The sequence below is a fragment of the Micromonospora sp. CA-263727 genome, assembly GCF_050942455.1.
Taxonomy (GTDB): Bacteria; Actinomycetota; Actinomycetes; order Mycobacteriales; family Micromonosporaceae; genus Micromonospora.
In genome coordinates, this window is sequence record NZ_CP192031.1 from 3,784,500 (window position 1) to 3,840,624 (window position 56,125).

The 56,125-nt window shown below is 72.3% G+C and carries 51 protein-coding genes and 2 pseudogenes (2 of these 53 only partly in view); 10 read left to right on the forward strand and 43 right to left on the reverse strand.

Annotated features, from left to right (window positions below; genetic code table 11):
* The 9 genes from ACQPYA_RS16640 to ACQPYA_RS16680 all read right to left on the reverse strand — a co-directional run.
* Window positions 1-1,714 carry the 5' portion of an AMP-dependent synthetase/ligase gene (locus ACQPYA_RS16640; protein WP_433527997.1) on the reverse strand. The gene continues 116 nt to the left of window position 1, outside the view, so the window shows 1,714 of its 1,830 coding nt (coding positions 1-1,714); the start codon lies at window positions 1,712-1,714; the stop codon falls past the left edge of the window.
* A gap of 156 nt (window positions 1,715-1,870) precedes the next feature.
* Window positions 1,871-3,103, reverse strand: coding sequence for a metalloprotease (locus tag ACQPYA_RS16645; protein ID WP_433527998.1), 1,233 nt, complete (start codon window positions 3,101-3,103; stop codon window positions 1,871-1,873).
* Window positions 3,100-4,149: a thiopeptide-type bacteriocin biosynthesis protein gene (locus tag ACQPYA_RS16650; protein WP_433527999.1), complete on the reverse strand. Its 1,050-nt coding sequence runs from the start codon at window positions 4,147-4,149 to the stop codon at window positions 3,100-3,102. The genes ACQPYA_RS16645 and ACQPYA_RS16650 overlap by 4 nt, the downstream gene beginning before the upstream one ends.
* The gene (locus tag ACQPYA_RS16655; RefSeq protein ID WP_433528000.1) at window positions 4,142-6,916 is read right to left on the reverse strand and encodes a lantibiotic dehydratase; all 2,775 of its coding nucleotides are present in this window, start codon (window positions 6,914-6,916) and stop codon (window positions 4,142-4,144) included. The genes ACQPYA_RS16650 and ACQPYA_RS16655 overlap by 8 nt, the downstream gene beginning before the upstream one ends.
* Before the next feature lie 41 nt (window positions 6,917-6,957).
* The gene (locus ACQPYA_RS16660) at window positions 6,958-8,724 is read right to left on the reverse strand and encodes a SagB family peptide dehydrogenase (RefSeq protein WP_433528001.1); all 1,767 of its coding nucleotides are present in this window, start codon (window positions 8,722-8,724) and stop codon (window positions 6,958-6,960) included.
* 10 nt (window positions 8,725-8,734) lie between these two features.
* Entirely contained in the window at window positions 8,735-10,714 is a 1,980-nt protein-coding gene (locus ACQPYA_RS16665; RefSeq protein WP_433528002.1) for a TOMM precursor leader peptide-binding protein, read from the reverse strand.
* 88 nt (window positions 10,715-10,802) lie between these two features.
* Window positions 10,803-10,988: a thiazolylpeptide-type bacteriocin gene (locus ACQPYA_RS16670; protein WP_433528003.1), complete on the reverse strand. Its 186-nt coding sequence runs from the start codon at window positions 10,986-10,988 to the stop codon at window positions 10,803-10,805.
* Window positions 10,989-11,330: 342 nt separating this feature from the next.
* Window positions 11,331-11,513 carry a hypothetical protein gene (locus ACQPYA_RS16675; RefSeq protein ID WP_137781144.1) on the reverse strand — a complete coding sequence of 61 codons (183 nt, stop codon included), beginning with the start codon at window positions 11,511-11,513 and terminating at the stop codon, window positions 11,331-11,333.
* A 56-nt stretch (window positions 11,514-11,569) separates the two neighbouring features.
* Window positions 11,570-13,723: a TOMM precursor leader peptide-binding protein gene (locus ACQPYA_RS16680; protein WP_433528004.1), complete on the reverse strand. Its 2,154-nt coding sequence runs from the start codon at window positions 13,721-13,723 to the stop codon at window positions 11,570-11,572.
* 454 nt (window positions 13,724-14,177) lie between these two features.
* On the opposite strand from ACQPYA_RS16680, the gene ACQPYA_RS16685 reads away from it, so the two are divergent.
* The 3 genes from ACQPYA_RS16685 to ACQPYA_RS16695 are packed head-to-tail and all read left to right on the forward strand — an operon-like array spanning window position 14,178 to window position 16,242.
* The gene (locus tag ACQPYA_RS16685) at window positions 14,178-15,161 is read left to right on the forward strand and encodes an ABC transporter ATP-binding protein (protein ID WP_433528005.1); all 984 of its coding nucleotides are present in this window, start codon (window positions 14,178-14,180) and stop codon (window positions 15,159-15,161) included.
* Window positions 15,158-16,000, forward strand: a complete 843-nt coding sequence (locus ACQPYA_RS16690) for an ABC transporter permease (protein WP_433528006.1) — start codon at window positions 15,158-15,160, stop codon at window positions 15,998-16,000. Before ACQPYA_RS16685 ends, ACQPYA_RS16690 begins: the two co-directional genes overlap by 4 nt.
* Before the next feature lie 20 nt (window positions 16,001-16,020).
* Entirely contained in the window at window positions 16,021-16,242 is a 222-nt protein-coding gene (locus ACQPYA_RS16695; protein WP_433528007.1) for a hypothetical protein, read from the forward strand.
* A gap of 44 nt (window positions 16,243-16,286) precedes the next feature.
* Here the strand turns inward: ACQPYA_RS16695 and ACQPYA_RS16700 are convergent, their stop codons facing one another.
* The 8 genes from ACQPYA_RS16700 to ACQPYA_RS16735 all read right to left on the reverse strand — a co-directional run bounded on the left by ACQPYA_RS16700 (window position 16,287) and on the right by ACQPYA_RS16735 (window position 23,918).
* Entirely contained in the window at window positions 16,287-16,865 is a 579-nt protein-coding gene (locus ACQPYA_RS16700; RefSeq protein WP_433528008.1) for a gluconokinase, read from the reverse strand.
* The gene (gene manD, locus ACQPYA_RS16705; RefSeq protein ID WP_433528009.1) at window positions 16,855-18,084 is read right to left on the reverse strand and encodes a D-mannonate dehydratase ManD; all 1,230 of its coding nucleotides are present in this window, start codon (window positions 18,082-18,084) and stop codon (window positions 16,855-16,857) included. The genes ACQPYA_RS16700 and manD overlap by 11 nt, the downstream gene beginning before the upstream one ends.
* Window positions 18,085-18,112: 28 nt before the next feature.
* Window positions 18,113-19,066 (reverse strand): sugar kinase, encoded by a 954-nt coding sequence (locus ACQPYA_RS16710; RefSeq protein WP_433528010.1) that lies wholly within the window; start codon window positions 19,064-19,066, stop codon window positions 18,113-18,115.
* A complete protein-coding gene (locus ACQPYA_RS16715; protein WP_433528011.1) occupies window positions 19,063-19,692 on the reverse strand; it encodes a bifunctional 4-hydroxy-2-oxoglutarate aldolase/2-dehydro-3-deoxy-phosphogluconate aldolase in 630 nt (209 codons plus the stop codon). Before ACQPYA_RS16715 ends, ACQPYA_RS16710 begins: the two co-directional genes overlap by 4 nt.
* Before the next feature lie 2 nt (window positions 19,693-19,694).
* Window positions 19,695-20,843 (reverse strand): galactonate dehydratase, encoded by a 1,149-nt coding sequence (gene dgoD, locus ACQPYA_RS16720; protein ID WP_433528012.1) that lies wholly within the window; start codon window positions 20,841-20,843, stop codon window positions 19,695-19,697.
* 5 nt (window positions 20,844-20,848) lie between these two features.
* Window positions 20,849-21,664: a carbohydrate ABC transporter permease gene (locus ACQPYA_RS16725; protein WP_433528013.1), complete on the reverse strand. Its 816-nt coding sequence runs from the start codon at window positions 21,662-21,664 to the stop codon at window positions 20,849-20,851.
* Entirely contained in the window at window positions 21,661-22,608 is a 948-nt protein-coding gene (locus ACQPYA_RS16730; RefSeq protein ID WP_433528014.1) for a carbohydrate ABC transporter permease, read from the reverse strand. The genes ACQPYA_RS16725 and ACQPYA_RS16730 overlap by 4 nt, the downstream gene beginning before the upstream one ends.
* Window positions 22,609-22,679: 71 nt before the next feature.
* Complete coding sequence (locus tag ACQPYA_RS16735; protein ID WP_433528015.1) at window positions 22,680-23,918, reverse strand: ABC transporter substrate-binding protein; 1,239 nt, start codon at window positions 23,916-23,918, stop codon at window positions 22,680-22,682.
* A 190-nt stretch (window positions 23,919-24,108) separates the two neighbouring features.
* On the opposite strand from ACQPYA_RS16735, the gene ACQPYA_RS16740 reads away from it, so the two are divergent.
* Window positions 24,109-24,876, forward strand: a complete 768-nt coding sequence (locus ACQPYA_RS16740; protein ID WP_433528016.1) for a FadR/GntR family transcriptional regulator — start codon at window positions 24,109-24,111, stop codon at window positions 24,874-24,876.
* A gap of 68 nt (window positions 24,877-24,944) precedes the next feature.
* Here ACQPYA_RS16740 and ACQPYA_RS16745 read toward each other — a convergent pair whose 3' ends face one another.
* From ACQPYA_RS16745 to ACQPYA_RS16755, 3 genes are read right to left on the reverse strand one after another with little or no spacing between them, the layout of a single operon-like run.
* Entirely contained in the window at window positions 24,945-25,520 is a 576-nt protein-coding gene (locus tag ACQPYA_RS16745; protein WP_433528017.1) for a Dps family protein, read from the reverse strand.
* A gap of 48 nt (window positions 25,521-25,568) precedes the next feature.
* Complete coding sequence (locus tag ACQPYA_RS16750) at window positions 25,569-26,015, reverse strand: VOC family protein (RefSeq protein ID WP_433528018.1); 447 nt, start codon at window positions 26,013-26,015, stop codon at window positions 25,569-25,571.
* Window positions 25,952-26,806 carry a uridylate kinase gene (locus tag ACQPYA_RS16755; protein ID WP_433528019.1) on the reverse strand — a complete coding sequence of 285 codons (855 nt, stop codon included), beginning with the start codon at window positions 26,804-26,806 and terminating at the stop codon, window positions 25,952-25,954. The genes ACQPYA_RS16750 and ACQPYA_RS16755 overlap by 64 nt, the downstream gene beginning before the upstream one ends.
* A 112-nt stretch (window positions 26,807-26,918) precedes the next feature.
* Between ACQPYA_RS16755 and ACQPYA_RS16760 the strand changes: the two genes are divergently transcribed.
* Window positions 26,919-27,308 carry a hypothetical protein gene (locus ACQPYA_RS16760; protein ID WP_433528020.1) on the forward strand — a complete coding sequence of 130 codons (390 nt, stop codon included), beginning with the start codon at window positions 26,919-26,921 and terminating at the stop codon, window positions 27,306-27,308.
* A 198-nt stretch (window positions 27,309-27,506) separates the two neighbouring features.
* On the opposite strand, the gene ACQPYA_RS16765 is transcribed toward ACQPYA_RS16760, so the two are convergent.
* From ACQPYA_RS16765 to ACQPYA_RS16800, 8 genes are all read right to left on the reverse strand, one after another.
* A complete protein-coding gene (locus ACQPYA_RS16765) occupies window positions 27,507-28,211 on the reverse strand; it encodes a CBS domain-containing protein (protein ID WP_433528021.1) in 705 nt (234 codons plus the stop codon).
* A 442-nt stretch (window positions 28,212-28,653) separates the two neighbouring features.
* Complete coding sequence (locus ACQPYA_RS16770; protein WP_433528022.1) at window positions 28,654-29,361, reverse strand: RibD family protein; 708 nt, start codon at window positions 29,359-29,361, stop codon at window positions 28,654-28,656.
* Window positions 29,358-30,002: a GTP cyclohydrolase II gene (locus tag ACQPYA_RS16775; RefSeq protein ID WP_433528023.1), complete on the reverse strand. Its 645-nt coding sequence runs from the start codon at window positions 30,000-30,002 to the stop codon at window positions 29,358-29,360. The genes ACQPYA_RS16770 and ACQPYA_RS16775 overlap by 4 nt, the downstream gene beginning before the upstream one ends.
* Before the next feature lie 11 nt (window positions 30,003-30,013).
* On the reverse strand, window positions 30,014-30,904 hold the full coding sequence (locus ACQPYA_RS16780) for a lysylphosphatidylglycerol synthase domain-containing protein (protein WP_433533519.1): 891 nt from the start codon (window positions 30,902-30,904) through the stop codon (window positions 30,014-30,016).
* Between the two features lie 134 nt (window positions 30,905-31,038).
* Window positions 31,039-31,863, reverse strand: a complete 825-nt coding sequence (locus ACQPYA_RS16785; protein WP_433528024.1) for a class I SAM-dependent methyltransferase — start codon at window positions 31,861-31,863, stop codon at window positions 31,039-31,041.
* A 76-nt stretch (window positions 31,864-31,939) separates the two neighbouring features.
* Window positions 31,940-32,977 (reverse strand): glycosyltransferase family 4 protein, encoded by a 1,038-nt coding sequence (locus tag ACQPYA_RS16790; protein WP_433528025.1) that lies wholly within the window; start codon window positions 32,975-32,977, stop codon window positions 31,940-31,942.
* Between the two features lies 1 nt (window position 32,978).
* Window positions 32,979-33,407 (reverse strand): 6-pyruvoyl trahydropterin synthase family protein, encoded by a 429-nt coding sequence (locus tag ACQPYA_RS16795; protein WP_433528026.1) that lies wholly within the window; start codon window positions 33,405-33,407, stop codon window positions 32,979-32,981.
* A gap of 3 nt (window positions 33,408-33,410) precedes the next feature.
* Entirely contained in the window at window positions 33,411-34,391 is a 981-nt protein-coding gene (locus tag ACQPYA_RS16800; RefSeq protein ID WP_433528027.1) for a zinc-dependent alcohol dehydrogenase, read from the reverse strand.
* Window positions 34,392-34,485: 94 nt separating this feature from the next.
* Here ACQPYA_RS16800 and ACQPYA_RS16805 point away from each other — a divergent pair.
* Window positions 34,486-35,289, forward strand: a pseudogene (locus ACQPYA_RS16805) (CDP-alcohol phosphatidyltransferase family protein); the annotation flags it as partial.
* Between the two features lie 23 nt (window positions 35,290-35,312).
* Window positions 35,313-37,037: a sulfatase gene (locus ACQPYA_RS16810; protein WP_433528028.1), complete on the forward strand. Its 1,725-nt coding sequence runs from the start codon at window positions 35,313-35,315 to the stop codon at window positions 37,035-37,037.
* Window positions 37,038-37,082: 45 nt separating this feature from the next.
* On the opposite strand, the gene ACQPYA_RS16815 is transcribed toward ACQPYA_RS16810, so the two are convergent.
* Window positions 37,083-38,111 carry a TRM11 family SAM-dependent methyltransferase gene (locus tag ACQPYA_RS16815; protein ID WP_433528029.1) on the reverse strand — a complete coding sequence of 343 codons (1,029 nt, stop codon included), beginning with the start codon at window positions 38,109-38,111 and terminating at the stop codon, window positions 37,083-37,085.
* A 261-nt stretch (window positions 38,112-38,372) separates the two neighbouring features.
* Between ACQPYA_RS16815 and ACQPYA_RS16820 the strand changes: the two genes are divergently transcribed.
* Window positions 38,373-39,578 carry an IS256 family transposase gene (locus ACQPYA_RS16820; protein WP_433533476.1) on the forward strand — a complete coding sequence of 402 codons (1,206 nt, stop codon included), beginning with the start codon at window positions 38,373-38,375 and terminating at the stop codon, window positions 39,576-39,578.
* Window positions 39,579-39,663: 85 nt separating this feature from the next.
* Here the strand turns inward: ACQPYA_RS16820 and ACQPYA_RS16825 are convergent, their stop codons facing one another.
* From ACQPYA_RS16825 to ACQPYA_RS16835, 3 genes and pseudogenes are all read right to left on the reverse strand, one after another.
* Complete coding sequence (locus ACQPYA_RS16825; protein ID WP_433533520.1) at window positions 39,664-40,356, reverse strand: S1 family peptidase; 693 nt, start codon at window positions 40,354-40,356, stop codon at window positions 39,664-39,666.
* 66 nt (window positions 40,357-40,422) lie between these two features.
* Window positions 40,423-40,782 (reverse strand): annotated as a pseudogene (locus ACQPYA_RS16830) (snapalysin family zinc-dependent metalloprotease); the annotation flags it as partial.
* Between the two features lie 356 nt (window positions 40,783-41,138).
* Complete coding sequence (locus ACQPYA_RS16835; RefSeq protein WP_433528030.1) at window positions 41,139-42,011, reverse strand: ion transporter; 873 nt, start codon at window positions 42,009-42,011, stop codon at window positions 41,139-41,141.
* Between the two features lie 285 nt (window positions 42,012-42,296).
* Here ACQPYA_RS16835 and ACQPYA_RS16840 point away from each other — a divergent pair, with 285 nt between their 5' ends.
* A complete protein-coding gene (locus ACQPYA_RS16840; protein WP_433528031.1) occupies window positions 42,297-43,046 on the forward strand; it encodes an NPP1 family protein in 750 nt (249 codons plus the stop codon).
* 165 nt (window positions 43,047-43,211) lie between these two features.
* Here the strand turns inward: ACQPYA_RS16840 and ACQPYA_RS16845 are convergent, their stop codons facing one another.
* The 8 genes from ACQPYA_RS16845 to ACQPYA_RS16880 form a co-directional block, all read right to left on the reverse strand.
* On the reverse strand, window positions 43,212-44,411 hold the full coding sequence (locus ACQPYA_RS16845) for an RtcB family protein (RefSeq protein ID WP_433528032.1): 1,200 nt from the start codon (window positions 44,409-44,411) through the stop codon (window positions 43,212-43,214).
* Between the two features lie 413 nt (window positions 44,412-44,824).
* Window positions 44,825-45,202 carry a monovalent cation/H(+) antiporter subunit G gene (gene mnhG, locus ACQPYA_RS16850; RefSeq protein WP_433528033.1) on the reverse strand — a complete coding sequence of 126 codons (378 nt, stop codon included), beginning with the start codon at window positions 45,200-45,202 and terminating at the stop codon, window positions 44,825-44,827.
* Window positions 45,199-45,462: a monovalent cation/H+ antiporter complex subunit F gene (locus tag ACQPYA_RS16855; protein WP_433528034.1), complete on the reverse strand. Its 264-nt coding sequence runs from the start codon at window positions 45,460-45,462 to the stop codon at window positions 45,199-45,201. Before ACQPYA_RS16855 ends, mnhG begins: the two co-directional genes overlap by 4 nt.
* Window positions 45,459-46,088, reverse strand: a complete 630-nt coding sequence (locus tag ACQPYA_RS16860) for a Na+/H+ antiporter subunit E (RefSeq protein ID WP_433528035.1) — start codon at window positions 46,086-46,088, stop codon at window positions 45,459-45,461. Before ACQPYA_RS16860 ends, ACQPYA_RS16855 begins: the two co-directional genes overlap by 4 nt.
* Window positions 46,085-47,662: a Na+/H+ antiporter subunit D gene (locus tag ACQPYA_RS16865; RefSeq protein WP_433528036.1), complete on the reverse strand. Its 1,578-nt coding sequence runs from the start codon at window positions 47,660-47,662 to the stop codon at window positions 46,085-46,087. Before ACQPYA_RS16865 ends, ACQPYA_RS16860 begins: the two co-directional genes overlap by 4 nt.
* Window positions 47,659-48,132, reverse strand: coding sequence for a Na(+)/H(+) antiporter subunit C (locus tag ACQPYA_RS16870; RefSeq protein WP_433528037.1), 474 nt, complete (start codon window positions 48,130-48,132; stop codon window positions 47,659-47,661). The genes ACQPYA_RS16865 and ACQPYA_RS16870 overlap by 4 nt, the downstream gene beginning before the upstream one ends.
* Window positions 48,129-50,969: a Na+/H+ antiporter subunit A gene (locus tag ACQPYA_RS16875; RefSeq protein WP_433528038.1), complete on the reverse strand. Its 2,841-nt coding sequence runs from the start codon at window positions 50,967-50,969 to the stop codon at window positions 48,129-48,131. The genes ACQPYA_RS16870 and ACQPYA_RS16875 overlap by 4 nt, the downstream gene beginning before the upstream one ends.
* A gap of 201 nt (window positions 50,970-51,170) precedes the next feature.
* On the reverse strand, window positions 51,171-52,148 hold the full coding sequence (locus ACQPYA_RS16880; RefSeq protein WP_433528039.1) for an ion transporter: 978 nt from the start codon (window positions 52,146-52,148) through the stop codon (window positions 51,171-51,173).
* 285 nt (window positions 52,149-52,433) lie between these two features.
* Here ACQPYA_RS16880 and ACQPYA_RS16885 point away from each other — a divergent pair, with 285 nt between their 5' ends.
* Window positions 52,434-53,414: a hypothetical protein gene (locus ACQPYA_RS16885; protein WP_433528040.1), complete on the forward strand. Its 981-nt coding sequence runs from the start codon at window positions 52,434-52,436 to the stop codon at window positions 53,412-53,414.
* Window positions 53,415-53,492: 78 nt separating this feature from the next.
* Here ACQPYA_RS16885 and ACQPYA_RS16890 read toward each other — a convergent pair whose 3' ends face one another.
* From ACQPYA_RS16890 to ACQPYA_RS16900, 3 genes are all read right to left on the reverse strand, one after another.
* The gene (locus ACQPYA_RS16890; RefSeq protein WP_433528041.1) at window positions 53,493-54,524 is read right to left on the reverse strand and encodes an extracellular catalytic domain type 2 short-chain-length polyhydroxyalkanoate depolymerase; all 1,032 of its coding nucleotides are present in this window, start codon (window positions 54,522-54,524) and stop codon (window positions 53,493-53,495) included.
* Between the two features lie 272 nt (window positions 54,525-54,796).
* Window positions 54,797-55,630, reverse strand: a complete 834-nt coding sequence (locus tag ACQPYA_RS16895; protein WP_433528042.1) for a M15 family metallopeptidase — start codon at window positions 55,628-55,630, stop codon at window positions 54,797-54,799.
* A 93-nt stretch (window positions 55,631-55,723) separates the two neighbouring features.
* Window positions 55,724-56,125: the final stretch of a D-alanyl-D-alanine carboxypeptidase family protein gene (locus ACQPYA_RS16900; protein ID WP_433528043.1), read on the reverse strand. 891 nt of this gene lie beyond the right edge of the window; 402 of the gene's 1,293 nt are visible here — the last part of the coding sequence; the start codon falls outside the window, past its right edge; its stop codon occupies window positions 55,724-55,726.

Here is a 56,125-nt window from a genome sequence, read left to right on the forward strand (position 1 = left end):
GGATCCGGAAGGTCTTCACCTGCTCCGCGTGGGAGACGGTCTGGTTGGCCCGGTCGATCGCGTCCTGGATCTCGTCGCGCAGCTGCGGGTCGTCACGCAGCCGGGCCAGCGACGCGCCGGGATGCCCGTGCGCGTCCCGCCACCGTTGCCAGGCCTGCGAGTCGACGGTGACCAGCGCGGCGACGTACGGGCGGCCGTCGGCGACCAACATGGACTGGCTGACCAGCGGATGCGCGCGGATGCGCTCCTCGATCGGCGCGGGCGCGAGGTTCTTGCCGGCGGCCGTGACCATGATCTCCTTCGTCCGGCCGGTGATCCGCAGGAAGCCGTCGTCGTCGAGGCGGCCGAGGTCGCCGGTGTGCAACCATCCGCCGTCGGTCAACGCCTCCCGGGTGGCCTTCGGGTTGTTCCAGTAGCCGGGAAAGACCACCTCGCCGCGGACGAGGACTTCACCGTTGTCGGCGATGCGGACCCGTACCCCCGGCAACGGCCGGCCGACCGTGCCGATCCGCATCGCCGTCGGCAGGTTCGACGCCAACGCCGGTGAGGTCTCGGTCAGTCCGTAGCCCTCCAGCACGGTGATGCCCACGCCGCGGAAGAAGTGGCCGAGCCGCTCCCCCAGCGGCGCCCCGCCCACGATGGCCATCCGGCACCGTCCGCCGAGCGCCGCGCGCAGCTGCCGGTACACGGCAAAATCGAACAACAGGTGCGCCAGGCGCAACGGCAGCCCGGGGCCCTGCGGCCGGTCCAGGGCCCGGCTGTACCGCACGGCGACCTGCTCGGCCAGGCTGAACAGCCACTCACGGTGCCCGTCCTCGGCCATGTGCCGGGCCTGGTCGTGCATCTTCTCGAACATCCGTGGTACGGCGAGGATGAACGTGGGCCGGAACCGGCGCAGCTGGTCGAGTACCCCGGAGGCGTCGGCGCTGTGCACCATCGTGGCGCGGTTGTGCACCATGCCGACCTGGATCAGCCGGGCGAAGGCGTGTGCCAGCGGCAGGAACAGCACGGTCGACGCGCCCGGGTGCAGCAGCTGCGGCAGCACGGCGGTGGCGTTGCCGATGTCGGCGGAGATGTTGCGGTGGGTCAGCACGCAGCCCTTGGGCGGGCCGGTGGTGCCGCTGGTGTAGACGATGGTGGCCATGTCCGCGCCGGTCACCGCGCCCCGACGGCGATCGACCTCGGCGGCGTCCACGGTACGGCCCTGGGCGGCCAGCTCGATGAGGTCGCCGGCGTCGATGCGCCAGGTCTGCCGCAGCGCCGGCAGGTCCGGCCGCAGCCCGGCCACCGTGGTGGCGTGGTCGGCGGTCTCCACCACGCAGCCGACCGCTCCGGAGTCGCCGAGGATCCAGTGGATCTGATCGGTGCTGGAGGTGTCGTAGATCGGCACGGTGACCGCGCCGATCGACCAAAGCGCGTAGTCGACGAGCGTCCACTCGTAGCGGGTGCGGCTGAGCAGCCCGACCCGGTCGCCGTGGGCCACTCCGGCGGCGACGAAGCCGCGGGCCAGGGCCAGCACGTCGTCGCGGAACTGCCGGCAGGTCACCGGCAGGGAGCCGCCCCGACCGGAGCGCCGTACCGGCCACGAGCGGGGGTCCGGATCCGGGCGGATGAACTGTACGGCGTCCGGGTCCCCCACCGCGTTGCGCCATACCTGCTCGGCCAGGCTGGCGTCATCGCCGCCGGTGATCGGCTCAACCGCTGTCTCCCGCACGCCCGCCCACCTGCCGTCGTTACCGTCGCGCTGCGGTTGATGGTGACCCGCCGCCCGCCGCCCGGTCCCGGGAACCCGGAAACCCGCCCACCCCGCTCCCGCCCCGTGCTACGCCGCGATGGGCCCTCGGCGTTAACAGGGGGCCCCTGCTCTACCTCAGGCGTTAAGAGGGGGCCCTTCCTTCCGACGGTGGGCGAGGTGGGTGAGGAGGAGGGCGAGGAGGGCGGCCTCGGCGGCCAGGATGGTGACGGCCCAGGTGGGGCCGAGCCAGTGGGCCAGGGTGTCGTACCAGTAGCGCACCAGGAGGGTGAGCACGGTCGCGGCGAAGACCGCCGACGCCAGGCCGTACAGGGCGTAGGCGAGGCGGTCGCGCGGGCGGTGGGCGCGTACCGCGCCGGGGCCGTGGCGCAGCAGTTGGCCGTAGAACCGGTAGCTGTCGCCCCGCAGGTCGGTGAGGTTCAGCGCGTGGCTGAGCATGTAGTAGCCGTCGAGCCGCAGGAACGGCACCAGGTTGAGCGCGGCGGCGGCGGTGCCGAAGATCAGCATCGTGCTGGCCAGCTCGTGCAGCTGGCCGCCGGGCGTACCCCAGAGGTGGATCGCGGCGAACGGGAGCAGCGCCAGCATGCTCACGAAGATCCCGGCGAAGGCGGTGGCCACCCGACGCCGCGGGGTGAACAGCACCACGTCGTCGACCTTGCAGTACGGGGCCAGCAGCGGGAAGCGCCACATCATCCCGATCTCGGTGACCCGCCCGCCGAAGTGCCGGCAGGTCAGCCCGTGGGCGCACTCGTGCAGGAAGACGATCACCCAGGTGACGACCACGGCGGCCAGGATCGCGGGCAGCGGACGGCCGCCACCGGTCACCCCGTCGGCCAGCTCGGGCAGGTGCAACGCCACGTACCCGGCCACGGCGAACACGGCCAGCAGCGCCGGCGCCACGAACCACCAGCTGAACACCGGCGCGAGCCGGGGCAGCAGCCAGCTGAACAGCCGTTCCGGGTCGAACAGCGGCAGGCGGGCCGAGAGCGGTCCGCGCCGGCCCTTCGCCGCGCCCGCGGCGGCCGTGGCGGTGAGCCGGGCGAGTTCCTCCGGGTCGGTGGCGCCGTCCAGCAGCTGCCGCTGGTGCAGCATGCCGAACAGCTGCTGCCAGTTCTCCGGCCCGAGCCGGCGCTGGTAGGCGGCGGCGTACTCGCCGGCCAGCTCGTCCAGGCCGCGGGTGCCGTCCATCCGGGACATCAGGAAGTGCTCCCGCGGCCCCACCCGGTAGTACCAGCCGGTCTCCGGGTCCTTGACGTGGTGGACGAGCTTACCGTTGCGCCACTGGCCGGGGCCGAGCACGATGCCGGCCCGCAGCCGGGGCCGGGTCCAGGTGGCGTCGACGGTGGTCATCGCGGCCCGGCCGGGGCGAGGTCGTCGAGCAGCGCGGTCCGCATCAGGTAGGACAGGTAGATCTCGTCGAGGATGCTCACGCCGAGCCGGTTGTTGGTCATGTGCATGTAGGAGCTGAGCAGGATGGGCAGGGCGACGTCCAGGTCGCCGACCGGGGTGGGTTCGCCACCGCCACGCTGGAACGTCAGCTCGCCCCGTCCGGTCGCCTCGACCACCCGGTCCCGCAGTTCCCGGCAGTGGGCCGACCATCGGCCCTCGACGCCGGTGGCCCGGACGGCGGCGTCGGCGCGGGCCGCCGCGCGGATGGCGGCCAGCCGGTCGCGCAGCCCGGCGTCCATCCGGCGGTAGCTGCTGTCGAAGCTGTCGTGGTAGTCGTCGCTCGGCTCGGCGTAGGAGACCTCCCAGAACCGGCGGTACTCGTCGAGGAAGTCGGCGATGCGCCGGTCGTCGGGGAGGAAGGCCGCGCAGAGCATCATGCTCAGCTGGGCGGAGAGGCCGAGCAGCACCGGGCGTACGTGCACGTTGGTGGTGGCCAGCAGGTCCAGCACCACGTCGCTGGCGTGCTCGAAGTGCCACTCGGCCAGTTCGATGCCGGCCGGCCCGCCGTAGCGGCCGTACTCGCGCTCGTACGGGATGTGGTGGTAGCTGTTGTTCGCCCGCATCGGCATCACGCCCTCCGGGCCGTACTCGGCGTCCCACCGCTGCTGGCCGTACTCGGCGAGGAACATCTGCTTGTACAGGTCGCCCAGCCCTTCGCTGTCGACCTCGTAGAGCGCCGGCCGGCGGCGCAGGAACGCCCCGAGGGCGGCGTCCACCCGGGCCCGGACCAGCGCCGGGTCGACGCCCGGGGCGGGCAGCACCCGCAGCCGCACGTGCGGGCCCTCCATCCAGTACTTGATGAAGAAGTACCGGGTGATCAGCCCGTCCGCCCGCAGCTCGTCCACCAGCGGCCGGACGCCCTCGACCAGCATCGGGTTGGCGTTGCTGGCGTAGAAGACGTGCACGCTGAGCCAGCCGTGGTCGGTCGGCGACGGGTAGTCAGTCATTATCGGCTCCCCCTCGGACACCGTTGAGTTCGACGGTCAGTTCGGTGACGTACGCTCCGGCCTCGCCGCGCAGCAGCTGCTCGTCGCGGTCCGGCAGCATCTCGGCGAGCACCAGCCGGCTGCCCGCCGAACGCCCCATCGCCGCCAGCAGTTGCAGGCAGAGGTAGCTGTCAAAGTCGACGTAGAGCGGCTTGTGGTCGGGCCGCCCGCCCGGCGCACCGGCGCGACCGGCATCGTCGTCGGCCGGGGCGAGCCGGCCGCCCTCCGGGGTGGCGAAGACCCGGCGGGGCAGGCCGTTGTCGCGCCGCCACCGCTGCCAGGCCAGGAACCACTCGGCGTCGTCGAGCTGCCCGCCACGCGCCGGCAGGTAGTCCGGGTGCAGCTTCCACATCCGCCGTTGCAGCACCAGGTCGCCGTGCACGATCCGGGGATAGCCGGCGATACCCCGGTCGGGCAGCGGCACGGTGGTGCCGGCCCAGAAGTCGGGCTGGGCCATCCCGAGATAGGCGAAGGTGAGCAGCACCTGCTGCACCTCGGGCAGCGCCATCGGCAGCAGGAAGCCCAGGTAGACCGGGATGACCTCGGCGTCGAGCCGGCGCGAGCGCAACAGCAGCCGGTCGGCGACCGGATCGTGTTCGACGCGGAGATCGTCCATCTGGATCTGCTCGGCCGCCGGCCGGAAGCTGATCTCCCCCGGGCAGACCAGCTCGTACGGGGTGACCGCCGGGTGCAGGTTGAGGTTGGTGGCGTCGTACCCGCCCTTCAGCTCGGCGAGCACGGCGCCGGGCGGCGCGAGCCGGGCCAGCTCGGCGCGGAGCGCGCCGGCCAGGTCCTCGTCGGCGAAGAGGTGGGCGAAGCGGGAGAAGAGCAGCGTCATGCCGGAGTAGATCCGGTTGACCACCACCCGGTGCCGGTCGCCCTGGTCGGCGAGTTGGAGGAAGAACGACCGGGGGTCGAGGGTGCCGAGCGTGTCGGGCACCATCGCGGCGACGTCGGTCATCAGCGCGTCGTCCAGCGCCAGCTCCTCGGCACCGGCCGGCAGCCGGTGGTACGCCTCGTTCACCCGCCGCGCCAGCTCGACGCGCGCGTCGTCCAGGGCGGCGATCTCCTCCTGCCGGAACCAGTTCTCCTGCCGGACGTAGGCGTTCTCCGCGTCGAACGCCCGGCGGCGCATCATCCGCCCGGTGTAGTGCTCGAAGAAGTCCTGCTGGAACTCGTGGGCGAAGGTGAGCAGGTCGTCGCAGCGTCCACCGACGCCGAAGCGGGCCCGGAAGAAGCCCTTGGTGGCCAACCGGCGGGGCAGGTTGATGTCGAACACCGGCATGATCTGGGCCAGCGCCCGCAGGCCGGGCAGCACGTCGCGCCGCCACCGGTCCCGGTCGGCGGTGACCGGCGCCTCGGTGCGCAGCGCGGCGTCCTCGTAGACCAGGGTGCGGGGGGCCGGGACGTCGGCACGGCCGAGGTCGGCGTGGGCGGCGACCAGTTCCCGGCGGATCTCGGCGAGCGCCGCGCGGCGACCGGCCACGTCGGCGTCCGGGTAGCCGGTGGCGAGGCGGTTGACGGTGCCGACCCGGTCGGCGAGCCGGTGCGCCCAGTCCCGGTCGATCTGGCGCAGCGCGAGCCGGTAGCCCGCGACCGGATCATCGGCGTGGATGTCCAGTTGCAGGTTCGGCACCACCAGCAGACCGACCCGGAGCAGGTGGTGCAGGTACTGCCCGACCTCGTCCGCCGGGCGGCCGTCGGCGGCCAGCTCGGTGACCAGTTCGGACATCCGGCGGACCCGGCCGCCGTCGAGCGCGGCCAGGATGTCGTGCAGCACCTGGCCGGTGGGCAGCACGAAGAGCGACTCGTGGATGGACTCCATGGTGATCGCGGCGTCGCCGTCCTCGGAGCTGGTCCGCCGTCGACGCAGGTAGCGCAGCCGGCCGCGCTCGATGCGCCAGCCGGTGGTGACGGTGACCGGTAGGTCCGCGCGAAGCGCCTCGTCGGCCAGCACGATGGCCGACAACCGGCCCAGCGCGGCCAGGTTGAGCCGGGCCGCGCCGCGCTTGGCCGCGCCGGGGCCACCGGACGCCGGCCGGACGTCGAGCAGCCGGCCGCCACCGGGGCCGAACGTCCCGACGTTGACGGTGGTCAACCGGCTGAACGGGCTGGTCTTGCAGGCGGTGCGCAGGGCGTACTCCAGCAGGGAGCGTTCCACCCGGCGGGCCCGCTTGCCGGGCTTTCCCGGCGCGGCGAGGTACCCCGGCAGGTACTGGTCCAGCGACGGGGAGGCGAGCAGGATGCCGCCGCGCAGGTCGGGGTCGTCGGCCAGGTCGCGCAGCACGGCCCGGCGTTCGGCCAGCTCCTCGGCCAGCACCGCCGTGCCGGCGGCCAGTTTCCGCCGGTACGCGTCGAGGGTCTCCAGCCAGCCGGTCAACGCCCGGTGGGTGTCCGCGCCGAGCGCGTCGGCGGGCCAGTCCGACGGGTCGGCCGGCCGGGGCTGACGCAGGTTGTACACGTCGCGGCGTAGCCGGATCAACCGCTGCCGTAGCCCGTCGTCGGGCAGGTTGCGGGCCACCGCCACCTGGAGCGCGTCGGCCAGCTGCCGGCCGGTGTCGCGCAGCCGCTGTTCCAGGTCGAGCAGGTGGCGGGCCCAGGCGGCGCTGCGGTCGAAGGCGAGCCGGTCGGCGACGTCGAGGGGCAGGCCGGCGATGCGCAACATGAACACGTCGGGCATCCGCCAGGACACCTCGGTGGCCGGTGGTGCGGGCAGGGACACCGTCACGGGGCTCTCCTTCGTCGGCGCGTCGGCGCGGGTCGGGGGCGTCACAGCCGGTACGCCAGGTCGGCGGTGGCGTCCGGGTGCCGCCCGAGGAGGAGGAACAGCACGGTCCGTTCGTCGGTGCCGTCCAGCCCGAGGGCGGTGTCCATGGAGACGTTGTCGAAGCCGAGCACCGCGCCGCAGCCGACCCGCTGGGCGGTGGCCGCACAGTAGGCCCGCTGGGCCACCGCGCCGATCTCGGCGTTGAGGATCCGGTAGCCCCGGGGGCCGTAGGCGTCGAGCACCGCGTCGCGCCGGCCGGCGACGGCCAGCACCGCCCCCACCTGCCCCATCGTGTAGTTGGTCAGGAAGTACTGCTGTTGCAGGAAGGCGGACATCCCGCCGTCGGGCTCCGGCCCGGATGGCAGCAGCGCGTGCCGGCGCGGGCAGTAGGCGTAGCCGCCGGGGGCCAGGCCGTCGAGGTGGTTGGCGAAGACCCAGAGCCGGGTCAGCGCCGGCGCGTCCGCGGGCAGCCCGGCGTCGGCCGGGTGGTGCCGGCCGGCGGCGGCGAAGGCGAGCGTGGTGCCGAGTTCGGCGGCGGTCAGCTCGGGCGGCCGGCGGAACCGGCCGAAGCTGCTCGTCCGGGTGGCCAGCACCGCCGACAGGGGACGGTCCAGCCGGTCGAGCCGGGGTGCGGGCAGCGCCACCGGCTCGCCGGGAAGCTCCCGGGGAGCCGCGTCGGTGACGGCCTGCGGGGTGATGACGGCGGGGACCGCCGCCGCCCGGTGCACCGCGGTCACGGCGGGAAACTGGCGTACCCGGCGGGAACGCTCGTGCGCGGTGTACCGGACCCGGACCTCCGCGGCCGGCGGGCCCGGCACCGCGACCTGGCCCGCACCCGCGCCGGCCGCGTGGATGGGGTCGCCCGCGCCGGCCGTGTCGGCAGCACCGACCGCGCCGGCGGTGGCGGACCCGCCGCCCGCGCCGGTCGGGTCGGTGGTCCAGCGCAGCGGCACGACCGCGAAGACGCTCTGCTCGTCGCTGTCGAAGTCGAGCAGCCGGTCCATCGGCGCCGGGTCGAAGCAGAGCAGCCGGCGCAGCGGTACGCCGAGCGCGGACGCCAGCAGGTCCCACGAGCCGAGCAACGCGCCGAGGTCCTGGGTGACCACGTGGTAGCAGAAGCTGTTGTACTTGAACGAGTTCTTCCAGAACTTGATGGTCGCCAGCAGGAAGCTGTCGGCGTCCTCGGCGGCGGCCAGCCCGGCCCGCACGGTGCCGCTGACGTCGCCGAGCAGCAGCCGCTGGAGCAGGTGCCGGCCGGTGTCGTAGTGGTAGACGCCGGGCAGCAGCGGTGCGGACGCCCCGGCGACCAGGTACAGCTCGACCGGGTACATGCCGCCGCCGGAGGCGGTGCCCCGCCCCCAGACGGCGTGCTCGAAGTGCGCCCGCTTGGCGACGTCCTGGTTCCAGTTGACGGTCATCCGCCGGTCGAGCACCCCGTACGACAGTCGCAGCAGGGTCGCCAGCCGCGCCAACGACCACCCGTCCGCCACCGGCGGTCCGGCCCGGGTGGATCCGTCCGCCACCGGCGGTCCGGCCCGGGTGGATCCGTCCGCCACCGGCGGTCCGGCCCGGGTGAGTAGGTCGCGCAGGGTGGGCAGCTCGGGCAGGTCGGTCGGCAGCGGCACCCGGGGCGCGCCGGGGTACGCGGTGTGGCGGGAGGGCTGGTCGACCCAGTCCACCTCGAAGTGGAGCGGTTCCATCGGGACCCGGGCCCGGCGGAAGACCGCCTCGGTGTAGTCCCGGACGATGTCGCGGGCCTCCTGCTGCATGGCGGTGCTCCTACGGGAAGGGGTGCGGGTGGAGGTTGCGGCCGGTGGCGCCGAGCCGGTCGGGTCCGGACGTGCCCCGGGCCAGGTGGCGCTCCAGGCGGTCGCCGTGCAGCACCCGTTGCCGCTGCCAGCCGAAGTCGATCGGGACCAGGGCGGGGGCCACCAGCGCCATCGTGTGCACCCCGGCGATCTCCTGCTCCGGGCAGGTCTGGTCGACGGCGAGGACGTCGCCACCGAGGCCGGAGATCAGCCCGCAGAGGTACTCCACGTCGGCGCGCAGGTCGTCGTTGGTCGGCCGGGTGGCCAGCCAGTCTCCGTACAGCTCGGTCATCGACCGCAGCGGCGGGTCGTCGAAGAGGAACCGGGCGTGCCGGGTCATCTCCGGCAGCCCGTACAGCAGGGCATGGTGGCTGAGTTCGGTGACTCTGGTGTAGTCCCGGGTCATCTCCCGCAGCGCCGGCTCGCTGGCGGCGACCCGCTCGTCGAAACCGGGGACGTAGGACGCCGTCTCGCAGACCGCCGCCCGGACCGCGTCGTCGGGGTCGAGGCTGGCGCCGGCGGCGAAACAGAGCTGGCCGAGCCCGTCGCCGCGCTTGACCGCGACCGCGGTGACCACCGGGACGGGCAGGTCGGCCCGGGTGTCGAAGAGGCGCAGGTCGTACCCGAGCAGGTCCACCCGGTCGATCATGAAGTGCACCGACTCGTCGCGGCAGGTAGCGGGGTCGATCTCGGCCTGCCGCGCCGAGCCGTACCAGCCGAGCAGGAAGGCGTCCCGTTCGACCAGTTCGAGCATGCCGTGCAGCAGCGCCTCCTCCGGGCAGCTGCCGCTGGCGCAGCCGTTGGAGCACTCCTGGACGAACTTGCGCTGGTCGGTGCGCCGGTCCAGGTAGTACACGAGTTGCTCGGGCACGAGCCGGGGCTCGCGGTCGCGCAGCGAGTACCCCCAGACCCAGTGCATCGGCTCGGCCGGCGAGTAGGGGATGTAGTGCTGCCCGTGGCCCTGGTAGAAGGCCGGGTGGTAGCCCAGGCCGGCCGGGTCGAGGGCGTGCGGGGCGAGGTTGGCGTAGCTGTCGAAGACCGTGGTCGTCTTGGCCCGGGGGAACTGGCCGGCATACCGCTCCAGCCCCTCCAGCAGGGCGTACGTCTCGCTGCTGCCATAGCTGTTGGCGTGCCCGCTCCACCACATCTCGTGCAGGTCGTAGCGGCTGCGGACCCGGAAGTAGCCGGTCACCGGCGCGGTGGCGGTGGCGTTGTAGGCGCGTAGCGCGGTGCCGCCCAGCGCGCCGGCGACCGGGTTGGCCAGCGCGGTCACCGGGAGGTCGAGCTCACCGGCGGAGCGCAGCCGGTACCTGGACGGATCCGGCTTGGGCCGGCTGGTCAGCGCGAGGAGCGCGGCCTCGGCGCTGTCCGGGCGGGTACGGGCGCAGGCCGGGCACTCGGAGTCGACCAGCACCGCGACGACGGTGGTCTCCAGGGTGTCCATCCGCAGCTGCCACAGCCGGCCGACACCGGGCCGCTCGGGACCGGGCCGGGCGGCGGCGAGCAGCAGGGGCCAGAGCGCGTCGACGGCGAACGGCGTCAGGTGGGGCAGCGCGGCGACGGCGCCGACCCGGGCGCCCTGTTCCAGGGCGTGCCGCTCCTCGCGTACCCGGATGGCCTGCCAGCGCCGCTGCACGCAGAGCGGGCAGGGGCCCGGCGCGGGGCCGGTCTCGACGCGCTGCGCGAGGTCGGGCGTCGCGGACCAGCGGGGGCCGACCAGCGCGGTGGCGCCGTGCAGCCAGATCGGCACCACGTCGCCGCCGGGAACCGCCTCGGCGCCGTCGCGGTTCGCGTCGGTCAGGCCCAGGGCGGCGATGCGTACGGTGACCCCGTCGAGCGGCGTCGGGCCCGGCGGGTGCGCGCGGTCCTGGCGTCGCTCGTGGAGCGCCTCGCCGAGCTGTTTGAGGCTGCTGTCCCACCCGGTGGAGGTGGTCCGGACGTCGACGATCATGCGGTTCACCTGTCTGCGGTCGTGCGGTGGGGGCGGGGACCGGGTGCCCCGCCGACGTGGAGCGCCGGCGGGGACGAGGATGGGCGGCCTACCCGCCGCCGCAACCGGTGCTGGTGCTGCTGCTGCAACAGCTCGACGTGCTACAGCTGCAACAGCTGGAGCACGAGCAGCTGGAGCTGGACCAGGCCATGACCATCGTGTCGATGGCGTCGACGTCCTCGATCTCGAACGTCTCGGTCTCCAGCGTGCGCAGTTCGTCAGTGAGTTCCGGCATGTGAGTACACCTCCCCTCGGGTGACACGGACCACCGTCGCGCCGGGCGTCCGGAACGTCCGGCGTCGCGGTGGCTCAGCTGGCGCAGGTCGGCAGATCGCGATGTTCACTGCGGACCGAATCGGGTAACGAAGCGGATGTCGGGGTTTGGTTCGGCACGGGACGTCTCCTTGAGCCGGGTCGACGCCAGTCGTCTGTGGTCGGTGACCGCACCACCACGGTGGATCCAGCGGAGGCACGCAGGGGCTGCTCGCCGGTGTGGGCCGGCGGCGGATGGATCGTGTTGCGGTCCCACCAGGACGGGAGGGTCATCGGCGTCGGGGGTCAACCCCGCTCACCCAGCTCAGCCGCAGCTGGAGCAGCTGGTGCTGCAACTACAGCAGCTGGACGTGCTGCAACTACAGCAGCTGGAGCAGGAGCAGCTGGAGCTGGTCGCCGCCAGCGCCTCGGCGCCGTCCTCGATCTCCTCGATCTCGAAGGTCTCGGTCTCCAGCTCGCGGAGCTCGTCGTTCAGGGTGATCGGCATGTTTCCACCTCCTTTCCGTGGTGCGTGCCTCGCCGGAGCACTTGCTGTGGTGGCTTCTACTCGGCCGGACGGCCGTGGTGACGCAGCAGGACCACGCCGCTGCGGAACGCCCCGCTGGCCCGGATGTCCCGGGTGGTCGTCTCGACCAGCAGGGCGCTGATCGACCGCTCGGCCAGCGCCGCCAGCACCGCCGCCCGGTCGGTGCCGGCCGGGGCGGCGTGCGGGTCAGCGGTCGCGGCGTCGCCGGCGGTGAGCGTCGCCGGATCGAAGTCCCGCAGCACCGGGTCGCCGAGGTCGGCGTCGATCCCCTCGAAGTGCCGCACCTGGACGCGTCCCACCGCGTCCAGCGCGGCGGCCAGTCGGGTGGCGACCGGGTCGAACCCGCCGGCCAGCGCCCAGCGGCGGTCGCCGCCGGGCAGCTCGGTGACGGCGAGCATCGCGTGGGCCGGCGCGGCGCCGGCCAGCGCCAGGACCGTCAGCCGGCAGCCGAGGCGGTGCGCCGCCTTGACCACGAAGGCGGTCTCCTCGTCGTGGACCAGTTCCTCCTCGCTCACCACGCGCAGCCCGGACCGGCCGCGGATGGCGCCGGTCAGCGCGTGGTAGGCGAGCGCGTCGGCCAGGCCCCGGTCGATCACGCCGTCGAGGGTGGCGGCGACCGCCGCGCCGGCCACGGTCGGCTCGACCCAGTCTTCGGCGCTGCGGCCACTGGCCGGCAGGGCCAGGGCGGCGGGCACCCAGAGCCGTTCCTCGCGGCCCAGCACGGTGGCGGGCAGCCATCGCCGCCGCGGGTCGTCGGGCGGCCCGCCGACCGCCGTGTCCAGCTGCGTCCACGGCACCGGGTGCTCGCCGCGGTCGCGCAGTTCGGCCGCGGACGCCGACACCGCGCCGGGCGGGTCGGCGTACCGGCCGGCGTGGTCACGGATCGCCACCCGGTACGCGGCCAGCCGGGCGCCCATCACGGTGTGTACGTCGAAGGCGCTCACCTCGCGTGGCCCGCGCCGGCCGGGCAGCCGCAACCGGGCCGTCTTCAACGGCGCCTGCTCCAACGGGTCGTCGACGAACCGGGTGAAGACTCCGGCGTTCGGCGCCACGAGGACCTCGGCGCGCTGGTACGTGTCGTCGTCCGACCCGTCGGAGGGCCCGGCCGCGGGCACCTCGACGTGCCGGCAGACCGGGCAACCGGGGTGCGGCAGCACCCGTTCCCGGGTGGATTCCAGGGTGGTCGCGTCGAGCAGGAGCACCCCGGCGGCGGTGTCCGGCGCGAGGGCGCCGGTCAGCGCCCGGAACAGTTCGAACGCGGCCGCGTTGCCGAGCATCCGCCCGGTCACCTCGGGCAGGCTTCCCGACGCGCCGGACTCGATGCCGACAGGCCCGACGGCGAGGTGACGCCAGAAGTCGGCCGAGGCGGCCGGGTCGGCGGCGGCGGTGAGCCGCAGTTGGGCGCAGAGCCAGCAGGGCGTCTGCCCCGCCGCCACGGTCGGCCCGACCACCGCGCGGTCGTCGTCCCAGATCACCGGCACCAGCAGTGGCCCGTCCCGGTGGCAGGCGCGGGCCAGCTCGGCGAGGCGGGCCAGGCCAGCCGGCCCCGCGCAGTAGACCACCGCGTCCGCGCCGGCGACGGTCAGCGCTCCGGAGTGGACGGTGACCTGCGCCGGCACCCCGTCGGCGTGCAGCTCCGCCAGGTCGGGGCGCAGCGCCTCGGCGTACCGGCCGGGGTCGTCGTCCGGGTACAGGTCCAGCGCCACGCATCCGTTGCGGAGCAGGCCGCCGGCCGCCGCGAGCAGGGCCGCTCCCTCGCCGCCCAGCGCCACCCGGGCCTGGTGGAACCGCAGGAACCGGCCCGTGGGGTCGTCGGCGAAGTGGTCGACGAACTCGATCTGGGCGGCGAACCGGCGGGCCAGCGGCTCGGCCAGTTCGCTACGGTCGCCCGCGTCCTTGGCGAAACCGCGGGCGAGCAGCGCGCGGACCAGGGTGAGCACGGTCTGCCGCTGCGCCGGTTCGAGGGTGTCGGTGAGCTGGGCGAGGGTGTGTTCGCCGGTGAGGTACGGGCTCAGCGAGGTCAACCAGCGGAAGGCCGTCTTGCCTTTGATCAGGAAGGCGCTGTCCGGACCGCGTAGGTACGCGCCGGCGGGGGCGTCCAGGAAGACCACGTCGTGCCGGAGCTTCGGCCGCATTCCGAGAGTCTTCCCGCCGTCCGGCGACACGCTCATCTGGGCTCCTATGGCATCGACGTCGACAGTCACGAAAGTGAGTACATGCTGCCCAAGGTCAACTCGCGAGTCAACAAACTCTTTCAAAAAAGGTAATGTTGCAGATGAATATTGTGGCCGTGAGCTGCGGCTAAGACAAAACGTACGTTCAGCCGCCCAGTCCGGGACTTCCGGCCCGGATCGACCTCCGCTACCCTGTGGGCGGCCGTCGGCCTGCCCCAGGTCAGACACCCCACGCCGGGAGCTGACCAGGGCATGGCCGTCGGCCGCGGCGCACCCGGCGGCGGGAGCGTTTTCATTGCCCCTGCCCGCTCGACTTTACGGACAGTTAATTGGTGACGTGCAAGCAACCCAGAGTGGCGGCAGAAAATTTGAGACGCTCTCACATGAACATTCGGAGAAACCTCCTCGGCGGGTCCCCTCTGCCCGATTTTCCGGTTACGGCGTTCCGTTGATGGCCGACCGTTTCGCCATCGAACTGGATGGCGTCACCAAGCGTTATCCGGGTGGGGTCACGGCGGTCGACCGCCTCGGCCTACGGGTGCGGGAGGGCGAGGTGCTCGGCTTCCTCGGGCCGAACGGGGCCGGCAAGACCACCACCATGCGAATGCTGGTCGGGCTCGTCCGGCCGAGCAGCGGGCGCATCCGGGTGCTGGGACAACCGCCCGGCACCCCGGACCAGCTGGCCCGGGTGGGCGCCCTGATCGAGTCGCCGGCCTTCTACCCGCATCTGTCCGGCCGGGACAACCTGCGGCTGGCGGCCCGGTACGCGGGCGTGCCGGACAGCACCGCCGACCGGGTGCTGGCCGAGGTACGCCTCAGCGAGCGGGCCGGATCACCGTTCCGCACCTACTCACTGGGCATGAAGCAGCGGCTGGGGGTGGCCGCCGCGCTGCTCAAGGAGCCGAGCCTGCTGATCCTGGACGAGCCGACCAACGGCCTCGATCCGGCCGGCGTCTCCGAGATGCGGGAGTTGCTGCGCTCACTCGGGCAGCGGGGCCACACCGTACTGCTGTCCAGTCACGTCCTCGCCGAGGTCGAGCAGGTCTGCGACCGGATCGCGGTGATCGACGCCGGCCGGCTGGTCGGCGAGGGCACGCCCGACGAGCTGCGCGGAGCGCTGGGCGCCGGGACGCTGCTGATCGACGCCGAGCCGGTGGAGCGGGCCGTCGCCTGCCTGCGCGAACACGACGGGGTCCGGATGGTGGAACCGGTCGACGGGCGGCTGCGGGTCACCGCCGATCCGGCGCTGGCCGCCGAACTCAACCGCCGGCTGGTGACCGCCGGCATCGACGTACGGGAGCTACGCCCGGTGCGTCACTCGCTGGAGGAGGCATTCCTGGAACTGACCGCGGCGCAACGATCCGACGCCGAGGCCGCGGACCCGACCGCCGAGCCGACCGGCCGGCCGCACGTTGCGACGGGAGTCAACCGATGATCGCCTCGGTGCGGGCCGCCTGGTTCGCCGACCGCCGGCGGCCGGCGGTGTGGACGATCACCGCGACCTGGACGATCCTCGCCATCGCGTTCGGCATCGGCATCCCGTACCTCGTGCACCTGGCGCTGGCCGGCGACCCGGAGCAGGCCGACGCGGCCGAGTCCCTGCTCGCCGCCGTCCTGCCGGGCCAGTTGGTCACCACCGGGATCGGGCTCTTCCCGCTCTTCGGCGGCGCCATCGTGGTCATCCTCGGCGCGCTGGTGGTGGGGAACGAGTACCGCTGGGGGACGCTGAACCTGATCTTCACGCAGCGGCCCCGACGCGGGCAGGTGCTGGCCGGGCACGCGGTCGTCCTCGCTGGCCTGACCCTGCTGATCGCGGTGCTCACGTTCGGCGCGCTGGCGCTGGTCACCGGAGTGCTCGGGGTGGTCGAGGGGCGTGCCGCCGGCTGGCCGCCGGCCGCGGAGCTGGCCGGGGCGGTGGTCGCGGCCTGGCTGATCTGCACCGCGCACGCGAGTGTCGGCTGGTTCCTCGCGATCGCCTTCCGCAGCACCGCGACCGCGATCGCGGTCGGTCTGGTCTGGACGCTGGTGCTGGAGAACGCGATCAGCGGGCTGGCCCTGGTGCTGAGCCCCCTGAAGGTGGTGCAGCAGATCCTGCTGGCCCCCAGTTCCGGGGCACTGGCCGGCGCGTTGGGCGCCCGCTCCCAGTTCGACGGGGGCACGCCCGGGGTGGTGGAATCCTCCGGCGCCCTGTTGCCCGCCCTCGTCCTGCTCGGCTACACCCTGCTCATGTTCGGGCTGGGCAGTTGGCTGGCGGCGCGTCGGGACGTCAGCTGACCGCCGGAAGGGACGTGGAGATGGATTTCCTGCTCGCATTCGCACTGACCGGTCTGATCGCCACGGGTGGCTGGATCGCCTGGGCGGCGGTGCGGGGCTGGTCCCGGATCCGGGATCGCCGTCACGAGCTGCGGCTGGCCCGCGCCCGGTCGGCGGCCCAGATCCGCCGGGCGGAGCTGCGCGAGATCGAGCTCGCCAACGAGACGTACCAGGACTTCGTCCGTCGCCACCCGGAACGCTGAGCGGCGGCGACCCGGGCCTTTCCGACCGGGCCGCCGCCCACCTGTCACCGGCGATCCGGAGCGTACGGCTCACGCGGCGTCGGCACTCCGGACGCGACCCGCGGCACCGGCAGGCCGAGCCGCTCGACCCCCGCGACGATCAACGCCTCCGTGGCGAGCCGGAGGTCGAGGACGACCCCCCGCTCGTCCGGCCAGAGCGGTTCCAGGGTCGCGGTCTGCGAGTCGAGCAGGCTCGCCGGCATGTAGTGGTCGGAGCGCAGGGACATCCGTTCCCGGATGACCTCGGTCGGCCCCGCCAAATGCACGAAGTCCACGCTCGGCGGGCCCTGCCGCAGCACGTCCCGGTAGGAGCGCTTCAGCGCCGAGCAGGCCAGCACCGTCGACACGCCCTCCCGGTGCCGGTCGGCCATCCACCCGGCCAGGGCCCGCAGCCACGGCCAGCGGTCGTCGTCGTCCAGCGGCACGCCGGCCCGCATCCGCGCCACGTTGGCCTCGGAGTGGAACTCGTCGGCCTCGGCGAAGGCCAGCCCGGTCAGCGCGGCGATGCCCCGGGCCACGGTGGTCTTGCCCGCGCCGGAGACCCCCATCACCACGACATGCCGGGTCGACGGCTCACCAGTCATGGACCGTCCCGTCCATCAGCCGGTTGAACGGCAGGTACGCCGGCTGGTACGGGAACCGGGCGGCGGCCTCCTCGTCCAGTTCCACGCCGATGCCGGGCTGGTCGCCCGGGTGCAGGTAGCCGTCGGTGAAGGTGAACGACTGGCGGAACACCTCGTCGGTGAGCGGCCCGTGCCGCATGTACTCCTGGATGCCGAAGTTGTGGATGGCCAGGTCCAGGTGGAGCGCGGCGGCCATGCCGACCGGCGAGATGTCGGTCGGGCCGTGGATGCCCGACTTGATCTGGTACTGGGCGGCGAAGTCGAGCAGCTTGCGCATCGCGGTGATGCCGCCGGTGTGGGTGACCGCGGAGCGCACGTAGTCGATCAGCTGCTCCCGGATCAGGGTCTGGTAGTCCCACACCGTGTTGAAGACCTCGCCGATGGCCAGCGGCGTGGTGGTGTGCTGGCGGACCAGCCGCAGCGCCTCCTGGTTCTCCGCCGGGGTGCAGTCCTCCAACCAGAACAGGTCGTACGGTTCGAGGGCCTTGCCCAGCTTGGCGGCCTGGATCGGGGTCATCCGGTGGTGGCCGTCGTGCAGCAGCGGCAGTTCCGGGCCGAACTCGCCGCGGACCGCCTCGAAGACGCCGGGCAGGTGGCGCAGGTACGCCCGGGTGTCCCAGTCCTCCTCGGCCGGCAGCGGGGTGCGCTGGGCCGGCTCGTAGTCGTAGCGCTTGCCGCCGGTGCTGGGCTGGGCGGCGACCCCGTACACGGCGTTGATGCCGGGCACCGAGGTCTGCACCCGGATCGACCTGAAGCCGAGTTCGAGGTGCGCCCGGATCGAGTCGAACAGCTCCGGCAGGTCCCGGCCGGAGGCGTGCCCGTACGCCATGATGCCGTTGCGCGACGCGCCGCCGAGCAGCTGGTAGAGCGGCATGCCGGCGGCCTTGGCCTTGATGTCCCAGAGCGCGACGTCGACCGCGGCGATGGCGGCCATGGTCACCGGCCCCCGCCGCCAGTACGCCGAGCGGTAGAGGAACTGCCAGGCGTCCTCGATGCGGTGCGCGTCCCGGCCGAGCAGCAACGGCACCACGTGGTCCCGCAGGTACGAGGCGACGGAGAGCTCGCGCCCGTTGAGGGTGCCGTCGCCCAGGCCGGTGATGCCATCCTCGGTGGTGATCTTCAAGGTGACGAAGTTCCGGTCCGGACTGGAGACGATGACGTCTGCGGCGACGATCTTCACGAGGGGGTGCCTTTCTCGCGGGTGGTGCTCAGCGAAGGGTGGTGCCGGCGGCGCTGCCGGTGATGAGGGACAACTCGTCGCGGCGGGGCAGGCCCTCCCAGTCGCCGTGCGCGGCGACCGCGAAGGCCCCGAGCGCCACCGCGCGCCGGAGCCGGTCGACGAGATCCAGCCCGTCGAGGTGACCGGAGAGGTAGCCGGCGGTGAAGGCGTCGCCCGCGCCGACGGTGTCCACGGCGGTGACCGGCACCGCGTCGACCTGCGTGACACCGTCACGGGTGTACGCGCGGGCCCCGTCGGCGCCGAGCTTGACCAGCACCGTGCGCACACCGCGCCGGAGCAGGCCGGCAGCCGCGCTGGCCTCGCCGGCGTCGGGCTCGGCGACCAGGTCCAGTTCGTCGGCGGAGGCGACCACGACCGACGCGTACCCGGCCAGCGGGGTCAGGGTGGCGCGGGCCGCCTCCCGGGACCAGAGCCGGGACCGGTAGTTGACGTCGAGCGAGACGGACGTGCCCGCCTGCGCGGCCTCCCGCGCCGCCCAGGTCACCGCCGCGCGGGCGCTGTCGGAGAGCGCCGGGGTGATCCCGGTCAGGTGCAGCACCCGGGCCCCGGCCGCGAGCGGCTCGCGCAGGTCGGCCACGCCCAGCGCCGACCCGGCCGAGCCGGTCCGGTGGTACCCGACCCGGGTCACGTCGGCGGTGCGCCGCTCCAGGAACATCAGGCCGGCGGAGCGGTCCGGGTCCCGGCGGGCCCCGGCGGTGCCGACCCCCTCGGCGCGCAGCTGGCGCAGCACGAACTCGCCCAGCTCGTCGCCGCTGACCCGGCCGACCCAGGCGGCGCGGTGACCGAGCCGGGCGAGGCCGATCGCCACATTGCACTCCGCGCCGGCCAGGTGCATGGTCAGCGGCCCGCCGGTGGCCAGCGGGCCGGGCGACCGCAGCGACACCAGCGCCTCGCCGACGGTCAACAGGTCAACGGCGCTCACGAGGTACCGACCGCCGCGAGGTAGGCGCGGGCCCGTTCCCGCAGGGCGTCGAGGTCGCCACCGGAGGCGGCGTCGCCGACCAGCGGGCCGCCGACCCCGACCGCGATCGCGCCGGCCGCGAGGTAGCCGGGCAGGTCGGCCAGGCCCACCCCGCCGACCGCGACGAACGGGATGTCCGGGAACGGGTCGCGCACCGCCTTCAGGTACGCCGGGCCGCCCACCGAGGCGGGGAAGAGCTTGACGGCGCTGGCCCCGAGCCGCACCGCCGTGTACGCCTCGGTGGGGGTGAGCGCGCCGGCAGCGACCGGCAGGCCCCGGCGGACCGCCTCGCCGATCGACTCGACCACGGCCGGGGTGACCACGAACTGGGCCCCGGCGGCGGCCACGTCGGCGACGTCGGCGGTGGTCAGCACGGTGCCCGCGCCGACGAGTGCGCCCTCCGGCGCGGTGGCCCGGATCGCCTCGATGGCCGCGCAGGCGCCGGGGGTGGTCAGGGCCACCTCGACGATCGAGACGCCCTCGGCGAGTAGGGCGGTGCCGGCCGCGATGGCGGCGGCGGTGTCGGTGCCGCGGATGACCGCCATCAGGCGGGTCGCGGCGAGTTCGGCGGTGAGGTCGAGGGTCATGATCACCATTCCGCGTAGGAGCCGTCGGGGTGCCGGAAGGTGGGGCTGCGCCAGGCGTGGCCGCGCTTGTCGGCCGCGCGTACCGCCTGCTCGTCGATCTCGATGCCCAGCCCCGGCGCGGTCAGTCGCTGGACGTGGCCGTCGACGAAGGTCAGCGGCTCGGGGTCGACGCAGTAGTCGAGCACCTCGGCGCCGAGGTTGTAGTGGATGCCGATGCTCTGTTCCTGGATCAGGTAGTTCGGCGTGGCGAAGCCGACCTGGAGACAGGCGGCCAGGGCGATCGGGCCGAGCGGGCAGTGCGGGGCCAGCTGCACGTCGTAGACCTCCGCCAGCGCGGCGATCTTGCGTACCTCGGTGATGCCGCCGGCATGTGACAGGTCCGGCTGGGCCACCGCGATGCCGGCCTGGAGCACGGGCAGGAACTCCTGCCGGTTGTAGAGCCGCTCCCCCGTCGACACCGGCGTGCTGGTGCAGCGGACGAACTCGCCGATCAGGTGGGAGTTCTCCGGCACCACCGGCTCCTCCAGGAAGAACGGCCGGTACGGCTCCAGCAGGGGCGCCACCCGGCGGGCGTTGGCCAGGGTGAACCGGCCGTGGAAGTCCACGGCCACGTCGCGGTCGTCGCCGAGCACCTCGCGGGCGGCGGCCACCCGCTGCACCACCGCGTCGAGTTCGGCGACGGAGGCGACCGGGCTCATCCGCCCGGAGGCGTTCATCTTCACGGCGGTCAGGCCGGCCTCCACCCGGGCGGCGATCTGCTCGCGGACCTCGCTGGGTTCGTCGCCGCCGACCCAGCCGTAGACCCGGATCCGGTCCCGGACGGGGCCGCCGAGCAGCTGGTGCACGGGGGCGCCGTACCGCTTGCCGGCGATGTCCCACAGTGCCTGGTCCAGGCCGGCGACCGCGCTGGCCAGGATCGGGCCGCCCCGGTAGAAGGAGCCCTTGGTCATCACCTGCCAGTGGTCCTCGATGCGCAGCGCGTCCCGGCCGATCAACAGCTCGCTGAGCTGCGCCACGGCGGTGCGTACGGTCTCCGAGCGGCCCTCGCAGGTCGCCTCGCCCCAGCCGACGATCCCGTCGACGGTCTCCACCCGGACGAACAGCCAGCGGGGCGCGACGAGGAAGGTCTCGACCCGGGAAATAGTCGTCATCTCGGTCAGCCCTTCGTCGCGCCGGCGGTGAGCCCGGAAACGATGTACTTCTGCACGAACAGGGCGATGACCATGATCGGCAGGGTGACCACGGTGGTCGCCGCCATCAGGCCGCCCCAGTCGATGCTGGCGTAGCCGACGAAGTCGAAGATCGCCACGGGCAGGGTCTTCGTGCTCGCGCCCGAGAGCACCAGGGCGAACATGAAGTTGTTCCAGGAGAAGATGAAGGACAGGATGCCGGCGGTGGCGATGCCGGGGACGGAGAGCGGCAGGGTGATCCGGCGGAACGCGCCGATGTGGGTCAGCCCGTCGACGAGCGCCGCCTCCTCCAACTCCTCCGGCAGGCCGTCGAAGTAGCCCATCATGATGTAGACGATCAGCGGCAGCGACACGAACATGTGGCTCAGGATCAGCACGCTGAAGCCGCCGACCAGGCGCAGGTTCGAGAAGACGTAGTACCAGGGCACGAGCAGCGAGACGCCGGGGATGACCCGGGCCATGAGCACCACGAGCGCCGACTTCTTCATGTTGAAGCGGCTCATCGAGTACGCGGCCGGCACGCCGAGCAGCAACGACAACACGGTCGCCGCGAAGGCCACCCAGAGGCTGTTGACGATGAACTGGACGTAGTTGGCCTGCTGTAGGACGGTGTCGTAGTTGCCCAGGGTGGGCGTGAAGAACAGCGCCTTGCTGGAGTCGTAGATGTCGACGTTGGTCTTGAACGACGCGGCGACCATCCAGAGCAGCGGCGCCACCAGCGACAGCACCACCACGACCAGCGCCACCGCGCGGAAGGCCCGGAACCCGGTGCTCGGCTTCATCGCCCCGCCTCCTTCCGGCGGGCGGTGAGCGCCCACATCGCGCCGATGATGATCAGGAAGAACAGGATCAGCACCGTCGAGGAGAGGCCGTACTCGTTGTAGTCGAAGCTCAGGCCGTAGGCGTACACGTTGAGGGTCTCCACCTCGTTGAACGAACCGCCGCCGCGGCCCTTGGTGGCGTAGAGGATGTCGAAGGTCTTCAGCGCGTCGATGCCGCGCAGCAGGATCGCGACGATCACGGTCGGCATCAGCAGCGGCAGGGTGACGTGCCGGAAGCGCTGCCAGGCGCTGGCGCCGTCGATCATCGCCGCTTCCTGCGGCTCGTCGGAGAGCGAGGTCAGTCCGGCGAGCAGGATCAGCACCACCATCGGCGTCCACTGCCAGATGTCGATGAAGATGGTGGTGGGCAGCGCGGTGTGCTGCCCGGCCAGCCAGGGCTGCGGGCCGATGCCGACCCAGCCGAGCGCCTGGTTGGCGAGGCCGATGTTGGGGTCGAAGATGAGCCGCCACATCATGCCGACGGCGACCGGGGTGGCGACCAGCGGCAGCAGGATGGCGACCCGCACCCACTTCTCGCCCCGGAACGGCCGCCACAGCAGCAGCGCGATCGCCATGCCGAGGACGACCTCGAAGAGCAGCGCGACGCCGGTGAACGCCACGGTCCGCGCCACGGCGGGCCAGAACCGGTCGGTGTCGCCGAGCACGTCGAGGTAGTTCCGGAAGCCGATGAACTCCGACTCGGCGCGGACCGAGCCCGAGGAGTCGGTCAGGCTGAGGTATCCGGTCCAGGCGAGCGGGAAGATGATCAGCGCGGCGACGAAGGCCATGGCCGGGGCCGCGAAGAGCCACTTGCGATGGTCGTTGGCCCAACGCGCCCAGCCGGGCGTGTCGGGCATGACGGAGGCGCCGCGGGGCGCTCTGCTGGGGGCGGTTACAGCTGGCATCAGATCTCCGTGGTGGGGAGGCCGGACGGGGGTGGCGGGGCTTCTCCGCCCCACCACCCCCGCGCCCGGACTCAGCGGGCCTCGTCGTCCAGGAACTTCTGGAACCCCTGGTTGGCGGTCTCCGCCGCGGCCGCGGCGTCCTTACCGGTGATGGTGTCGACGATCGGCTGCCCGACGATCTCCCGGGCCTGCGCCACCCGCTCGACCACCGGCCGGTCGTGGCCCACACCGTTGGCCAGGCTCACCGTGATCGCGTCGGCCATGTCCTTCGGGTAGGTCGCGATGCCCTCGGGGTTCTCCCAGACCGAGGTACGGGCGCCGGGCACGCCGGCCTTCTGCTGCGCCAGCGTCTGCTCCTTGCCGGCCGCCCACTCGATGAACTTCCAGGCGTTGCTCTGGTTCTTCGAGGCGTCGTTGATCGCCAGACCCCAGGAGGGGACGTTGTACGGCTTCGAGCCGGCCGGGCCGGCCGGGAAGGGCGCGAACCCGACGGTCTCGGAGACCTTCGACTTGCTCGGGTCGGTGGCGTTCTTGTAGAGCGAGTTGGCCTCGGTGTAGAAGGCCGCCTGCCCCTGGGTGAAGATCGCCATCGCCTCGGACCAGCTCATGTCGGTGCTGATGTTGGCCGGGCCGTGCTCGCGCAGCAGCCCGCCGTAGTACGCGTACGCCTGCTTGGCCGCGTCGCTGTTGACCGCCGCCTTGCCCGAGGCGTCGACGAAGTCGCCACCGAAGCTGTAGAGGAAGCTGGAGAACTGGGTGACGGCGGCGGCCTTACCGGTCCGCGAGACGAAGCCCGCCACGCCCGGGTTGTCCGCCTGGATCTTCGCGGCCTGTGCCTTGAGCTCGTCGAGGGTGGCCGGCGGGGCGGTGAAGCCGGACTTCTCCAGCAGGTCCTTGCGGTAGTAGAGGACCTGCTGCTCGGTGATGATCGGGATACCGACCACCTTGTCGTCGTAGGTGGTGGCGCCCACCGGCGCGGCCTGGAAGTCGCCGAAGTCGAAGTCGGCGCTGCCCTTGGCCTTGTCGGTCAGGTCGGCGAGGTACTTGTTCTTGGCGAACAGCCGCCCCTCCTGCAACGGGCGGTACATCATCACGTCGATGTCGCCGGAGCCGGCGTTGAGCTTGACGTTGTACTGGTCCGACAGCTGGTCCTCGCCGAGCTGGGTGACCTCGACCTTGAGGCCGGTCTGCTTCTCGAACTCCGGCAGCGCCTTCCGGATGTTCTCGGTCCAGACGTGGTTGACCAGCGTCACCCGCACGGTGTCCGAGCTACCGCTGTCGTCACCACCGCCGCAGGCGGAGAGGGTCATGGCGGCGACCACCGCCAGAGATGTACCGATTATCGATCGACGTCCCACGTCCGTCTCTCCCTTACTGTCCTGGCCGCCACCCTCGGGGGGTGGGCGCGACCTCGGCCTGTTACATCCGCTTAACGTCGGGATGCTAGGCCGAAAAAGCAGACTTATACAAGGGAGAGACCTAACTGATATGATCCGACGCGTGAATCCGCCCTTGCCCGGGGTCGCTCCCACCCAGTCCGCCCCCGCCGAGGCCGGACTACACGGACGCGTCCTCGATCATCTCGGCACCGCCATCTGCGACGGCGACCTGACGGCCGGAGCCGTGCTCAACATCGACGACCTGGTCGACCGCTACGCGGTGTCCCGCTCGGTGATCCGCGAGGTCCTCCGGGTGCTCGCGTCCATGGGATTCATCGAGACCCGCCGGCGGGTTGGCGTCATGATCCGGCCGGCCGACGCCTGGAACGTCCTCGATCCCCAGGTGATCCGCTGGCGACTCGCCTCGACCGGCCGCATCGCCCAGATCCGCTCGATCACCGAGCTACGCACCGCCGTGGAACCGCACGCCGCTTGGCTCGCCGCCCACCGGGCCGACCACGACGAGGCGAGTGAGCTGGTCGGCCTCGCCGCCAAGATGTGGGCCGCCGGCAAGGCCGGCGACGAGGAACGCTTCCTCGGCCTCGACATCGAGTTCCACCAGCGGGTGCTCCGCGCCTCCGGCAACGAGATGTTCGTCAAGCTACAGAACCTGGTCGCCGAGGTGCTCATCGGCCGCCACCACTACCACCTCATGCCACACCACCCGCACGAGCAGGCACTTCAACTGCACGCGGACGTCGCCCAGTCGATCCAGCGCCGCGACGGGGAGACCGCCCGCCGCGCCATGGTGGAAATCATGGAACACGCGTTCGAAGAGATGTCCTCGATCTGGGAGCAGGAGCGCACCGCCGAGCCGAACCCGGCCTGAACGGACGTGCAGGAACTCGGTGCCCCGGAGGCGTCGCGCAACCGGACGCGCACTGGGTGCGGGCGGCGCTAGATCGACACGACCGGCGTCTCCACCAGGTGTTCGGCGATGAACCAGGTCTGTAGTTCGTTGGTGCGGATCACGTTCGAGACCAGCAGGTCGTTGCTGCCGTCGTCACCGCCCTCGGCCACCCGGGCCGCCGCATCGTGCGCGTCGGTGAGGATCGTCTCGTGCGCCTCCAGCAGGCGCGACAGCATCGCCGGCACCTCCTCGGCCCCGTCCGGCGGGCGCGGCACCCGGGTCAGCTCGGCCACGTGACGCGGATCCCCCACGGCGATCCCACCCAGCGTCTGGATCCGCTCGGCGACCATGTCGACCAGTTCGAGCTGTTCGTCCGCGTGCTTGTCGAGCAGCAGGTGAAGCTGGTAGAAGGTCGGCCCACGCATGAGCCAGTGGTGCTTCTTGTAGAGCGAGTGCAGGATGCGGGTGTCGGCGAGAATCCGGTTCAGCCGCTCGCACGAGTACATCCGCGCGTCGTACGAGAGGGCGACCGGCAACTGCCGGACGGTGCCGAACGCCTGGATCTCACGGCCGTGCTGGTGCAGCCGGGGCTGGCTGTCCGACCGCTGCTTCTGCTGGGTCATGCTCTCCTCCTCGGATACGTCGGATCGGTGAGGGCTTCCGGTGCGGGGTCAGGCCGCGGCTCGGCCCTGTTCGGCGAGGATCCCGCTCGCCTGACCGACCTCGATCAGGTAGCCGTCCGGGTCCCGCAGGTAGCAGCGGATCTCCACACCGTGGTCCTTCGGCTCGGTCAGGAACTCCCCGCCGCGCGACCGCCACTGCCGGTAGACCGCGTGCACGTCGGTGACCCGGATGTTGATCGCGCCGCTGAGCGTGTCCGGATCCGGCGGCGCCTGGGCCCGTACGGTCGGCTTGTCGTCGGTGGGGCCACCCTCGTCGTTGATCACGATGTAGCTGTTGTGGAAGCGCAGGATCGCCGGCTGCCGTTCCCGCACCACCGTCGCGCCCAGCACCTGCCGGTAGAAGTCCCGCGAACGGTCCACGTCCCGCACGATCAGCAGATGGGTGAGCACCATCCCGCCCGCTGGCTGGAAGTAGTCCGGCGCCTCGTCGGCCATCCCCGCCTCCCGATGTCGAAAGCCGGGGCGTACCCACTGACGGCGCCCGCACACCCGCCGCAGCCTTCCGGTCGGGTTCGCCGACGGGTCACCCGAGCGGGGCCGGACGGCCACCTACGCAGCCCGGGTCGAAGCGGGTCGTCGTTGTCGATCACGACATCCGCCCGTACGGTCGGGGACGCCTCGGCCCGGTAGAGCCGCTGCGCCGGCAGGTACCGCCGCCGGTACCGCTCCCGGACGGTCTCCACGGTGCCGAACAGTTCCACGTCCCGGGTCAACGCGCGCCGCACCGCCACGTCCGGGCTGACCTCCAGGTAGATGCTCAGGTCCCAGAAGTCCCGCAGGCCGGGGCGGAGCAGGAAGATCCCGTCGAACAGCAGGACCGCACCCTCGCCGGCGTGCCGGGTCGGCTCGACGCGTTCCGTGTCGCCGCGATGGTCGAACACCGCCGTCCGGTAGTGGCCGCTACCGCCCGGCCCGAGCGGCCGCAGCAGCGACAGGACCAGCGCGTCATGGTCGAAGGAATCCTCGTAGTAGCCCTCCGGGGAGAGGCTGCCCCGCCGATAGCGCAGCCGCCGTGGCCGGTGGAAGCCATCGACGCTGGCCAGGATCGTCTCGCGTACGCCCGCCAACCGTCCGCCCAGTTCCGCCGCGAGGGTGCTCTTGCCGGCCGTGTCCGGCCCGTCGATCGCCACCCGCAGCGTGTGCGCCGGCCGCCGCGCCACGATCAACTCGGCGAGACGGGTGAGCAGGTCGGCCCGCGTCATCGCCCGCTGCTCCACGTGCCCCACCCGTTCCTTCTGCCCGATGCCGCCGTACGGCGCAACCCCCGGAGCGCGCCGTCGATCTTCCCGCCGGGGCCGACCGGAGGGTGACGTGGTGGTGTCCCTCGGCGACACTGGCATGGTGACTTACCACGACCCCTACCAGCCGCAGCACCACGACGTGTCGGGCAGCCTGCCGGTCCCGGCCCAGTACGGCCCGCCGCCGACCTACTACCCGCCGGCGGTCCTGGTCGCGCCCGCAAAGTCGACCGGTGCCGCCGTGGCGCTGGAGTTGGTCCTCGGGCTCTTCGGCATCTTCGGCGTGGGCAACATCTACGCCGGCCGGATCGTCACCGGCGTGGTCCTCATGGTCTCGTTCTGGGTGCTGTTCTGGATCAATTTCCTCCTCGTCTTCGTCGTCGTGGGCCTCGTCACCATGCCGCTGACCTGGCTCGTCTACCTGGCCGGCGGTGCGCTGTCCGCGGCCCGCGGCGTCGAGCAGTACAACCTGCGCGCCGTCGCCGCCTGAGCCATCTCGGGAGACCGCGCGACGGACGCGACCGACGACCGCCGTTGGCGGCTCACCCGGGCCCCATCCGCCGGCCCGCCGCGCATCTCCGGCAGGGGCGGTCGGGGATCGAGACGCTGCTCGTCCGCGCCGGCGACGGACCGCGCCAGCCCTCGCTCTCCCGCCGCGCCGACGGCCATGACCTCCCCGCCGGGCGGGTCAGCCGATCCTGGTCGGTTGTACGGGAAATGACGGGGCGCCGGGCAGGAGCGTGTCGTCGAAGTCGTAGCGCAGTTCGTTGACCACCTCGACGACCCCGCTGACCCGCGCGGCGAGCCGCCCCGCGATGTCGACCGCCGAACGCTGGTCCAGTTTCCCGGTCATGGTGACGACGCCGTCGCTCACCTCGACCCGGACCGTGCCGTCGCGTACCGCGAGCACCCGGCGCAGCACCTCCTGGACCACGTCGTCGCGGATGTCGGCGTCCGGGCGCAGGTGCACGCTCAGCAGGTCACCACGGGTCACGATGCCCACGATCCGGCCGAGGTCGTCCACCACCGGCAGGCGCTTGACGTGCTCGCGGTCCATCAGCTTCGCGGCGGCCACCAGAGAGGTGTGCGGGAAGGTGGTCACGGCGGGCGTCGACATCAGATCCCGCGCGATCCCCGCCTCGCCCTTGCGCCGAGCCTGACGCCGCCTCGGCCGCTCGAAGATGCGCCGCTCGTCCGGCTCACCCATCCATTCCACCTTGTGCAGCAGATCCGCCTCGGACACCACACCCCGCACATGCCCGAAGTCGTCGACCACAGGAACGGCGCTCACCCGCCGGTCCGCGAGCACATCCACGATCTTCCGGTACGGTGTCCGCTCCACCACCGTGGCGACGTCCCGGGTCATCACGTCGCCTACCTGCCAGGCCCTCATCACACCCTCCTCTGCCGGCTCGGTACCCACGCTATGGCGTACGCGCCGGGTCGGGTCAGCGCCGGCGGGCCCCACCCGGCGGGACCTCTGGCCACCCGATCCCGGGCACCATGGCCCTACGGTGCCCGCAGGCCCGCACCTGCTCCGCATCCAGGCCGGCCCCCCATCGGTCCGGCCCGCCCCGGATTCGCGACTGATCGAGCGTGCCGGCGTCAGGCGGGATGACGTGAGCTTTCGGCTGCGGCTTTCGCTCTCCACCTGGATCCCGGCGACGAGCAGGTCGAGGCCGTACACGAACTGTTCCGTGGAGCCGACGACGTGGCCACGAAGAAGGCGGTCACCACATCGAGATCCGCGACCGTGATGCCGACGTGGTCGAAACGTCGCACATGCGACATGAACCGTGCTCCCGTCGTATCGATCATGCACCTGCCACAGGTGTTCAAGCCGGCTCGCAGCGCTCCGAGAGGGCGTAGCGGGTGAGCACCACGTCGCCGATCTGGCGAGCCTCCACCACCTGGGCCCGCCGCCCCGGATGCCACGGGAACCGGCCGTCGCCGACGAAGCGTGGGGCCCGCCGGTCCCCGACGAAGAAGGGGGCCACCACCAGGTGCAGTTCGTCGGCGAGCCCCGCGGCGAGGAACTGGCCGTGCACCTGCGCGCCCCCCTCCACCAGCAGCCGGCACACCCCCCGGTCGGCGAGGTCGGCCAGGGCCCGCGCCAGGTCGACCGGGTCGCCGGCGTCGACCACCGTGGCCAGGTCGCCCAGCCGGTGCCGGGTCTTCTCCAGCGCCCCGCCGGCGCAGTAGACGATCCGGTCGGTGTCGCCCACGGTGAAGAACCGGGCGCCCGGGTCCAGGTCGCCGCAGCCGGTCACGGTCACCCGCAGGGGAGATTCCGGCAGGCCCCGGGATACCCGGTCGGCCCGGCGGTGGGCGCAGCGGACCAGCAGCCGGGGGTCGTCGCGGCGGACCGTGCCGGCGCCCACGAGGATCGCGTCGCAGCCGGCGCGGACCGCGTCGACCCGGTCGAGGTCCGCCTCGTTGGAGAGCAGCAGCCGCTCGTCGGTGGCGTCGTCGATGTAGCCGTCGATCGAGGTCGCGCAGCTGAGCAGCACGTACGGCCGCTGGGGCGCCGGTAGGCCGGTCATCGGACGAACGGGAGGTCGGCGGCGCGGGCGGCGCGGCTGGCCTTCGCCGCGAGATAGTCGGCGTTGGCCGGGGAGAGGAAGACGCCGGTGGGCACCTGCTCGGTCACGGTCACCCCGAGCCGGCTCAGCTGCTCGGTCTTCTCCGGGTTGTTGCTGAGCACCGCGATCGGCCCGACGCCGAGCGCGGCGAGCATCTGCGCGGCCACGGTGTAGTCGCGTTCGTCCTCGTCGTGGCCGAGCGCGACGTTGGCCTCGTAGGTGTCCAGACCGGCGTCCTGCAACGCGTACGCGTCGAGCTTGGCGTACAGGCCGATGCCGCGACCCTCCTGCCGCAGATAGAGCAGGTAGCCGCCGGCCTCGGCGATCCGCTGTACCGCCTCGCGCAGTTGCGGGCCGCAGTCGCAACGCTGGCTGCCGAACACGTCACCGGTGAGGCACTCGCTGTGCGGGCGGACCAGCGGCGCCGCCGCGCCCCGCTCGGCGCTGCCGTCGCCCTCACCGAGGGCGAACGCGACGTGTTCCCGGCCGTCGACCAGCCCGTCGAAGGTGAACAGCCGGGCGGTGGTGGCGTAGCCGTCGGAGAACCGCAGCGGCACGGTGACCTGCGTCCGGATGGTGGCGACAGGCAGTGTTTCGGACATGGGTCTCCTCGTCAGACGGTGGCGGGTACACGGACACGTCGGGCCAGCAGCACGGCGGCTCCGGGCAGGCTCGCGACGAGCACCAGTGCCCCGTACACCGTCGCGGTGGCCACCCCCTCGGCGGCGGTCAGACCGGCGGCGGCGAACGCCCAGGCGGCCACCCCTTCGCGGGGGCCGAACCCGGCGACGTTGGCCGGCACCCCCATCGCGAGCAGGGCCAGCAGGGTCAGCGGCAGGAGCAGGCTCAGCGGGGCGGTGGAGCCGGCCGTCCGGGCGGCCACCAGGAACGTCGCGAGGTGCCCGGCGACCGCGAGCGCGGAGGCGAGCAGCACACCGGCCCAGGTACGTCGGGCCAGCAGCCCGCTGCGTACGTCGGACACGGCCGTGCCGAGCGCGCGGGCCCACCGCGACGCGCCGGAGTGTGGCAGCAGCCGGGCGGTCAGCACCACGCCGGCCAGCAGCGCGACCGCCACCGCGGTGGCGACCGGCAGGTACGGCCGCACCGGCGACGGGAAGGCAAACAGCAGCACCACCGCGACAGCGACCAGCACGACCTGCCCGGCGACCCGTTCCCACACCACCGCCCGGATGCCGCGGCCGACGTCGCCGACGTCCCGGCCGTGGCGGACCGCGCGGTGCACGTCACCGAGGATCCCGCCGGGCAGCGTGGCGTTGAGGAACACCGCCCGGTAGCAGTGCGCCACCGCGTCGCGCAGCGGCAGCCGGACCCCGAGGCCACCCGCGACCAGGCTCCACCGCCAGGCGGCGCAGACCGTGGTGAGCAGGCCGATGGCGAGCGCGGCGGCCAGCGCGGGCGCGTCGATCAGGCGCAGTCCGGCCAGGAACGGGCCGGTGCCCAGCCAGCACAACAATCCCACGAGCACGGCGAGCCCCAGGGCCAGTCGCGCCCACCCCCAGAACGAGCGACCCGCCGGGGCAGCCGTGGAGACGGCGCCACCAGCTTCATCCCCCACGCAAGCCTCCCCGGCATGGCGATCTTCCCTGACTGTACGCACGTACCCGGGCGGCCGACGGTTCAACGACGCAGGGCGAGCAGGTCAGCGTGGTCGACCAGGACATCGAGCCGGCCGGCGTCGAGTTCGGCCCGTCGACGCTGCGCGTACTCGCGGGTACGGTCGGTCAGCTCGGGGCGTTGCTCGCAGGCCGCGTCGAGCCAGCCGGCGAACCACTGCGCCGCCAGCGCGGACTGCTCCGGCCCGAGCCGCCACGGGCTGGGCCGCGTCTGCACGGTCACCCCGTGCCGGGCGAACGCCGCGACACAGGCGTCGGCCGCGTCCGGCCCGAGCAGCCGGCGACCGCCCGTGGTACGCCGCTGGTGGGCGTTGAACGCGTCGGCGATCTCGGTGTCCAGCGGGTCGGCCGGGGTGAGCCGCACCGTGCCGGTCACCGAGATCAGGAACAGCGTCGGGCAGCCGGCTTTGGCACAGGCCGCGACCAGTTGGTCGACCTCCTCGGCGGTCAGCATGTCGAGCAGGGCCGAGGCGGTGACCAGCGCGGCGTCGGCCAACTCGGCGGCGGTCAGCCGGGTCAGGTCGCCCGAACGCGTCTGCACCGTCACCGGGGCGCCGTCGGCGGCGGTGGCGGGCATCCCCGCCCGGGCCCGGGCCAGCAGGTCCGGGTCCTGGTCGTGGAGGATCCAGTGCTGCGGCCCGGGCAGCAGCGGGGCCAGCCAGCGGCCCAGCGAGCCGGTGCCGGCGCCGAGGTCGTGCACGACGAACGGTCCGGCGCCGGTCAGCCCCGCGCGGAGCGTGTCGACCAGGTCCGTCGACCGGGCCGCCACGTCGGCGGGTTCCCGCAGCGCGAGCCACTGCGCGAAATCGGGCGGAAGATCCACGGTCATGCCGTCACCTCGCTCCGCTCGGCGTCGGCCTGAGCGTTTCCCGCACCATATTGATGATTCGCTCGCTGCCGCTCGGTCATGCCGCCATCGCCTCCTTGAGGGCCGTCGTGATCCGGTCGGTGGTGGTCGTCCAGTCCTGGAGGGTGGCCCGCCGGCCGCGGGCGGCGCGACGCAGGCGCTCGCGCAGTCCCGGATCGTCCAGCCAGCGGCGCAGCGCCGCCGCCAGGGCCTCCGGGTCTCCGGGCGGCACCAGCAGGCCGGGCCGGCCGTCCGGGGCCGTGCGGCCGAGGGCGTCGGGCAGGCCGCCGACCGCCGAGGCGAGCACCGGGATGCCGCGGGCCAGGGCCTCGGTGACCACCATCCCGTACGTCTCCCCGCGCGAGGGGTGCACCAGCAGGTCGGCGGCGGCGTACGCGGCGGCGAGCCGGTCACCGGCCAGCGGGCCGGCCAGCCGCACCCGGTCGCCGAGCCGGTGGGCGGCGATCCGCTCGCCGAGCCGGTCGACGAACGCCGGTTCCCGGTGCAGCGGGCCGGCACAGGTCAACGTCCAGCGCCGGTCGGTGACCGCGGCGAGGGCCTCCACCAGCACGTCGTGTCCCTTGTGGGTGGCGACCGCGGCGACGCAGAGCAGCGCCGAGCCGGCCGGTGAGCCCGACGCGGGCGACGCCGGATCCACCCCCGGCGCGGCGACGTGCACCCGGCCGGCGGGCAGCGCGTACCGGCGCAGCAGTTGGTCGCGGGTCCAGTCGCTGGTGGCGATGACGGCGGTGGCGGCGGCCAACGCCCGTGCCTCGGTGTCGTCGTCGCGCGGCAGGTGCACCAGGGCGACCAGGCGCAGCCGCCGGGCGTGCGCGGCCAGTGCCTCCGGCACCACCGAGGCGACCAGGCCGTCGATCAGCACCAGCGCGTCGTCGGGCAGCCCGGCGAGCAGCCCGGCCAGGGCGGCCCGTTCCGCCGCGGACGGTTGGGGCCAGCCACCCGGCACGGAGTGTTCCCGTACCGGCCAGCCGGCGGCGGTGAGCCCGGTGCAGATCCGCCGGTCGTAGCCGTTCCCGCCGCTGGGCGAGGCCGGGTCGTCGATGTCGCCGGGCAGGATCACATGCAGGGTCGACACCTCAGGCGAGGTTCTCGCCGGCGCCGCCCGGCCCGAGCGCCCGTTCGTAGCTGGCCCAGGCGACGTGCGACTCGTGCAGGGTGACCGTGATCCCGGCCAGTCCGTGGGCGCCGGCGCCGAAGCCACCGGCGTGCACCCGGTCGGCGAGCCGGTCGGCGATGGTCCGGGCCAGCACCTCGGTGGTGGTGTTCGTGCCGGCGAAGGCGGGCTCGTCGTCGAGGTTGCGGTAGTTCAGCTCACCGAGCACCGCCTTGAGCTGCTCGGTGGCGAGCCCGATGTCGACCACGATGCCGTCGTCGTCGAGGTCGGGGCGGCGGAAGGTGGCGTCGACGACGAACGTCGCGCCGTGCAGCCGTTGGGCGGGGCCGAAGACCTCGCCGCGGAAGCTGTGGGCGACCATGATGTGGTCACGGACGGTCACGCTGAACACGGATCACTCCCCGTCGTAGGTGATGAGGTGGCACAGTGCGGGCAGGCTGCCGGCGCTGAGGCGGGTGAGCACGTCGGGCAGCTCCGCGAACGGCGAGCGCCCGGTGATCAGCGCGTCGAACACCGGGTCGGCCAGCAGGTCGAGGGCGAGCGCCAGCCGGTCGGCGTAGCTGCGGCTGTCCCGCCGGGCGGGGGCGACCCGGCCGACCTGGCTGCTGCGGATGGTGAGCCGTCCGGAGTGAAACGCCGCGCCCAGCGACAGCTGCACCGGCCGGTCGCCGTACCAGCTCAGTTCGAGCACCGTGCCCTCGGGCGCGAGCAGGTCCAGGCCGCGTTGCAGCCCGGCGCCGGTGGCGCTGGCGTGCACCACGAGGTCGCGTCCGCCGGAGGCGGTCTCGGGCGCGGCGAAGTCGACGCCGAGCGCGGCGGCCACCTCGGCGCGGGCCGGGTCGGTGTCGACCAGCTCCACCCGGACGCCGGGGAACCGGGCCAGCAGCGCCGCCACGGCACAGCCGACCATGCCGCCGCCGACCACGCTGACCCGGTCGCCGACCAGCGGCGCGGCGTCCCAGAGCGCGTTGACCGCGGTCTCCACCGTGCCGGCCAGCACCGCGCGGGCCGCCGGCACCCCGTCCGGCACCACGGTCACGGCGTCGGCCGGCACCAGGTACGCGCTCTGGTGCGGGTACAGGCAGAACACCGTCCGCCCGCGCAGGTGGGCCGGGCCCTGCTCGACCTCGCCGACGCTGAGATACCCGTACTTGACCGGGGCCGGGAAGTCGCCCTCCTGGAACGGGGCGCGCATCGTCGCGTACTGGCTGGCCGGCACGCCACCGGTGAAGACCAGCGTCTCGGTGCCCCGGCTGACCCCGGAGTAGCGGCTGCGGACGAGGACCTCGTCGGCGCTCGGCTCGGGCAGCGTGACCGGGCGGATCTCGCCCACGCCGGGGGCGCGGAGCCAGAAGGCGCGGGCCGCTCGGGTCACCGATTTTCTCCTCACCTGCGTCCGGACCGAACCGATCCGTCATGTTTTCCGTACTTCCCTGGCAGGGGTCGTCGATCATAAACACGGAGGCACGGTGTCCACAGTTCGAACCGGTCCGCAAATCGGACTGATCGTCCAGATTGCCCTGCTGGCGGGGCTCGCCGCGACGGTCGGTCTCGGCGTCGCGGGCGGGCTGGCCGGCCTGGCGTACGGCACCGTGACCTGCCTGGCGCTGATCCGGGGCCTGCGGCGCGCCGGTTCGGCCCGGCTCGGCCCGGCCGACTGGGTGACGATGGGCCGCGGGCTGCTGGTCGGCGCGGTGACCGCGCTGGTGACCGATGCCCTGGTCGCCGGCCGTCCCGCGCCGGTGGTGGCGCTGGTCGCGCTGACCACGGTGGCGCTGACGCTCGACGCCGTCGACGGCAAGGTGGCCCGACGGACCAGGACGGTCAGCGCCCTGGGCGCCCGGTTCGACATGGAGGTCGACTCGTTCCTGGTGCTGATGCTGAGCCTCTACGTCGCCCCGTCGGTCGGGGTCTGGGTGCTCGCCATCGGTGGCATGCGGTACGCCTTCCTCGCCGCCAGCTGGGTGCTGCCCTGGATGGACGCGCAACTGCCGCCGCGCTACTGGCGTAAGGTGGTCGCCGCGGTTCAGGGAATCATGCTCGCGGTCGCCGCGTCCCAGGTGCTGCCCGGCCTGTTGACGACGCTGGTGCTGGTGGCGGCGGTCGGCCTGCTGGTCGAGTCGTTCGGGCGGGACGTCGTCTGGTTGTGGCGGCACCGGCCGGCGCCGAGCGTGCCGGCGCTGGTCGTACCGACCATGCCGACCGTGCCGATCGGCGTTCGGCGGGCCGACCGGGGCGGGGACCGCGAGCTGCCGACCGCGCCCGTACTGTCGCTGCGCTGACCCGGGAGAACCAGTTGTCGATCTCAACGCCCGCCCCGGGCACCGACGAGACCACGAACGCGCCGATCGGGTCGGGCGACTTGACGCCGACCGGACCCGGGACGGGCGAGCAGCCCGGTCGGAGTCGGCGGCGGACCATCGCGGCCCGGGTGGTGACGGCGCTGGCCGCCGCGCTGGTGCTGGCCGCGCTGACCCTGCCCAACCAGCCCTGGCGGATGCAGCCCGGCGCGTTCCTCCGTATCCCGCTGGAGGCGTTGCTGCTCGTCGCGCTGCTGCTCGCGCTGCCCGGCCGGCCACGGCGGGTGGTGGCGGCGGCGTCCGGGGTGCTGATCGGACTCGTCGCCGTGGTGAAGGTCGGCGACCTGGGCTTCTACTCGTCGCTGGGTCGCCCGTTCGACCTGGTGCTGGACTGGTCCCTGCTCGACGAGGCGTTCACCTTCGTGGCCGAGTCGATCGGGCGGCCCGGCGCGATCGGCATCGCGTTGGGCCTCGGGCTGGTGCTGCTGGTCGTACCCGTGCTGACCGCGCTCTCCACGGTGCGGCTGTCCCGGTTGCTGGCCCGGCACCGCACGGGCGCCACCCGGGTCGTCGCGTCGCTGGTGGTGGTCTGGGTGCTGCTGGCCGCCTTCGAGGCCCGGATCGTGACCGGCGTCCTGGTGGCCGACACCAACGCCAGCGCCCTCGTCCACGACCACGCCGCCGAGGTCCGCGAACGGCTCAACGACCGCGAGGCGTTCGCCGCCGAGGTCGGGGTGGACCCGTTCCGCGACGTGCCCGGCGACGAGTTGCTGACCGGGCTGCGCGGCAAGGACGTGCTGCTCGCCTTCGTGGAGAGCTACGGCCGGGACGCGGTCTCCGATCCCGAGTTCGCCTCCGTCCAGCGGGTGCTGGACGAGGGTGCCGACCGGTTGAGCGCGGCCGGCTTCGCCTCCCGCAGCGGGTTCCTCACCTCGCCGACCGTCGGCGGAGGCAGCTGGCTGGCGCACGCCACCCTGCTGTCCGGGCTGTGGATCGACAACAACCAGCGGCACAAGAGTCTGCTCGCCAGCGACCGCTTCACCCTCGGCGAAGCCTTCCAGCGCGCCTCCTGGCGTACCGTCGGGGTGATGCCGGCGGTGAACCAGGCCTGGCCGGAGGGGAAGTTCTACGGCTACGAGCAGTTCTACAGCGGGCCCGACATGGGCTACCAGGGCCCGAAGTTCGCCTTCGCCCCGATGCCCGACCAGTTCGCCATCCACACGTTCCACCAGCGGGAGCGGGTCGGGCCGCGGGACCGGCCGGTGATGGCCGAACTGGCGCTGGTCTCCAGCCACTCCCCCTGGACCAAGGTGCCCTCCCTGGTCGACTGGGACGACATCGACGACGGCGAGGTGTTCCGCCACGGCATCATCGGCACCCCGACCGCCCAGGCCCGCACCGGCTACCGGCACTCGATCAGCTACACGGTGCGTACCCTCATCTCCTACCTGGAGACCTACGGCGACGACGACACCGTGCTGGTCTTCGTCGGTGACCACCAGCCCGCGCCGGTGGTCACCGGTGAGAATCCCAGCGCGGACGTGCCGATCCACCTCATCGCCAAGGACCCGGCGGTGCTGGAGCGGATCGCCGACTGGGGCTGGCAGGACGGGCTCACCCCCGACGCGAACGCCCCGGTCTGGCCGATGGACTCCTTTCGCGACCGTTTCCTCACCGCCTTCGGCCCCACCACCGCCCGTCCCCAGGCCCGGACCCGTTAGCCCGGTGTCGAGGTCCTCGGCCCGACCGAGGACCTCGACACGAAGCTAGGCGGGTTTCTGGGCCACCAGGATGTCGCGGACGATGGCCTGGTCGACGCGGTGCGAGAGGGCGCGCCAGGGGCCGGTGTCGAGGACGGTGAGGCCGGCCTCGGCCAGCCGCTCGGCGGCGGCCTCGCGCCGGGCCACGTTGGTGTTCCAGGAGATGCCGAGGGCGCCGCCGGGGCGCAGCAGCCGCGCCCAGCCCGGCACGGCGGCGGTGAGCAGCGCGAGCGGGTCGCGGGCCAGGCCGGTCTCGGCGGTACGGCTGCCGTGCTGCACGCCGTACGGCGCGTCGGCCACCACCACGTCGACCGTCTCCGGGCGGAAGAACTCGCCGGCCCGGGTGGTGTCGGCGTTGACCACGTCCACCGACTGCACGTCGCCGGCCTTCTGCGCCTCCTTGGTGGCGGCCACCTCCAGCCGCAGCCGCCGGCCGACCACCTTGCGTTCCCGGCGCACCGGCCCGGACTCCAGCACCCGGTGCTTGATCCGCTTGCGCTTGAGCCAGGTGGTGAGGAACGCCTGGTACGCCTCGAAGTCCTTGCTGTCCCGGTCCACCCCGGCGGCGTCGAAGCCGTACATCATCGCCTGGTTGACGGTGGTGCCCCGGCCGCAGAGCGGGTCGAGCACCCGGAACCGCCGGCTGAGCAGGTCACCGGCCCAGTCCGAGGCGAGCAGGGTGACGTTGAGCAGCAGCTTGGTGAACTGCTCGTTGGTCTTGCCCGGGTACTTCTGGATGGTGATCAGGTCGTCGTCGAACCGGTCCAGCCGGCTCAACGGCACCGGCCGCAGCAGGTCGCCGACGAACTCGAACAACGCGTACGCGCTGGAGAGGTTGCCCAGCAGCGCCGCGTCCCGCTCGCCCAGCCCACCCTCGACCTCGAACGTCACATAACGCGCCCCACCGATATCGGCGGTCGCCACCTCCCCGATCCGCCCCCCGAGCACCGCGCCACCGAAGATCTCCAGTTCCGCCCGCGTCAACTCGACCGACGCCCCCGCGTACACCCGGTTACTAGCCGGCAGAATCAACACCCCATACCGCTCCACAACCACCCACTATCCCACCCCGCCCCCACCGCGCCCCCACCCCGCCCCCGCCCCCGCCCCCGCCGATCATGCAGTTGTGGTGCCCCGCAAAAGCCGTGAACACCAGCTTTCGGGCACCACAAGGGACTGTACAAATAACGGCTGATTGACCGATCAAGGGAGAGACGCCAGATGACGACCGAGGCCACCGTGGGACAGCCGGCCGTGGGGCCGGTGGGTGCGGTCACGGATGAGCAGTTGATCGCGATGCTGGTCGATCGGGCTCGTGGGGACGGGCTGAAGCTGACCGGCGAGGGCGGGCTGCTGCAGCAGTTGACGAAGCGGGTCCTCGAATCGGCGTTGGACGGGGAGATCACCGACCACGTCGGCTACGACAGGCATGACTCGGCGGGTCGGGGTAGCGGGAACACCCGTAACGGCAGCCGGACCAAGACGGTGCTCACCGACGTCGGGCCGGTCGAGGTGCGGGTCCCACGCGACGCGGCGGGGACGTTCGAGCCGCAGATCGTGCGTAAGCGGCAGCGGCGCCTGACCGGTGTCGACGACATGGTGCTGTCGCTGTCTGCTAAGGGCCTGACCCACGGGGAGATCGCCGCGCACCTGGCCGAGGTCTACGGCGCTGAGGTGTCCAAGCAGACCATCTCCACGATCACGGACAAGGTCATGGACGGCATGGCGGAGTGGCAGAACCGGCCCCTGGACCGGGTGTATCCGGTCGTGTTCATCGATGCCATCAACGTCAAGATCAGGGACGGGCAGGTCGCGAACCGGCCGATCTACCTGGCCATGGCGGTCACCGTCGACGGCCACCGTGACATCCTCGGTATCTGGGCCGGTGACGGCGGCGAGGGCGCCAAGCACTGGCTGCACGTGCTCACCGAGTTGAAGAACCGCGGCGTGGCCGACGTGCTCATGCTGGTCTGTGACGGGCTCAAGGGACTGCCGGAGGCGGTGGAGACGGTCTGGCCGCGCACAATCGTGCAGACGTGTGTGGTGCATCTGCTGCGCAACTCGTTCCGCTACGCCGCCCGGCAGGACTGGGACAAGATCGCCAAAGCGCTGCGGCCGGTCTACACCGCACCGACCGAGGACGCCGCCACCGAGCGGTTCCTCGAGTTCGCCGAGGCGTGGGGCCGTAAGTATCCGGCGATCGTGAAGCTGTGGGAGAACGCCTGGGCGGAGTTCGTACCGTTCCTCGCCTTCGACGTCGAGATCCGCAAGGTCATCTGCTCCACGAACGCGATCGAGTCGGTCAACGCCCGTATCCGCAAGGCCGTGCGAGCTCGTGGCCACTTCCCGAACGAGCAAGCCGCACTCAAGTGCGTCTACATGGCCTTGATGAGCCTCGACCCGACCGGCGCGGGCCGCCGGCGCTGGACCATGCGCTGGAAGGCACCTCTGAACGCCTTCCAGATCGCCTTCGAAGGCCGGCTCACCCCGGCCAACCACTGACCACCTCAACAACCAAGATCAGCCGTTAACTTGACACTCCCCACCACAACTGCATGATCAACGGCGTGAGAGGGGTGGGGTGGGGTCAGGCGGGGAGGCCGGAGACCTGGGTGTTGATCCAGGGGCGGATGGAGGAAAGGTCGCCGTAGATGGAGGGGCCGGTGGCGCAGGTGGAGTTGTTGTTACCCGCACGGCTGGTCGCGCCGATCAGGTTCCAGACACCGTTGATCCGGCGCACCTGCGGGCCGCCGGAGTCGCCGTAGCACGCGCCGGAGTTGCCGTTGGTGTTGTTGGTGCAGATCTCGTACGGGCCGTTGATGCCGCTGCACCGGCTGTCGGCCACGATCGAGGTGTCCAGCTCGTTTGCCACGGTGGGCGCGGAACCGCAGCCGCGGGGCGCGCAGGTCTGACCCCAGCCGATGATCCGGGTGGCGGTGCCGACCGCGCCGGAGTCGGTCGGGATCGGCGCCGGGGCGTAGCTGACCGAGTTGGACAGCTGGAACAGCTTGACGTCGATGGTCGGGTGGTTGACCGCCCGACTCACCCCGACCACCGTGCCGCCACTGCTGCGGTTGGTGCTACCCACCCGCACCGACGAGGGGGTCGGACAGTGCTTGGCGGTGACCACCCAGTTGGCCTTGATCAGGGTGCCGGTGCAGCCGGAGGTGTAGACCAGCCACGGGTAGTTCTCGGTGGCCGGCCGGCCACCGACCACGAACGTGCCGACGCCCGCGTCCTCGGTCCAGGTGTACGTGCCGGCGGCACCGGCGACGCTCAGGCTGCCCGCGAAGAGTTGGTTGACCCGGGTCGCCTCGGCCGTGCTCGGGTTGGCGTTGGTGCAGGAGACCGGGGCGCTGCTGCCGGACATCAGGTCGGAGCAGAGGCCGGTGCGCCGGTCGGGCAGGCCGAGGATGTGGCCGAACTCGTGGCTGGCGATCCGGGTCCGGTTGTATCCCTCGTTGACCGCCTGCCAACCCATCCAGATCCGGCCGGAGCCGAGCCCGGTGACCTGCGCCCGGGGCCAGCCGCTGTCGACCAGGATGGTGACGCTGGCGGGCGTGCCGGGCACCAGCCGGACGTTGCTGACCCGGCTGTTCCAGATCTGGGCGGCCTGGTCGAAGTTGGTCCGGAACTCTCCGGCCTGGCTGGCGTCGTAGTAGACGGTCCGGGCGGCGGAGGCGCTGGCGGCGGTGGCCACCTGCACCCCGGTCGCGGCCAGCACCGCCGCCAACGCGGCGGTGGCCGCGCGCAGCAGTTGTCGTCGGATCATCACGCACTCCCCTGGGGGCTCCGCGGCGCACCAACACGCCGCAATCGATGTGCGTGAATATTAATGGCCGACCCTCGATAGCTGTCATCGCGGACGTGTCATACCGTCCACCGCTGTCACCCGGGCGTTACCCCGCCGGTGAAGCCTCCGAAGGAGCATGGCGGCCCCGGTCGTGGCGTTCACCGCGCTGCCCGCCGGCACCGCGACCGCCGCGCCGAGCAGCGCCGCGCAAACCACCGCGCAGGGCAGCGCCGCGACCGGCGACCCGTACTGCGGTGACGCTGGCCGCGTCAGAGTGGGACCCGTTCGTTCTCCTCGGGCAGCCGCCGTTCGAGGTCGCTGATGATGGCCCGTACGCGGGCCAACTGCTCGCGTACCGACGGCTCGTCGTCGGCGTCGTCGGCCGGCGGGTGGCCGGCGCGCAGCGCCGCGACCTGCTCGGCCTCGTGTGCCTCCTGTAGGGCGGTCAGCACCAGACCGACCAGCAGGTTGGTGAGCAGATAGCAGGCCGCCACCATGTAGGAGACGTAGTACCCGATCGCCCAGGCGGTGACCTCGCGGCCCTCCTGCAACGTGTCGGTGATGCCGTCCAGCGACAGCAGCAGGAACAGCGTCAGCATCGCCTGCCCCACGGTGCCGTACTGCTCGGGATAGGAGGCGCCGAAGAGCATCCAGCCCAGCATCGCGTACCCGTACAGCAGCAGCGCCGTGACCAGGAGGAAGCTGGCGAGTCCGGGCAGGCTGCGCCGGATACCGACCAGGATCACCCGCAGGCTCGGAAAGAGCCGGAACGCGCGCACGATCCGGGCCAGGCGCAGCAGCCGCAGCAGCGTGACGTTCTCCCGCACCCCGGGCAGCAACGGCGCGGCGATGATCAGCAGGTCGAACACGTTCCACCGGTCCCGGAAGAACCCGGCCGGGGCCGGCGCGTGCGCGGCGAACCGCACCAGCAGCTCGACGACGAACAGGACCAGGCAGGCGTACTCGACGGCGCGCAGCACGGTGCCGAGCGCCGTGACCACGCCACCGTATGTCTCCAGGCCCAGCGCCAGCGCGTTGACGATGACCACGGCGAAGCTGGCCAGGTTGAACCAGGAGGCGTCGACCACGGCCCGGCACCGTACGGCCAGCCGGTCTGAAGGACCGCGGGCAACGCTCGTCATGGATCTCCTCGACCGGCTTCCAACCGGACGGCAGCCTATGACATCCCCGGACAGGCCGGGCGACCAGACCACCCACATAGGACAAATGCCTGGTCACGAGGCGGCGTCTCGCGGGGGGCCGCGGATCACCCCGACCCGCCCGGGAAAATTCATGAGCTTCCCTCGCGTCCGGCGTTGACGACACGCCCGGCACGTGGGATATAGATACCCATGCGTCGATTTGAGCGAACCGGGCAGGATGCGTCGATCCCCCGAAGGCCAGCAACCCTACGTCGTCGTGCCCGGGTGCGGATCGTGGCCGGGCTGGCCGCGCTCGGGGTCATGCTCCCCGCGACAGCGGCCTTCGCGGACTCGCTGCCCAACCTGCCGCACAACGCCGGAGGATACGAGTCGTCCTTCTCCCCCGCCTACGACTACGACACCGACGGCTGCTACGCCGTCTCGGCGATCAGCCCGGACGGCACGATCAACGGCGGCCTGAACACCACCGGCGCCATCAACGGCAACTGCCGGGACCGGTCCGACCTGGACCAGTCCCAGACGTACGCCCGGTCGAAGTGCAACAACGGCTGGTGCGCGATCGTCTACGCCAGCTACTTCGAGAAGGACCAGGCCGTGCACGGCAGCGGCCTCGGCGGCCACCGGCACGACTGGGAACACGTCATCTCCTGGGTCAACCAGGCAGCCAACCAGGTCGACTACGTGACCACCACCCAGCACAGCAGCCAGCGCACCTATCCCCGCGCGCAGGTACGCTTCGACGGCACCCACCCCAAGGTCGTCTACCACAAGGACGGCGCGTCGACGCACTTCTTCCGGCTGGCCAACAACAACGACGAGCCGCCGGAGAACCACTACCACACCTGGCACTACCCGCCGGTGGTGGACTGGAACGGCTGGCCCAGCATCGAGCTGCGCACCCGGCTGATGGAGGCCAACTTCGGCGCCGCCACCATCAAGATCAAGGACGGCTCGTTCGAGTACCTGCTCAACGTCTCCAAGCCCGCCGGAATCCCGTTCAACCCGTACGGTTGAGCGGATTGGAGATCGCGCGGCGAGCTGACCCACCGGCTGCGGTAGGCCCGGACGGCCACCCGGTGACCGACTTCGGCGAACGCGCCGACTTGGCGGAGACCGCGACGCCGGGGAGCCATCGGGAGGTACGACCGGCGCCCGCCCCCGCGGGCGCCGGTCGGGTCGTCAGCCCTTCACGCAGACCACCTGCTTGAGGTGTGCGACCACCTCGACCAGGTCCTCCTGCTGCGCCATCACCTCGGTGATGTCCTTGTACGCGCCGGGGATCTCGTCGACCACCCCGGCGTCCTTGCGGCACTCCACTCCGGACGTCTGCGCCGCCAGGTCCGCGGTGCTGTACGTCCGCTTGGCCTGGGCCCGGGACATCCGCCGTCCCGCCCCGTGCGAGGCCGAGCAGTATCCCCACTCGTTGCCCGAGCCCCGCACGATGTACGAGCCGGTGCCCATCGACCCCGGGATGATGCCCAGGTCGCCGCGGCCCGCCCGGATCGCTCCCTTACGAGTGACCAACACGTCCACCCCCTCGTAGTGCTCCTCGGATACGTAGTTGTGATGGCAGCTGATCGGCGCGTCGTAGCCGACCTGCGGGAACCGGTCCCGCACCAGGTTCATCAGCACGGCGAGCATGACGGCGCGGTTGCGCCGCGCGTACTCCTGCGCCCACCACAGGTCCCGGCGGTAGGCGTCCATTTCCGGCGTGCCGGTGAGGAACACCGCCAGGTCCCGGTCGGGCAGGTCGGCGTTGTGCGGCAGCCGGCGGGCCACCGCGATGTGCCGCTCGGCGAGTTCCTTGCCGATGTTGCGTGACCCGGAGTGCAGCATCAGCCAGACCCGACCGGAGTCGACGCCGCCCTGCTCCAGGCAGACCTCGATGAAGTGGTTGCCGCCACCGAGGGTGCCCAGCTGCCGCCGGGCCCGCGTCTCCAGCTGCGCCACCCGCCGGTCGAGGTCGGTGAAGCGCCGCCAGAAGTCGTCCCAGCCGCGCTGCTCCAGGCCCCGGACCCGGCGCGGGTCCACCGGGTCGGCGCGCTGGGCGAAGCCCACCGGGATGGCGTCCTCGATGGCCCGCCGCAGCCCGGCGAGGTCGTCGGGCAGGTTCTCGGCGGTCAACGAGGTGCGCACCGCCGACATGCCGCAGCCGATGTCCACCCCGACCGCGGCCGGCGACACGGCCTGCCGCATGGCGATGACCGAGCCGACCGTGGCGCCCTTGCCGAAGTGCACGTCCGGCATGACCGCGACGCCCTGCACCCACGGCAGCGCGCCGATGTTGCGCAGCTGCCGTGCGGCCTGCGGCTCGATACCGTACGGGTCGGTCCACACCCGCACCGGGGCCCGCGTCCCCGCGAGCATGCTGAAACCCATGGTGTCTCTCCTGAAGTCCGTGCAGCGGCCCGCCGGTCTTGCACCTCTGGTCGCTGATACATCACCTCTGCGCCTTATCCGGCGACCAGGAGTGCATGATCAACGCGCACCGAAGAGGGCGGCGGGTTGAGGGTGTGGAGAGCCGCCCGGACCCGGGACGGGTGGGCGGCCTCGGCGGGATCGGGCGGCGCGCTGGTTAGCTGCGTCGGGCCGATCGCCGGGTCGGTTGGGGGCGGCCTGAGCGATGTGCCGGTGTGCCGCCGGGCATGACGGCGGGACACGGCAGAAGCCACTCGGCCTGGCTGCGGTCACGTTTCGACACGGCGTACTCCCTCCGGCTCTCGTCGGATCTGTCCGATGCCGAGAAGATTAGGGACCGTCGGCCGGGGCCGCAATCGATATTGAGCCGACGATCAGGCCCGCGCCGCGTCCTCCCGGTCCGCGGCGACCCGATCCAGGTGCGCGGCGAGTTCGTCGGTGAGCAGCAGGTCGGTGCGGATCTCGTCGTGCGGGTACGCGGCCCGGCCAACCATGTGCGCGGCCACCGGAGCGGTGGCCAGTTGGAAGACGCCGACCAGCACCAGCGTGGTGATGTCCACCCCGGTACGCAGCCGCAGGCCGCAGCCGACCAGCACCAGCAGCAGGCCGAGCACCTGCGGCTTGGCCGCGGCGTGCATCCGGGTGAGCAGGTCGGGGAAGCGCACCAGGGCCACCCCGGCGGCGAGGCTGAGCAGCGCGCCGGTGATCAGGCAGACGGCGGCGACGATGTCGAGCACGGCGTCCAGGCTCATTTGCTGTTTCTCCCGGCGGCGAAGCGGGCGACGCTGACCGACCCGACGAACCCGAGAACCGCCAGGACCACCAGCACCGGCAGGGCGGTGGCGTCGCGGCTGTAGGCGGCCTCGGTGGCGATCGCGGCGACGATGATGGCCAGCAGCACGTCGGTGGCCACGGCCCGGTCCAGGATCGACGGGCCGCGGATGATGCGGGTCAGGGTGAGCCCGCCGGCTGCGGCGAGCAGCACGGTGACGGTCACGGCGACGGCGGTCATGTCGGCACCCCTTCCAGGTCGGCCGGTGGCGGTGGGTAGGCGCCCTCGCGGACGCGGCGCTGTTCGTCGGCGGAGCCGATGGCGGCGATGATGCGTGCCTCCAACTCCAGCACGCCACGCCGGAACTGCTCGACCTCGTCCAGGCTGTCCAGGTTGATGACGTGGATGAACAGGGTGCCGGTGTTGCGGTCGGCCTCCAGGATCAGGCTCCCCGGCACCAGGGACAACGCCTCGGCGGTGAGGGTGAGGTTGAGGTCCGTGTTCACCCGCAGCTGGACCGCGATGACGGCGCTGCGCGGGGTGTGCCCGACCCGCAGGGCCAGCCAGGCGATCTGGGCGGAGGCGACCACCAGGTCGAGGAGGAAACGCAGTGCGAAACGCAGCAACGGCAGCGGGTGGATCCGCCCGGCGAACGTCACCGGGGGCAGCGGGAAGACCGCCAGCAGGATGGCGGCCACCACCAGTCCGCTGATCACGTTGGCCCAGGAGAGGGTGCCCCAGAGCAGCACCCAGACGGCGACCAGGCCGGTCACCGCGATGATCCGGCTGCGCCGCCGGGCCGCCCGGGTCAGCGGCGGGTTCGGCGGGTCGGCCGGCGGGGCCGGGGTCATCGGGTCGGGGTTCACGGCGTACCCCCAGGGAAGACGGCCTCGACGTACGGTGTCCGGCGCAGCAGGTCGTTGGCGGCGTCGGTGCTGAGGTCGAACAGCGGACCGGCGACCAGGGTCAGCACCAGCCCGAACACCACCAGGGCCACGGTCGGCGCGATCATCAACCCGGGCATGACGGCGCCCGTCTGGGCGACGGTGACGACCTGGTGCGGCTGCTCCACACCGTCGGCGCGGGCCGCCGGGGCCAGGCCGCCGACGTCCGGCATGTCGGGGTGCGGTGCCCGCCAGAAGGCGAGGTTCCAGACCCGGGCGATGGCGTAGAGGGTGAGCAGGCTGGTGAGCAGCCCGCCGGCGACCAGGATCCAGGCCAGCACGCCACCGTTGTCGATGCCCGCCTGGACCAGGCCGAGCTTGCCGAGGAACCCGGAGAACGGTGGGATGCCGGCCAGGTTCAGCGCGGGTACGAAGAAGAGGATGGCCAGCAGCGGCGAGAGTCTCGCCAGGCCGCCGAGGCGGTCCATGGCGGTGCTGCCGCCGCGCCGTTCGACCAGTCCGGCGGCGAGGAACAGCGTGGTCTGGATGGTGATGTGGTGCACCACGTAGAAGATCGCCGCGGAGAGGCCGAGCGACGTGGTGAGCCCGACCCCGAAGAGCATGTAGCCGATATGGCTGATCAGGGTGAACGACAGCAACCGCTTGATGTCCGACTGCGCGACCGCGCCGAGGATGCCGACCACCATGGTCAGCACCGCCGTCACCAGCAGCAGGGTGGCCGTCCGCCCGCCCGGGAACAACAGCGTCTCGGTACGGATGATCGCGTACACGCCGACCTTGGTGAGCAGGCCGGCGAAGACGGCGGTGACCGGGGCCGGCGCGGTCGGGTAGCTGTCCGGCAGCCAGGCCGACAGCGGGAAGACCGCCGCCTTGATGCCGAAGGCCAGCAGCAGCATGCCCTGCAACACCAACCGGATGTCGTCCGGCAGGGCGTCGAGCCGGTCCACGAGCTGGGCTAGGTTGAGGGTGCCGGTCGAGGCGTACACCAGGCCGATGGCGACCAGGAAGATCACCGACGAGAGCAGGCTGACCACGACGTAGGTGGTGCCGGCCCGGATCCGGGTCTCGGTGCTGCCCAGGGTCAGCAGCACGTAGCTGGCGACCAGCAGGATCTCGAAGCCGACGTAGAGGTTGAACAGGTCGCCGGAGAGGAACGCGTTGCACACGCCGGCGGTCAGCACCAGGTAGGTGGGGTGGTAGACCGACAGCGGCGTCTCCTCGTTGCCGTCGGCCATGCCCTGCCCGATCGAGTAGACCAGCACGCAGAGGGTGACCGAGGCGGAGACCACCAGCATCAGCGCGGCCAACTGGTCGGCGACCAGCACGATGCCCAGCGGGGCGCCCCAGCCGCCGACCTCCACCACCAGCGGGCCGTCCAGGCTGGTCTGGATCAGCAGCGTCGCGGCGACCGCGACGGTCGCGGTGAGCACGGTCAGGCTGACCCATCGCTGGGCGCCCGGGCGACCGAGCAGCAACAGCGTCAGCGCCGCGCCGAGCAGCGGCATCACCACCGGCAGCGGGACGAGGTACGTCATCCGGCCCTCCCCGCGTCCGCCGTGGCGGCCAGCGGCCGCTCGTTGTCGGTCTGCGTGTCGTCATCGTCGTCATCGTCGCCGTCACTGGAGTCGGCGCCGTCCGGGCCCTCGTCGCGCTCCGCGAGCTCCATGATCCGGCGGTCCTCGACGTCGTCCTGCACCTCGTCGTGCCCGTTGAGGTGCCAGCTGCGGTACGCCAGGGCGAGCAGGAACGCGGTCATGCCGAGGGTGATGACGATGGCGGTGAGGATCATCGCCTGCGGTAGCGGGTCGCTCATCTCCTCCTGCGGGGTGCTGCCGACGATCGGCGCCCCGCCGGCCCGCCCGCCGGTGAGCAGCAGCAGGTTGGCGCCGTTGCCGAGCAGGATGACGCCCATCAGCACCCGGGTGAGGCTGCGCTCCAGCAGCAACGTCACGCCGGCGGCGACGAGCACGCCCACCACGATGACGTAGGTGAGGTTGGGTGTCACACCAGCTCCTTTTCCCGTACCTCGTCGTCCTCGGTCTCGTGCTGGCGGTCCATCTCGGCGCCGAGGCTGCGCAGGATGTCCAGCACCAGGCCGACGACGATCAGGTAGACGCCGACGTCGAAGAAGGCCGACGTGACGAAGTGGATGTGCCCCAGCACCGGCAGGTGGAAGTCGAGCAGGGCGCTCTGTAGGAACTCCCCGCCGAGCAGCATCGCGGCCACCCCCGTGCCGACGGCGACGAAGAGCCCGGCCCCGAGCACCACGCCGGCGTCGACCGGCGCGGCCCCGTTGAGTTCGGTACGCCCACCGGCCAGGTAGCGCACGGCCAGGGCGAGACCGGCGACCAGGCCGGCGGCGAACCCGCCACCCGGGGCGTTGTGCCCGCTGAACAGCAGGTAGATGGAGAAGATCACGATGACGTGGAACAGCAGCCGGGTGACCACCTGGAGGATGACCGACTGGGACCGGGCGGTCGCGCCGGTGGTCAGCCAGCGTGGCCGGGTGGACTCCGCCCGACCGCCGCCGGGGATGTCGCCCCGCCGGCCCAGGTCGCGGGCATGGCGGAAGATCAGGCTGGCCACACCGGTGGCGGCCACCACCAGCACGGCGATCTCGCCCATGGTGTCCCAGGCCCGGATGTCGACCAGGGTCACGTTGACCACGTTCTTGCCGCCGCCGTACGAGACGGCCTCGTCGGGGAAGCCGACGGAGATCGGCACGGCCTGGCGGGCGCCCGCCGCGACGTACGCCATGCCGGCGGTGACCGCGCCGACGGCGACGCCGATGGCCACCCGGCCACGGCGGCTTGACCGGATCGGCCGCTCCGAGAACTTCGCCGGCAGCCGGCGCAGCACCAGCACGAACATGACGATCGTGACGGTCTCCACCAGGAACTGGGTCAGCGCCAGGTCGGGCGCGCCGTGCAGGACGAACAGCAGCGCGATGCCGTAGCCGGCGACGCCGACCAGGATCATCGCGGTGAGCCGGCGCAGCGCGCGGGCGGCCATCACGGCGGCGACCACGACCACCGCGGCGGCGACCCCCTGCAACGGCGTGTCCCAGAGGTGGAAGCGCTGCGGCCAGGGGCTGCCGGCCAGCAGCGCGCCACCCGGCATCAGGACCAGCACCACCAGGATGACGCCGAGATAGAACGGCAGCGAACCACGCTGGGTGGCGCCGGTCAGCTCCACCGCCAGCCGGTCGACGCCGCCGATGGACTTCTTGTAGGCGGTGGCGCCGTCGAACGGCAGCCGCAGGCTGGCCCGCACCCGCTCGCGGCGCAGCAGGTGGAAGAGGCCGGCACCGCCGGCCACGGCCAGCGCCGACAGGCCCAGCGCCGGTGTGAGCCCGTGCCACAGCGCCAGGTGGTAGCCCGGCTCGGCGGCGGGGTAGAGATCGGCGTACGGGGCGAGCAGGCGATCCACCGCCGGGGCGAGCAGGCCGACCGCGGCGCCGGCCAGCGCCAGCACGGCCGCCGGCGCGAGGAACGGCCAAGAGACGGTCCGGACCGTGGTGGCCGGCGGGTCGGGCGTGTCGGGCGTGCCGACCTTGTCGGCGAAGGCGCCCCAGAGGAAGCGCAGCGTGTACGCCACGGTCAGCATCGCGCCGAGCACCACGCCGGCCAGCACCATCCGGTCGCTGCCGCCGCCGTGCAGCAGCGCCTCGACCGCCGCCTCCTTGGCCACGAAGCCGGCCATCGGCGGCAGGCCGGCCATCGACGCCGCGGCGAGCCCGGCCACCACCGCCAGCGCCGGTGCCCGACGCCCGACGCCGCTGAGTTCGCGCAGGTCCCGGGTGCCGGTGGCGTGATCGACGACACCGACCACCAGGAACAGGGTGGCCTTGAACAGCGCGTGGGCCAGCACCATGGCCACGCCGGCCAGCGCGGCGTCCCGGCTGCCCGCGCCGAGGATCACCATCAGCAGGCCGAGCTGGCTGACCGTGCCGTACGCGAGCAGGAGCTTGAGGTCGACCTGGCGCAGCGCGGCCCACCCGCCGAAGAACATGGTGATCAGGCCGGTGGCCAGCAGCACGGGTCGCCAGGGCGCGAGGCCGGCGACGGCGGGGCCCATCAGGGCGACCAGGAACACGCCGGCCTTCACCATCGCCGCGGCGTGCAGGTACGCGGAGACCGGCGTCGGCGCCGCCATCGCGCCGGGCAGCCAGAAGCTGAACGGGAAGATCGCCGACTTGCTCAGCGCGCCGAGCAGGACGAGCAGCAGGGCGACGGCGAGGTAGTTGCCGCCGGGCAGGTTCTGGGCGATCTCGGACCAGCGGTAGGTGCCGGCGTGCTGGCCGAGCATCACGAACCCGGCCAGCATCGCCAGGCCGCCCAGCGTGGTGACCAGCAGCGCCTGCATGGCCGCCCGCCGGCTGGCCCGTTTCGCCGGGTCACTGCCGATCAGCAGGTAGGAGAAGACGGTGGTGAGTTCCCAGAACACGTACAGCAGCAGCAGGTCGTCGGAGACGACCAGGCCGAGCATCGCCCCGGCGAAGGCGACGAAGACGGCGGCGAAACGCCCCAGCCCGGCGTCGTCGGAGCGGAAGTAGCGGGCGCTGTACGCCAGCACCAGCGCGCCGACGCCCCCGACCAGGACCACCATCAGCCAGGACAGCGTCCCCATCCGGAGGGCGAGCTCCAGCCCGAGTTGCGGCACCCAGGGCACCGTCTCGACCACCGGGTCGCCGGAGCGGACTCCGCCGGTCTGTGTCAGGGCCCACACCAGCGTCGCGCCGGGCGCCAGTGCCACCAGGTAGAGGGCCTGCCGCCCCCAGAGCCGCACCAGTGCCGGGGCGATCACGGCTGTCAGCGCATGGACCGCCACCAGTACCAGCACACACCCTCCCCAGAGATCATCCGTCGGTGCAACGACCCTATCCGGTAAGGACCGCCATCTGCATCTGTCGTGATTTGGATCAAAGGTGTGTCCGATGACAGAGCGCCCAGAGCGGCGTCCGAGTTCACCTCAGCTTCATCGATGGACTCGAAGCCGAAACGCGGCATCAACCAGGACCAGCACCTCGACCAGAACGGTCGTTCAGTCCTTTCCGGTCCGGCGCAGCCGGCCGTCGTCGCGGTCGATACGCAGTTCCCGTTCGAGTTCGACGATGAGGGTCCGGAGATCGTCCAGCCGCTGGCTGATCGCGATCCGGTCCAGCTCGTCGGGCACCCCGTCACCGTCCTCGTCGTACCCGGGGGCGAGCCCCTCGGTCATCTCCAGCCGGCGCGCCTCCTCCATCGAGTTGACGAAGACCGCGATCAGGATGTTGAGCAGCAGGTTGACGGTGATCACCACGAAGCTGGCGTAATACAGCACGGTCCACGGGGAGAACTCCATGCCCTGGTCGATCAGGTCCGGCAGGGTCTCCAGGGAGAGCAGCACGAAGAGGGTCAGCAGCGACCGCCCGATGTTCCCGTACTCCTCCGGGTAGACGTCCTTGAAGATCAGCCAGCCGGCCATGCCGTAGACGTAGAGCGTCACCACGGCCAGGGCGAAGAATCCGCCGATGCCGGGCAGGCTCCGCCACAGCGCCGCGACGATCGTCCGCAGGCCGGGCGAGAAGCGCACCAGCCGCACCATCCGCAGCACCCGGACGACCCGCAACAGCGCCGAGTCGCCGTGCAACGCCGGGACGAAGATCGCCGCGATCACCAGGAAATCGAAGACGTTCCAGCCGTGCCGGAAGAAGTCCTGTGGCCGACGACCGTAGGCCAGCAGCCGGATGGCGATCTCGACGACGAAGACGGTCCGGAACATCCACTCCAGCGCGTACAGCGCCGTGCCCGCGGTGCCCAGGTGGGGATAGGTCTCCAGGCCGAGGACCACCCCGTTGGCGAGGATGACCCCGACGATGGCGATCTCGAACGGCCGCGAGGCGGAGATTCGGGCACACGTGTCGACCAGCCGGGAACGGTGCGCGGAGTTGGCCGGTCCACCCCGCTGGGCCGGCACGTGCAGACCGCTCACCGGATGGCCCGCCCCGGCGGGGGCACCGGGGCCGGCAGGGCCAGCCACCGTGCGTCACTCTGGCATCGACGTACGGCAGTCATGACCCACAGCCTACGGGCCGGCGGTGCCCAACATCAGCCGCCCGGGGGCCGGAAGGATCAACACGTGGGACGGTCGGTTGCCGCCGCGGGACGCGGCAACGGGGCGGCGCTCTCGCTGACCTGGTCGGCTATCCGACGGCAGCCCAATCTTGGCCGGCCGGGTCAGTAACCTCCGGTCCCAGGAAGGTGGCCGTCGCCGCAAGCCGCCCCGGGACAGAGGGCGCGAACGCCCCGAAAACGGAGGGTTCCCATGACCGTGACTCCGAGCATCCCGGGCGTGCTGTCGGTGCGGGTGCCCGGCATGGGCTGGTGCGAGCACAACCCGTCCGGACCGCGCCGCGAGGCGGTCCGCTGGTCCCCCGCCGCCCGGGTGGTGGGCGACACCCTGCGCTGGCCCGCACCCGAGGTGCTCACCGACCGCGCCACCAGCAGCGGCCCCTCCATCGTCGGCACCGGCAGCAACGCCTGCATGGCCTGGCGCGGCGCGGGCGCCGACCGGCGGATCTGGTACTCCCGTCAGGACCAGCTGGCGCCGGGCGCCGTACCCGGCGACAACCGGTACCGGTGGGGTCCGCAGTTGGTCACCCCCGCCGCCTTCACCACCTCCGGCTTTCCCGCACTCGCCCGGTACGGCACCCGGACCTTCCTGTTCTGGCGAGCGATGACCGTCCCCACCGAGATGCGCTGGTCGGAACTGCGCGGCCAGGACTGGACGCACCCGCGGTTCGGCCCCGGCGCGCACTGGGCCTACGAGACCCTCGACTGGATGCGTGCCGTCGACGGCGTGGCGGTGGCGGGGCACCGCGGGCGGCTCTACTGCGCCTACCGGGTGCACCTCGGCGGCGGCACCCGGATCGCGTTGCACGCGTTCGACCAGGACCTGATGGTCGTCGAGGAGAACTACACCTCGTGGCGTACCACCGAGATCCCGGCGCTCGCCTCCGACGGCGACAACCTGTTCATGGCGTGGCGCGGCCTCGAGGACCTGAACATCCACTGGGCGGTGGTTTCCGGCTCGACGCCCAGCGGCGAACAGGTCCTGCGCGACCGGGCGACCGCGGCCGGCCCGTCGCTCGGCGTCGTGGACCGCGGCCGCCTGGTGATGGTCTGGGTCGGCGCCCCCGGCGACACTGCCGTCTGGTGGTCGGAATACCGCAACGGCCGGTGGGGCCCGCAACAGGCGTTCAGCGACCGGAAGATGTACGTCGCGCTCCGCGCCAGCCTCGCCTGAGTACGGCATCGCGGGGGTGGCGCACCACCGGGTGCAGTGCGACGGGGGGCTGTGCGGCGGGGTGCAGTGCGGGCGGGACTAACCGCCGAGGCGGCGGACCATGTTCATGATGGTCTCCACCTGGGCGCCTCCCTTGATCGGATAGTTCGTCGCGCCGAGGTAGCCCCACCAGTCCCAGCAGCCGTTGGGGTTGCTCGCCGAGGTGATCGCCTGCGGATAGAGCACGATCGTGGCGTTGGTGTCGGCGTACTGGTTGAGGTTGGCCCGGTCCACGAAGGCCGTACCGACCCGGCTGTGGCCCTGTAGGCACCCGTGCAGCGCCACCAGCAGCCGGCAGCTCGCCCCCGACGCGCAGGAGGACGGGACGTAGGCGAACCCGTCGGCGTCCATGCTCAGACCGTTGGCCCAGCCGTTGACGGCGAAACTGTTCTGGCTGAACCGCACCAGCGTGCCGCCGAGCGGCCCGGTGTTCGGGGCCTGCACGGAGCCGTACAGCTTGCGCAGGAAGGAGTTCTGCGGGTCGGTGCCGCAGTCGTTGAGGTACGGCGCCGCCGTGGCGGAGCAGCCGACCGTCCCGTACGGCGTGACCCAGCCGTGCCCGGCGGAGGAGCCGCTGTCGTACTGCACGCTGGCGCCGAAGTGCTGCTGGTAGCGGACCAGGTCGTCGCTGACCGACCGCTTCACGGTGGAGTCGGCGCTGCCGTGGAAGACGTAGACCGGCTCGCCGGAGAGCCCGGAGACCGGGTCTACCCAGCCGTACCCGGCCCAGGTGCGGGTGTATGCCTGGAGGGTGCTCAGGTATGTCGGATAGATGTTGTCGCCGCAGCCGTAGAGCGCCTGCGCGACGTTGTTCTGCGCGCAGTAGTAGGGGCCGGCGGCGAAGAGGGCCGCTCCCCTGATCCGCTGCGAGTAGGCCACCTGGAGCTGGGTGGCCAGGTACGCGCCGGAGGAGACACCGGCGACGTACACACCCGAGACGCGGTACGTCGACAGCGTTCCCGAGACCGGCGTCTTGGTGTGCGGGGTGGCGGCGGCGTACGCGGGCGCTGCGGGGGTGAGCAGCAGCATCGCGACGGCACCGGCGAGCAGTCGCAGGGCAGTTTTCGTCATGACGCTCTCCCTGGTCCGGTGAGCGGCCGGCGGTGGTGTCGGCGTACGGCGACGCTAGCGTGAGCCACGTCACCGGCAACATGAGCGAAACCCACACGCCGCGGCACCACACTGTGGTGCCGCCCGCCGCCCGCCCTACGAACGGAAACTGTCCAAGACCTGGCGTCCACCGTCCATTCTGCGGGACGGGCGTGCCTGTGGCCGGGCGGTTGGCGTCGCCGTCGAGGAGGTGCCGGCGGTACGTTGTCGGGGCGCGCGTTGTCGGGGCGCGGTCAGTCGGTCGAGGAGCGGGTGACCGGCAGGTCGAAGTAGGTGTCCGGCCAGGGCTCGTCGCGGAGGCGGAAGTGCCACCACTCACGGTCGTAGCCGACGAAGCCGCCGTCGGTCATCAACTGCCGTAGCAGCCGCCGGTTCTCCCGGGCGGCGTCGCCGATGCCCGGCGAGTCGGTGTGGGCGAGCGGGTCGAAGCAGTCGAAGCCGGTGCCCATGTCGACGCTGTTGTCGCCGAAGCGCTGGTCGCGCGGGGCGGTGCAGGCGACCAGGGGCTGGCCCGGGAGGTAGCCGGGCTGCTCGGGCACCGGCACCTCGACCAGCGTCACGTCGACGGTGCTGCCCCGGCTGTGTGCGCTGGGCGCGCCGAGGTAGCCCCGGTCGAACAGCTCCGACTTGGCCACCCGAGGGTAGAACTCGGCCTTCATCTGCTGTTCGTCGGTGTGGCGGGCCCAGGTCTGGAAGTCCTCCACCGCGCGTTGGGGGCGGTAGCAGTCGTACACCTTGAGGCTGCGGCCGGCGGCCAGCGCGGCGTCCTGCACCCGGCGCAGCGCTTCGGCGGCCGGCGCGGTGAGCAGGCACAGCGCCTCGGGGTAGCCGTCGACGCGCCGCCCGACGAAGTTGTGCGCCGTGGCGTACCGGATGTCGGACCGGATGCGGGAATCCACGTCGGACAGCACGACGAGGCCCGGCCGGGTCGGCGCGGGTCGCGGCGCGGGCTCCGGCCGGGTGCATCCCGCCCCGGCAGCCGCCACCAGCGCGACCGCGACTCCCACCAGCAACCGTCGCGCCGGCCCGCCTCGGCGGGGCGCGCCGGCCGGGCCGGAGACTCTCACAATCAGCGACAGTATCGGCGGATGCCGGCTCGGTCCGGCGAACGGGTCGCTCACCGGACCGGCAAGGGGTTCGCTCGCCGGAGCGGCAAAGGGTCAGTCGCCGCAGCGGCGGTCGGCGGCGCGGACCCGACGGGCGGCCACCACCGCCACGACGACCGCGGCGACGCCCACGGCCAGCGCCACCAGCATTCCCGCGCCGGGTCCGTCGTCGAGGGCGGCGGACGCGATACCGCCGGTCTGCGCTGCGCCGGCCGGCTCGGACGCGACCGGCGACGGCGGGGCGTCCAGCTCGCCCGGCTCCACCAAGCGGCCGACCGATGCCTCCGGGGGCAGCGTGAACCCCCAGTCGAGCAGCGCGGCGCCCTGTTCCCAGCCGCGCAGCGGGCGGGGCTCGGCGCCGAGCAGCGTGACGACCAGCCGCCGGCCGTCGCGTTCGGCGGCCCCGACGTAGGTGTGTCGGGCGTAGTCGGTGAAGCCGGTCTTGCCCCCCAGCGC

What these genes read in the sequence shown, in the direction of transcription:
- ACQPYA_RS16775 (WP_433528023.1), bottom strand. Translation starts at nt 30,002, where the DNA reads ATGTCCGAAACACTGCCTGTCGCCACCATCCGGACGCAGGTCACCGTG.
- ACQPYA_RS16665 (WP_433528002.1), bottom strand. Translation starts at nt 10,714, where the DNA reads ATGATCGTCGACGTCCGGACCACCTCCACCGGGTGGGACAGCAGCCTC.
- ACQPYA_RS16835 (WP_433528030.1), bottom strand. Translation starts at nt 42,011, where the DNA reads ATGACGAGCGTTGCCCGCGGTCCTTCAGACCGGCTGGCCGTACGGTGC.
- ACQPYA_RS16645 (WP_433527998.1), bottom strand. Translation starts at nt 3,103, where the DNA reads ATGACCACCGTCGACGCCACCTGGACCCGGCCCCGGCTGCGGGCCGGC.
- ACQPYA_RS16690 (WP_433528006.1), top strand. Translation starts at nt 15,158, where the DNA reads ATGATCGCCTCGGTGCGGGCCGCCTGGTTCGCCGACCGCCGGCGGCCG.
- ACQPYA_RS16855 (WP_433528034.1), bottom strand. Translation starts at nt 45,462, where the DNA reads ATGACCGCCGTCGCCGTGACCGTCACCGTGCTGCTCGCCGCAGCCGGC.
- ACQPYA_RS16680 (WP_433528004.1), bottom strand. Translation starts at nt 13,723, where the DNA reads ATGAGCGTGTCGCCGGACGGCGGGAAGACTCTCGGAATGCGGCCGAAG.
- ACQPYA_RS16765 (WP_433528021.1), bottom strand. Translation starts at nt 28,211, where the DNA reads ATGAGGGCCTGGCAGGTAGGCGACGTGATGACCCGGGACGTCGCCACG.
- ACQPYA_RS16685 (WP_433528005.1), top strand. Translation starts at nt 14,178, where the DNA reads ATGGCCGACCGTTTCGCCATCGAACTGGATGGCGTCACCAAGCGTTAT.
- ACQPYA_RS16675 (WP_137781144.1), bottom strand. Translation starts at nt 11,513, where the DNA reads ATGCCGATCACCCTGAACGACGAGCTCCGCGAGCTGGAGACCGAGACC.
- ACQPYA_RS16890 (WP_433528041.1), bottom strand. Translation starts at nt 54,524, where the DNA reads ATGACGAAAACTGCCCTGCGACTGCTCGCCGGTGCCGTCGCGATGCTG.
- ACQPYA_RS16845 (WP_433528032.1), bottom strand. Translation starts at nt 44,411, where the DNA reads ATGGGTTTCAGCATGCTCGCGGGGACGCGGGCCCCGGTGCGGGTGTGG.
- ACQPYA_RS16735 (WP_433528015.1), bottom strand. Translation starts at nt 23,918, where the DNA reads ATGACCCTCTCCGCCTGCGGCGGTGGTGACGACAGCGGTAGCTCGGAC.
- ACQPYA_RS16695 (WP_433528007.1), top strand. Translation starts at nt 16,021, where the DNA reads ATGGATTTCCTGCTCGCATTCGCACTGACCGGTCTGATCGCCACGGGT.
- ACQPYA_RS16770 (WP_433528022.1), bottom strand. Translation starts at nt 29,361, where the DNA reads ATGACCGGCCTACCGGCGCCCCAGCGGCCGTACGTGCTGCTCAGCTGC.
- ACQPYA_RS16725 (WP_433528013.1), bottom strand. Translation starts at nt 21,664, where the DNA reads ATGAAGCCGAGCACCGGGTTCCGGGCCTTCCGCGCGGTGGCGCTGGTC.
- ACQPYA_RS16745 (WP_433528017.1), bottom strand. Translation starts at nt 25,520, where the DNA reads ATGACCCAGCAGAAGCAGCGGTCGGACAGCCAGCCCCGGCTGCACCAG.
- ACQPYA_RS16820 (WP_433533476.1), top strand. Translation starts at nt 38,373, where the DNA reads ATGCTGGTCGATCGGGCTCGTGGGGACGGGCTGAAGCTGACCGGCGAG.
- ACQPYA_RS16750 (WP_433528018.1), bottom strand. Translation starts at nt 26,015, where the DNA reads ATGGCCGACGAGGCGCCGGACTACTTCCAGCCAGCGGGCGGGATGGTG.
- ACQPYA_RS16785 (WP_433528024.1), bottom strand. Translation starts at nt 31,863, where the DNA reads ATGACCGTGGATCTTCCGCCCGATTTCGCGCAGTGGCTCGCGCTGCGG.
- dgoD (WP_433528012.1), bottom strand. Translation starts at nt 20,843, where the DNA reads ATGACGACTATTTCCCGGGTCGAGACCTTCCTCGTCGCGCCCCGCTGG.
- ACQPYA_RS16865 (WP_433528036.1), bottom strand. Translation starts at nt 47,662, where the DNA reads ATGACGTACCTCGTCCCGCTGCCGGTGGTGATGCCGCTGCTCGGCGCG.
- ACQPYA_RS16650 (WP_433527999.1), bottom strand. Translation starts at nt 4,149, where the DNA reads ATGACTGACTACCCGTCGCCGACCGACCACGGCTGGCTCAGCGTGCAC.
- ACQPYA_RS16730 (WP_433528014.1), bottom strand. Translation starts at nt 22,608, where the DNA reads ATGCCAGCTGTAACCGCCCCCAGCAGAGCGCCCCGCGGCGCCTCCGTC.
- ACQPYA_RS16885 (WP_433528040.1), top strand. Translation starts at nt 52,434, where the DNA reads ATGACCGTGACTCCGAGCATCCCGGGCGTGCTGTCGGTGCGGGTGCCC.
- ACQPYA_RS16760 (WP_433528020.1), top strand. Translation starts at nt 26,919, where the DNA reads ATGGTGACTTACCACGACCCCTACCAGCCGCAGCACCACGACGTGTCG.
- ACQPYA_RS16660 (WP_433528001.1), bottom strand. Translation starts at nt 8,724, where the DNA reads ATGCAGCAGGAGGCCCGCGACATCGTCCGGGACTACACCGAGGCGGTC.
- ACQPYA_RS16700 (WP_433528008.1), bottom strand. Translation starts at nt 16,865, where the DNA reads ATGACTGGTGAGCCGTCGACCCGGCATGTCGTGGTGATGGGGGTCTCC.
- ACQPYA_RS16715 (WP_433528011.1), bottom strand. Translation starts at nt 19,692, where the DNA reads ATGACCCTCGACCTCACCGCCGAACTCGCCGCGACCCGCCTGATGGCG.
- mnhG (WP_433528033.1), bottom strand. Translation starts at nt 45,202, where the DNA reads ATGAGCCTGGACGCCGTGCTCGACATCGTCGCCGCCGTCTGCCTGATC.
- ACQPYA_RS16670 (WP_433528003.1), bottom strand. Translation starts at nt 10,988, where the DNA reads ATGCCGGAACTCACTGACGAACTGCGCACGCTGGAGACCGAGACGTTC.